The sequence below is a fragment of the Actinomycetospora soli genome, assembly GCF_021026295.1.
In the GTDB taxonomy this organism is placed as follows: Bacteria; Actinomycetota; Actinomycetes; order Mycobacteriales; family Pseudonocardiaceae; genus Actinomycetospora; species Actinomycetospora soli.
The window spans coordinates 55,294-112,964 of sequence record NZ_JAJNDA010000017.1 but is presented as its reverse complement, the minus strand read 5'-3'; the positions used below and the strand labels follow the sequence as shown (position 1 = coordinate 112,964).

Sequence of the window (57,671 nt, the reverse complement as noted above, 5' to 3'; positions counted from 1 at the left end):
CCTCCTCGAGGTGCGCGGCGCCCTCGCGGCCCGCCCGCTGCAGCCGCAGGCCCCAGGCGGCGAGGACGCGGACGAGCTCGTGCTCGCTCCGGGCGGCGGCGAGCAGGTCCCCGTCGTCCTCGGCGATCACCCGGGCGCGGGCGAGGAGCGGCTGGGCGCTCTCGTGCAGCCCGAGCGCCGCCAGGGTCGAGGCGACGAGCCGGTAGGTGTCCTGCAGGTTGCCGCGGTGCTCGCGCTCGGAGGGGGCGCGGTCCACGGCGGCCTGCTCGTCGAGCCGGGTCAGGGCCCGGGTCGCCGCGGCGAGCGCCGACTCCTCGTCGTCGGCGAGCAGCGCCCGGCGGGCGAGCAGCGCCTCGGCGTCCACGGCGAACAGGGTCAGGCCGTGCTCGGCGACCACGGCGACGAGCTCGTCGAGCATCCGTTCGGCGGCGTCGGTGTCGACCGGCGGGCGCCCGGTGCGCGGGCAGGTCCCGGCGCCCCGGACGGCGAGCAGACCCGCGGCGGCCTCCCGCAGCAGCACCGCGCGCGTACCGGGGTCGCGGGGACGGGCCCGCGCGACCAGGTCGACGAGCGTGCCGAGGTCCGTCGCGGACTCGGGGTGCGGGACGCGGGCGGCGCGGGCGCTCGCCGCGCGGGCGTGGGCCAGCAGGCTGGCCCGCGGGGCGTCGTCGGGGTGGGCGAGGGTCCGGCCGCGCAGGCCGCCGACCCGCGGCGTGGGGTCGTCACGCTGGGCACGGCCGTCACCCGGACGTTCCACGCGCCATCCCTCCGCCCTGACCCGACGGAGGCCGGGGTCACCCGGTGTCGATCACGGAGCGCGGAAGCCTCGTCGCTCCGTGTCACAGGAATTGTGCACATGCGGACGCCGCAGGCGCAGCCCGGGTGGCCCGGCGTCGTTGGGACTCGTATGGCGCAGAGCGGAGCGGTGATCGACGGCCGTGTGACCGGCACCCGACTCGTGTCCCCGGCCGGTCGACGGGCGGTGCTCCCGGCGGTCGGTCTCGGGGTGCTGGTCGTGGGCGTGCTCGCGGTGCAGGTGGCCGGGACCTCCTCCGCGGGACCCCTCGACCGCGCGCTCGCCGCCCTCGTGCCGATGCACCACGGGGCGCGGGCCGTGGTGGGGGAGGCCCTCGCCGCGCTGGGCGACCCGGTGCCCGTGGCGGTGCTGCTGCTGGTGACGGCGGCGGTGGCCTGGTGGGGCCGCGGCGGCCGGGGGCTCGCCCTGGTGCTGGTGGCGCCCCCGGCGGCGATGGTGCTGACCTCGCTCGTGCTCAAGCCCATCGTCGGGCGGACCCGGGGCGGCGAGCTGGCCTTCCCCAGCGGACACACCACCGCGGTCGCCTCGCTCGCGGCCGTCGCCGCGGTGCTCGTGCTCTCGGCCCCGCGGCTCGCGCGCGCCCCGCGCGTCGGCGCCGTCGTCGCCCTCGCCCTCGGCGTGCTCGCGGTCGGGGTGAGCCTCGTCGGCCGCGACCTGCACGACCCCAGCGACGTGCTCGGCGCGGTCGCCGTGGTGCTCGCGGTCGTCGGCCCCGCCGCCCTCGCGGTCGACGCGTTCGCCGACCTCGCCGCGGCGGAGCCCGAGGCCGACGCCGACGTGACCCGTCGCCTGCCGGCCCTGCGCTGACCGCCGCGCCCGGGGGCGGCGCGTCTCAGGCCTGGGCGGCCGGCCGCTCGTGCGCCTCGTGCGGGAGGCGCCGGGACAGCGTGACCACCGTGCCCGGCTCGGCCCGCTCGACCCGCGTCTCGGCGAGACGCTCCATCATCTCCAGCCCGCGACCCCGGGAGGAGGGTCCCGTCGGCGGCTCGCGCCAGCGCCCGCGGTCGGTCACCACCACGGCGACGGTCATGTCGTGCACCCGGGCCCGCAGCGACATCGGGCCGGGGTCGACGTCCGCGTAGGCGTGGTCGACGACGTTCTCGAGCGCCTCGCTCGCGGCGAGCACGAGATCGTCGGCGAGGTCCTCGAGCTCGTCCTCGGTGGCCGTCGTGCCGGTCCCGACGACGGCGTCGAGCACCTCGCCGAGCCACCGGCGCAGCGAGCGGCGGAAGGCTCCGACCTGGGGCGGCGCGGCCTGGGCCGTCAGGTCGAGGTCGAGCGGGGCCTGCGGGGTCACGGAAGGGTCGGCTCCCCGGTGCGACGACGTGAGACGTCCGCTACTACCCCCGTGGCCGGGGCGGGAAACGAGGCCGCGTCGGATCAGGGGCCGGCGGTGCGCACCCGCTGCTCCACCGGCAGGTAGCCGGTGCGGTCGTCGAGCGGGGTCCGGACGTCGTAGCGGCACTCGTCGTGCACCACGGCCGGGCCCCACACCCACAGGCGCGGCGCCTCGCGCGGGGCGAGACCGACCACGCGCACCGTGCCGTCGGGGTCCGGCGCGACGGCGGCGAGGCACACCGGACAGCGGGCGGCGGGCGTCGCGGCGGGGCGGAGACGGGTCGGTGTGCTCATCGGCGGCGCTCCCGGCGAGGAGGGGACCTGCCTGCTCGGGCAGGAGAGACCCGATGAGATTGCACGCAACCGATCAGGGAGGCAAGAGCCCGTCCGGCCGGACGGGGTGCTCCTGCGTCGTGGAGCCGGGCTCAGCCCCGGCCGACCTGCTGCTCCTGCAGGGTGGTCGCGGTGCGCAGCCGGTCGGCGAGGTCGTCGAGCTGCCCGCGCAGGGCGGCGAGGTCGGACCCGTTCATGCCGGTGGCGCGCTCGACGTCGCGCTGGACCTCGCGCGCCTGGTCGTAGAGCGCCCGACCCTCCTCGGTGCACGCGATCTCGAGCGTGCGCTCGTCCTCGGGCCGGCGGCGCCGCGTCACCCGGCCCTGCTTCTCCAGGCGCTTGAGCAGGGGCGAGAGCGTGCCCGAGTCGAGGTGCAGCTGCTCGCAGAGGTAGCCCATGGACACGGCGTCGTGCTGCCAGAGCACGAGCATCACCGCGTACTGGCTGTACGTCAGGCCCAGGGCGTCGAGGCCCTGGCGGTAGCAGGCGGTCATCGCCCGCGAGGCAGAGTGCAGTGCGAAACACAGCTGCCCGTCGATCGTGAACGGCTGCGTGCCCGTTCCTGCCTCGGCCGTGGTCATTCTCTTAGGGTAAACGCATGTTGCATCCCTTGTGAGATCCTCACTGTCCGGACACTGATCGACCCGCAGGGTCACACCCGCGGCAACAGGCCGGCGCGGTCCAGGATCCCCAGCAGATCGGTCGTCAGCGGCAGCTCCGCCAGCTCCGCGGCGGTGAACCACCCGGCGTCCGTCGCGTCGTCGCCGGGACGCAGCTCACCCCCGAGGACGTCGGCGGTGAAGTCGTGGATCTCGAAGACCACGCCGTCGGGTCCGGGGCGCTCGAGCACGAGCCACTCCCGCCCGACCGTCACGACGATCCCGGTCTCCTCGGTCACCTCACGGGCCGCCGCCTCGGCCGGCGACTCGCCGGGCTCGACGCGGCCACCGGGCAGGGTCCACCGTCCGACCTGCGGTTCCCGGCCCCGGCGGACGAGCAGGAGGCGGCCGGTGGCGTCGTGGACCACGGCCCCGGCGGCGGCGACACGCCTGCCCTCCACGACGTTCCCTCCCGGACGTGCTGCTCCGCCGCCTGGATTCGAACCAGGATCATCGGAACCAAAATCCGAGGTGTTGCCCTTACACCACGGCGGATGAGCGGACCGGTGGTCCGCAGCGCTCATGGTGACACGACGGACCGCAGCGCCCCCGGTCGCGCCCGTGACCGAGGACCGGCGCCCTCGTTGATCCCCACCAGGAGCCGCGATCGGGATCATGACGTGACTCACGCGGGACCGGAGCGCAACCCGCCCGGCGCACGTGCGTCTCTCGTGGTGGAGGACCCGATCCGCCGGCCGGTGGCGGACGCCGTGCGAGGGAGGTGGGCGCGTGGGACGGACACGGGACGTGTGCGTCGGCCACCCGCCCGGCCACCCGCACCACCGCACGGGCGACGATCGACGTCGGGCGACGGGAGCGCGGCCGCACGGCCGCACCCCGGCGCTCAGAACAGGGGCGAACGCGTGAGCGGCACCGAGCTGGACGGCCGGACCGACCCGGCCGACACCGGCGAGATCCCGGCCACGCCGGAGGCGCAGCGGGGCGGAGCGCGCACGGCGGCGGAGACGCAGCGGAGCGGAGCTCGACCGATCGCGGCGGAGACGCAGCGGAGCGGAGCTCGACCGGGGGCGGCGGAGACGCGCCCGACCACCCGGGCGGGAGGGGCGCCGACCACCACGGCGCGCCCCTCGGGGCAGCCCGCGGACGCTCCCGAGCCGTTCGTGGACCCGGACCCGACCGCGCCGGGCTTCATCCGCATCTGGGACGACGAGGGACCCGGGCAGCCGGGCAGCGTCGCCACCGCGACGAGCTGGCAGTCGAAGTTCGCGCTGGCGGTCGCGGCGAGCGACCTGCTGGTGCTGGCCGTGTGCGCCGTGCTCGGCGCGCTCATCGGCTTCGGGGCCGGCAGCGCGGACCGCGGCACCAACCCGTGGGTCCTGGCCGCCGTCTCGATGGTGCTGGTGCCGCTGGCCATCGGCGCGGCCCGCGCCTGGGACCCCCGGGTGCTCGGCCAGGGCTCCGAGGAGTGGAGCCGCCTGATGCGCGGCTACGTCAGCGCGGCGATCCTGCTCGCGCTGGCCGGCCTCGTGCTCGAGCGCACCGGCGTGCGGCCGTGGGTGTTCGGCATCCTCCCGGTCGCCGGACTGCTGTCCATGGCCGGCCGCTACACGCTGCGCCGCTGGCTGCACCAGGCCCGCAAGCGCGGGCGCGGCCTGCTGCCCGTGCTCGCGATCGGCACCGAGGAGTCGGTGCGCGACCTCATCGAGCGCACCCGCCGCGTCGCGCACATCGGCTGGGTCGTCACCGGGGCCTGCACCCCGACCGGCCTCGGCGAGGAGGGCCAGGGCCACGTCGCGGGCGTGCCGGTGATCGGCGACCTCGACTCGCTCCCCGCCTCGGTGCGGACCGGCCGCTTCGGCGTCGTCGCCGTCGCGCAGACCCCCGGCTGGAGCCCGAAGCGGCTGCACCGTCTCGCCTGGGACCTCGAGGGCACCGGGTCCGAGCTCGTCGTCGACCCCGGCCTCATGGAGGTCGCCGGCCCGCGTCTGCACGTGGCGCCGGTGGACGGCCTGCCGCTGCTGCGCCTCACCGAGCCGCGCCTGTCGGGCGTGCCGCGCATCGGCAAGCTGCTCTTCGACCGGGCCGCCTCGATCGCTCTCGTGCTCGCCCTGGCGCCGGTCTTCCTGCTCATCGCGCTGTTCGTCAAGCTCGACGGCGGGCCGGTCTTCTACCGCCAGACGCGCGTCGGGCTGCGGGGCCGGACGTTCCGCATGGTCAAGTTCCGCTCGATGGTCCCGGACGCGGATCGTCTCCGTGCCCAGGTGGTCGCGGGCGGTAACGACGGGTCGGGTCCGCTGTTCAAGCTGCGCCGCGACCCCCGGGTGACCCGGATCGGCTCGATGCTGCGCCGCTACTCTCTGGACGAGCTCCCGCAGCTGTTCAACGTCGTCGGGGGCTCGATGTCGCTGGTCGGGCCCCGCCCGCCGCTGCCCGGAGAGGTCGACGCCTACTCCGACGCCGCCAAGCGCAAGTTCCTGGTGCGGCCGGGCATGACGGGTCTGTGGCAGGTCAGCGGCCGATCCGATCTGTCGTGGGAGGAGTCGGTCCGGTTGGACCTGCGCTACGTGGAGAACTGGTCGCCCGCCATGGACCTGGTCATCCTGTGGAAGACGGTCTCGGCCGTCTTCCGGGGTGACGGGGCCTACTGATGGGAGCGAGCGGAGCGACGGGAGAGACGATGGGCGCGCCGAGCCTGGCCTGCCGCCTGTGCGGCTCGACGGAGCTGGAGAGCTTCGTCGACCTGGGGGCCACCCCGCCCTGCGAGCTGTTCCTCACCGCCGAGGCGCTCGAGGGCCCGGAGCCGACCTTCCCGCTGCACCCGCGGGTGTGCCGGTCGTGCCTGCTGGTGCAGCTGCCGCCGCTGATCGACCCGGACGAGACGTTCACGGAGTACGCGTACTTCTCGTCGTTCTCCACCTCCTGGGTCGAGCACGCGCGCCGCTTCGTCACCGCGGCCACCGAGCGGGCGGGCCTGACGCGCGACTCGCTCGTCGTCGAGGCCGCCTCGAACGACGGCTACCTGCTCCAGCACGTCGTCGCCGACGGCATGCGCGCGGTCGGCGTCGAGCCGAGCGTGAACGTGGGCCAGGCGGCCCGCGACAAGGGCGTCCCGACGGTCACGGCGTTCCTCTCGCCGGAGACCGGGGCGGCGGTGCGGGCCGAGCACGGCCCGGCCGACCTCGTCGTCGCGAACAACGTCTACGCGCACATCCCCGACGTCGTGGGCTTCACGCAGGGCCTGCGGGCGATGCTGGCCGACGACGGGTGGGTGTCGATCGAGGTGCAGCACCTGCTGACCCTCGTGGCCTACCGCCAGTTCGACACGATCTACCACGAGCACTTCCAGTACTACACGGTCGGCACGGCCATCAGGGCGCTGGCCGGCGGCGGTCTCGACCTGGTCGACGTCGAGCTGGTCCCGACCCACGGCGGGTCGATCCGGCTCTGGGCCCGGCCGAGCGAGCTGGGGGCCGAGCGCTCACCCGCCGTCGGGAAGGTGCTCGCGGACGAGGCCAAGGCCGGCCTGGACACCGTCGAGGGCCACGCGGGCTTCGCTCGTGAGGTCTCGCGCATCCGCAACGACCTGATGCGCTTCCTGATCGACGCGGCCGACGCCGGCAAGACGGTGGTCGGCTACGGGGCGCCGGGCAAGGGCAACACGCTGCTGAACTACTGCGGCATCCGCCCGGACCTGCTCGCCTACACCGTGGACCGGAACCCCTACAAGCACGGGCGGTACACGCCCGGCACGCGGATCCCGATCCACCCGCCGGAGCGCATCGACGCCGACCGGCCCGACTACGTGCTCGTGCTGCCGTGGAACCTGCGCGACGAGATCACCGCCCAGCTGGCGCCGGTGGCCGAGTGGGGCGGCAAGCTCGTGTTCCCGATCCCGGCCCTCGAGGTCGTGGAGCCCGGCAGCACCCCTGCCTGAGTCAACCCGAGAGGTACTGCAGTGAAGGTCGTCCTGTTCTGCGGCGGTTTCGGCATGCGGATGCGGGATGGGGACTCCGACGTCCCCAAGCCGATGCAGATGGTCGGGCCGCGCCCGCTGATCTGGCACGTGATGCGCTACTACGCCCACTTCGGGCACAAGGAGTTCATCCTCTGCCTGGGTTACGGCTCGCACCACATCAAGGACTACTTCCTCAACTACCGCGAGACGGAGTCGAACGACTTCACCCTGCGGGAGGGGCAGATCGAGCTCGGCGGCTCCGACATCGCCGACTGGACGATCCACTTCGTCCACACCGGCCTGGAGTCGCCGATCGGGGAGCGGCTGCGGCGGGTGCGCCACCTCGTCGAGGACGACGAGATGTTCCTCGCCAACTACGCCGACGTCCTCACCGACGCCCCGCTCGACCAGATGGTCAAGCGGTTCTCCGACTCGGACGCCGAGGCGGCGCTGCTGGCGGTGCTGCCGCAGGCGGTGTTCCACATCGTGGAGTCCGACGCGGACGACCGGATCACCTCGATCCACCCGGTCACCGACATGGGGGTGCGGGAGAACGGGGGCTACTTCGTGCTGCGGCCCTCGGTCATCGACCGCATCCCGGAGAACGGCGACCTCGTCGGCGACGCCTGCACGGCGCTCGCGGCCGAGGGCAAGCTCATGGGCTACCCGTACGAGGGCTTCTGGCTCCCGGCGGACACCCTGAAGGAGCGCAACCAGCTCGAGGCCTCCTACCGCGCGGGCACCCGTCCGTGGATGCTGTGGGAGAAGGAGCCGGACATGACGCCGCTGGAGAGCCTCGTCACCCGCGAGCTGCAGCACTGACGTGATGCGGCGGCTGGTCCCGGAGCGCCTCGACGAGCTCGTCCTGCTGGGTGCGCACTGCGACGACATCCCGATCGGCGCGGGCGGCACGCTCCTGACGATCTGCCGTGCCCGGCCCGGGCTGCGGGTGCGGGCGCTCGTGCTCTCCGGGGGCGGCACGCCCCGGGAGGCCGAGGAGCGCGCGGCGCTCGCCGCGTTCTGCCCCGGGGCCTCGCTCGAGGTCACCGTGCTGGACATGCCCGACGGGCGCCTGCCCCACCACTGGAACCGGGCCAAGGAGGCGCTGGAGACCTTCCGGCGCACCACCGAGCCCGACCTGGTGCTCGCCGGCCACCGCGCCGACGACCACCAGGACCACCGCGAGCTGGCCCGGCTCGTCCCCACCGTCTTCCGCGACCACGCGACGCTCGGCTACGAGATCCTCAAGGCCGAGCCCGACCTCGCGCAGCCGCCGCTGCTGTGGCCGCTGTCGCAGGAGGCCGTGGACGACAAGATCCGGCTGCTGCACGAGCACTACCCCTCGCAGACCGGTCGCACCTGGTTCGACGACGAGGCCTTCCGCGGCCTCGCGCGGATCCGCGGGGTGCAGGCCGGGGTCCGCTACGCCGAGGGCTTCCACCCGACCCGCCTGCTGGTGGGTGTCTAGAACACCGAACGGAGCTGTTGCACGTGCGCGTCCTGCTGACCGGCCACCAGGGCTACCTGGGGACCCTGGCCTCCCCGATGCTCGCCGCGGCGGGCCACGAGGTCGTCGGCCTCGACTCCGGGCTGTACGCCGACTGCGTCCTCGGCTCCCTGGAGCAGCCCGACCCGGCGGCGCTCGCCGTCGACCTGCGCGACGTCACCGTCGAGCAGCTGCAGGGCTTCGACGCCGTGATCCACCTCGCGGCGCTGTCGAACGACCCGCTGGGCTCGCTCGCCCCCGAGCACACCTACGACATCAACCACCACGCCTCGACGCGGCTCGCGCGGCTGGCGAAGGAGGCCGGCGTCGGGCGCTTCGTCTACGCCTCGACCTGCTCGGTGTACGGCGCCTCCGGGACCGCCGACGTGCTCGACGAGGAGGCGCCGATGAAGCCGGTGACCCCCTACGCCGAGTCCAAGGTGCGCGTCGAGTCCGACCTGGTGGACCTGGCGTCGGAGGAGTTCGTCCCGGTCTCGATGCGCAACGCGACCGCGTTCGGCTTCTCGCCGCGCCTGCGCGCCGACATCGTGCTGAACAACCTGGTCGGCCACGCGGTGCTCTCCGGCCGCATCCTCGTGATGAGCGACGGCACGCCGTGGCGCCCGCTGTGCCACGGCCGCGACATCGTCTCCGCCGCCATCGCGGCGATGGAGGCGCCGGCCGAGGTCGTGCGGGCGCGGGCGTTCAACGTGGGCCGCACCGACAACAACGTGCAGGTCCGCGACATCGCCGAGGCCGTGAAGGTCGCCGTCCCCGAGGCGGAGCTGATCGTCACCGGGGAGACCGGCGGCGACCCGCGCTCCTACCGCGTGGACTTCTCGCGGATCGAGAAGGAACTGCCGGAGTTCCGCGCCGCCTGGTCGGTCGCCGACGGCGCCGCCGAGCTGCTGCGGGAGTACCGGGCGCGCGGCCTCACCCAGGAGTCGTTCGACCGGCGCTTCACCCGCCTCGCCGTGCTCCACGCCCGCCAGGAGGCCGGGACGCTGGACGCGACGCTGCGGCCCGTCTAGAGCGTCTCCACCAGGTCCTTCCACGAGCCGGCCGTCCGGTCGCGCTCGGAGATCGCGGTGACCTCGACCGGCCAGGTGATGGCCAGGTCGGGGTCGTCGTGGGCCACCCCGATGTCCTCGCCGGGCGCGTGCGGCCGGTCGATGCGGTAGCAGACGTCGGCGTCGGTGATCGCCTGGAAGCCGTGCAGCAGCCCGGCGGGCACGTACAGGTGGTGGTGGTCGACGTCGTCGAGCCGGAAGCTCGCGACGGTGCCGAAGGTCGGGGACCCCCGGCGGGCGTCGACCAGCACGTCGTGCACCGCCCCGTGCGCCACCCGGACCAGCTTCGCCTCGCCGGCCCCGCGCCGGCCGTGCATCCCGCGGATCGTGCCCGCGCGGGACCGGGACTGGCTGTCCTGGGCCAGGGCACCGAGGTCGACGCCGTGCTCCGCGCCGATCGCGGTGTCGAACGTGCGGGTGAAGAACCCGCGGTCGTCCCGGTGGGGCGTGGGGACGAACACCAGGACACCGTCGATCGCGCTCGTGCGAACCTCCATGGCCACCACCCTCCCAGCACGCATCGACCCGCCGTCAGGAAGGACCCCCCGTGACCCGCGAGGTCTCCGCCACCGTCACCTGCCGCTGGTGCGGCTCCACCGAGGGCACGCTGGTGCTCGACCTCGGTGACCAGCCCGCGGCCGACCACTTCCCCGCGCTCGACGACCCGGGCCCGGACCCGGTCCACCCGCTGCGGATGTGGCTGTGCTCCGGGTGCGGCCTGGCCAACCTCGCCGAGGACCCGACCACGCCGGAGGAGCCGCGGGGGGCGGAGCCGCAGGCGATGGTCGACCAGGCGCGGGACGCGGTGGACCGGGTGCGCGGCGCCGGGCTGCTGACGGCGCCCGACGGGACGGCCCGGACGACGGTGACGGAGTTCGGCAGCCCGCACGGCGGGTCGTGGCTGGACCTGCTCGACGCCGTCGGGCTCGCCCCGGTCGACGAGGGCGCGGGCGCCGACCTCGTCATCGACTGCTTCGGGCTGATGCACGACGCCGACCAGGCCGCGGGCCTCGCCCGACGGGCGGCGGCGGTGGCACCCGAGGGCACGCTGCTGCTGCAGTTCCACACGCTGGCCGCGATCGTCGCCGACGGCGGGTGGAACGCGCTGCGGCACGGGCACTTCGCCTACTACTCGACGCCGGTGCTGGTGCGGATGCTCGAGGAGGTCGGGTTCGAGGCCACGCACGCGTTCCGGTTCGACCTCTACGGCGGGACCGTGCTGCTGGCCGCCCGGCGGACCGGGGTGGGCGGCCCCGCCGACCCGGCGTCGGTGGCGGCGCTCGTCGAGGCGGAGACGGCCGCCGGGGTGCTCGACCCCGCGGTCGTCGGGACCCTCGAGGGCGCGACGGCCGCGAGCGCGGACGCCCTGGCCGAGCACCTCCGGGCCGTGCGCGACGCCGGGCGCTCGGTGCTCGGGTACGCCGCGGCGTCGCGGGCCGTGCCGCTGCTCAACCGGGCGCGGATCGGGCCGGACCTGCTGCCGGCGGTGGCCGACGGGTCGCCGGGCAAGCAGGGACGACGCTTCCCCGGTGTGCCGGTGCCGATCGTGGGCCCCGACGAGGTGGCGCGCCGCGGACCGGACGAGGTCGTCCTGTTCGTCACCGACCTGCTCGAGGAGATGCGCGGCCGCATCCCGGAGGTGGAGGCCGCCGGCGGGCGCTGGGTCGTCGTCGACCCCGTGGTGCGGGTGGCCGAACGACGGGCCTGAGACGGGCACGCGAGGTGACCCACGTCACCGGGGACGCACGTCCGCGGGCGGCGCGGCGTCTTGCGGAACGGTCGCTCCGGACGGCCCCGCCCACCGGCGGGTGACCGTGCTGTCGGGGGGCGGCCCTAGACTGCCCGGGCGGGAGCGGCCGACGCCGCCGTCCGGCCGAGGCATCGTCGCGGGCGGACGTGTGACGGGAACCGTACGGCCGGACCGACACGATCGAGGGATGGGACGCGTGGCATGACGGCAGTCGAGGCCCACCGGCCCCCGGGCTCCGCGCCCGGGCCCCGGGCCCCGCGGCAGCAGCCCGGCCCGCCGACGGGACGGCGCAGCAGCCCGCACCTCCGCGTCGCCACCGCCGTGGTGGTGCTGACGACGCTGCTCGCGGGCGGCATCACCTTCGCCGGGGTGTTCGCCTCGGTGGGGCGCTGGCAGAGCACGTCCGAGGTGGTCTTCAACTCGACGATGCCGACGGACGAGAACATCGCCCGCGGCTCGCGCTACGTGCAGGACCGGCTCAGCACCTGGGAGACCCTCGGCGACAGCGAGGCCGTGGCCCGGCGCGCCGCGGAGATCGGGGCGCGGCCCGGCAACACGCCGTTCGACCCGGCCGCGGTGAGCATCACCTCGAAGCACCTCACCGCCACCGAGATCCTCGAGGTCACGGTGACCTCGGACGACGCCGCGACCGTCTCGGCCGACGCGGGCACCGCGGCGCAGGCACTCGCGGACGTCGTCGTCGGCAGCGAGCGCTACCCGGGTTCGCCGGACTCGAAGGTGACCGCCCGGGTCGTCAGCACCGGCGGGCCGGCCGTGGACCACGGCGTCCAGCAGGCGCGCTGGTGGGGCATCGTCGGCGCGGTCGCGGGCTTCGTGCTCTCGCTGCTCGCGTGCTCGCTGCTCCGCCCCGGGCGCTGGTCGCGCGACCTCGCCCCGTTCACCATCCGGTCCCGCCGCCGCATGGTCGAGCTCAACCAGGCCGTGATGCACGAGGCGCTGCGGGGCCTGGTCGTCGACGGGCTGCGCTCGCCGGTCGGCAAGGTCACCGTCGGCATCGCCGCGCTCTCGATCGTCGGCTACGGGTTGACGGGGCTCGCGATCTTCCCGCTGATCCCGGTGCTCGCGGCCGCCGTGTGGACCTGGAAGAAGGCCGACCCGCGCTGGTCGTCGGCCGCGCTGCTGTTCACCGGGGTCGGCGTCTTCCCGGAGAAGGTCGACCTGGTGAAGCTCGGACCCGTCACGCCGACGGTGCTCGAGGTGTCCCTGGTCCTCGCGTTCGTGCTGCTGCTGCGCGGTCGGGGGATCGCCCGGTCGCCGCGGCCGCTGTTCACGTGGCCGATCATCGCCATCCTGGGCGCCGCGACCATCGGCGCGGTCGCCGCGCTGGCCCTCGGCGGGTCGTTCAGCCTGATGATCGACAACTACCGGGCGCTGCTCGTGGTCGCGGCCTTCTTCCCGATCTACTTCGCCTTCGCGCGCCGCCCGCACCAGCTCATCTCGGTGATGCTGTCGATCGCCGGGGTCTGCAGCTCGATCGTGCTCGTCGCGGCGGCCATGGGCTGGTCGCGCCTGCTCGTCGACGAGCGCAGCTCGGTCATCACGGGGTCGGACACCTCCTCGGTCGCCCGGCTCTCGGGGCCGACGCTCGACATGTGGGCGCCCCTGCTCATCCTCCTGCTGTCCGCGCTCATGCCGCGCCGGCCGCGCTGGCTCTGGATCGGGCTGGTGCTCATCGGCGTCCTGCACGAGGCGGCCAGCTTCAACCGCTCCACCTGGGCGCCGCTGATCCTGCTGATCGTCGCCGTCGCGGCGGTCACGCACGGGCCGAAGGGGCTCGTCCGCCGCGCCGCGGTGCTCGTCGTCGTCGGGGCCGTCGGCCTCAGCGTGGCGCTCACGGGTCTGGCCGGCGGGCAGGCCGAGGCGATCGCGCTGCGGGCCACGAGCGTCGTCACCGGGCAGGCCTACGGCGAGGACAGCCTCCCGGACCGGCTGCGGGAGAACGCGGCCGCCTACGCCACGCTCGAACGGCAGCCGTTCGTGGGCGTCGGCGTCGGGCAGTACTACGGCGGCGAGCTGCCGCAGTACAACAACGACCTCAGCCGCCCGTACGTCGACCCGCGCCCGTACATCCACAACCAGTACCTGCGCATCTGGCTCTACATGGGCGTGTTCGGGCTGTTCGCCTACGCGTTCGCCGGCACGCGGATCCTCTCGACGGTCCTGCTGTCGTGGCGTCGACGATCCCCGGGCGCACCGATGGTGGTGGTCGTCGGGATGGGCCTGGCCTGTCTCGCGGCGCAGTCCAGCCTGCAGACGATGCTCGTCGACCGACCCGCGATCCTCACCACGGTCACCCTCATGGCGGCGCTCGGCGCGTTCGCCACGTGGTCGCCGTGGCCGATCCGACCGACCTTCGGAGCGCGTCGACCCGGGCCTCCCGGGGCACCCGTCCCGATGCCGCCGCCGGGTCCCCCCCGACGTCCTGCCGTCCCCGCAGGCACCATGGAGGAGTGAGCACACCGATGACCGTGACGTCAGCGCTACGCAAGGCGTGGTGGGTGCTCGTGCTCGGTGCCGTGCTCGGCGCCGTCGTCGGACTCGTCGTGGACCTCCGCGTGTCGGGGCAGGGTTACACCTCCCAGGCCCAGGTCCTCGTGTCCGGCGGCGGGGGCGGGGACGCCGACGAGGTCTACAACGCGAACCAGTACGTCAACCAGCGGATGTCGACGTACGCCGAGTTCGTCACCAGCGACCAGGTCCTCGGCCCGGCCGCCCAGCAGCTCGGCATCTCGGAGCCGGACCTCGCCTCGCGGGTCACCGCGAACGCCGGCAGCGAGACGACCGTGCTCACCATCGACGTCCAGGGCGCGAGCCCGGACGACGCCGTGCGCTCCGCCCGGGCGGTGACCCAGTCGTTCACCCAGGCGGTCCAGGTCCTCGAGACCCCGGCCCCGGGCCAGCCGCCGCGCATCACCACCGACGTCACCGGCGACCCGTCGACACCGACGCAGAGCCAGTCGAGCTCGGTGCTGCGGGTGGCCGGCGGGGCGATCGCCGGGCTCCTGCTGGTGCTCGTGGGCGTGGTGCTCTACGGCTCGCAGACCGTGCGCCGCACCGGGAACCGGGTGCTGGCGTGGGTCTCCAGCGACCCGGACGGGGCGCGGCCGCCGATGATGGGCCCGCCCACCGGCGCGAACCCCGTCCTCGGGCCGCCGCCCGGCTACTACCCGCCGCCCGGTCGCCCGCTGCCTCCGCCGCCGCGGCCCTCGGGGCCGCCGGCTCCGCAGCCGGCCGTCGACCCGACGCCGACCACGCCCGTCTCGGCGGCCCAGCTCGCCGCGGCCAAGGCGGCCGCGTCGGGCTCGCCCGACGCCGCCCAGCGCACGCCGGGGGGCCGGGACGGCGAGTCCGGCTCGTCCGGGTCCGCGCCTGCGGCGTCCGGAGCCCCGGGAACCGGTGGTTCCGGGACCTCGGGCACCTCCGCGTCGCAGGGTGCTGCGTCCCCCTCGGCCGCCTCGGCCGCCTCGGGTTCCGAGAGCGGCGGTGCGGGCAAGGCCGGTGCGGTCGCGGCCGGCGCGGCCGGTGCTGCTGCCGCGGGCGCGGCGGCAGCCGCCGCGGCGAAGTCCGGGAGCGGCGCCCAGAAGCCCGGCCCGCAGCAGAACGGCTCGTCCGGTTCCGTCGGCCAGAACGGCCGACCGGGCCCCGGTGGCCCGTCGAAGCCGTCCGCGGGGGGAGCGGCGTCGCCGAGCCCCTCCAGTGGTGCGAAGCCGAGCCCCGGCGCGCAGAACGCGGGAACCGCGAACGGCGTGGCCGGCCAGGCCGGCGGTGGCCGCGGGCAGGGCCCGTCGGGCCCCGGGACGCCGACGCCCGGCACCAACGGCAACGCCCCGAAGTCCGGTCCGGCCCAGAGCGGGCCGAAGCCGGCCGGGCAGCAGCAGTCGGGTCCGCAGCAGTCGGGTCCGCAGCAGTCGGGACCCCAGCAGTCGGGTCCCCAGCAGTCCGGCGCGAAGCCGGCCGGGCAGCAGCAGTCGGGTCCGCAGCAGTCCGGCGCGAAGCCGGGTGGGCCGAACGGCGCGGTGGGTCCGCAGGGCGGGCCGAAGCCGGCCGGGCAGCAGCAGTCGGGCCAGCAGCAGTCGGGTTCCCAGCAGTCCGGCGCGAAGCCGGGTGGGCCGAACGGCGCGGCGGGTCCCCAGCAGGGCGGACCCAAGCCGGCCGGGCAGCAACAGTCGGGCCAGCAGCAGTCGGGTCCCCAGCAGTCCGGCGCGAAGCCGGGCGGGCCGAACGGCGCCGCCGGGCCGCAGGGCTCGAAGAGTGCGGGTCCGGCGCAGAGCGGCTCGTCCGCGGCGCAGGCGGGCCCGGGGCAGTCGGCCTCGGGACCGGGCAAGGCGGGGCAGTCCGGTCAGGCCCCGTCGGGTCCGGCCCCGTCCGGTCCGGCCAAGTCCGGACCCTCGCCGTCCACCCCGGGCGGGGCGGCGAAGCCGTCGCCGACTGCGAAGGGCGCCACCAACGGCCAGAACGGACAGGGCAAGCCGGGCCCCGGCCCGAAGCCGTCCCCGGCCGCCAACGGGTCGGTCGCCGCTGCGAAGCCGGCGGGCTCGGACGGGGCCTCGGACGCCCCGACCACCACGGTCGGCACCTCGCCCTCGTCGTCCTCCCCGACACCGCGGCGGCCCGCGCCCGGCAAGCCGGTGTCGATCAAGCCGAAGAGCTCGTCGTCGCCGAGCCCGAGCGTCACGCCGGGCGGGAACACCCCGCCCGCCCGCGCCGCCGGGCTGGACGCCGACACCGTCGCGGTGGACATGCGCCGCAAGGGTGGGCCCAGCCCCACCCCGCGACCGCGTCCGAACGGCACGCCGAACCGCGTCGGTTCGGCCGCCTCGGGCGACGCCGACCGCGGTGGATCGCGCGACGCCTGACCCGGTACGACCCGACGGCCCGGCCCCGGAGCACCCCGCTCCGGCGCCGGGCCGTCGTCGTTCCGAGGGATGGAGGCGCCGCGTGCCGTGCGGCGGCACCGTGACTGGCGAAGGGCGCCCACGGCCCGTCTACCCGACCGAGGGTGCCCTTCGGTCAACCTGGCGGCCGGTCAACCTGGCGGCCGGTCACCCTGGCGGCCGGTCACCCTGGCGGCCGGTCACCCTGGCGGCCGGTCAACCTGGCGGCCGGTCAACCTGGCGGCCGGTCACCCTGGCGGCCGGCCACCCTGGCGGCCGGTCGACCTGGGCGGCAGCCGCCGTCAGCGCCCGCCCGCCACGCGCGTGAACACCGACGTCCACCCCTCGGCGGCACGGTCGGCCGAGAAGTGCGCCAGGTAGTGCGACCGCGCGGCCGCCCCGACCTCGGCGGCCACCTCCGGGTCGGCCAGGCGACCGAACACGGACACCAGACCGGCCACGTCGTCGATCCTCAGCGGCGGCAGGGACGGCGGCGCGAACTCGGGCAGCCCGCCGGAGTCGGAGACGACCGTGGGGACGCCCAGCTGCATGGAGAGGACCTGCACGCCGCTCTGCGTCGCGAGCCGGTAGTGCGCGAGGGAGCCCTTCGCGCGCGCCAGGTCGGGGAGCACGTCGGCGTAGGAGAAGTGCTCCCGGCGCCACTCGACGTGCTCGGGCAGCGTGAGCTCGGACAGCGGGCCGTTCCCGAGCAGCACCAGGCGGTCCCCGCGGAACGACGACGACGCCACGTGCGTCGCCCACGCCCGGAGCGCCACCTCGACGTTCTTGTACGGCGACATGCGGCCCAGCAGCACGAAGTCCCGCCGTGCGGAGGCGGGCACGGGGACGGCGGGCAGGGCCGACTCGGGCACGTCGGAGGTCACCGGCACCACGTCGACCCGGCGCCCGAACCGCGCCGACAGCACGGCGGCCACGTGGGCGCTGGGTGCGACGACGGCGGCCGCCGACCGGGTCTGGTGGTCGAGCACGGTCCGCTGGTGCCAGGGCCGTTCCTCGGTCGCGTCGTGCGGGCGGTCGTCGTGGACGACCTGCACCAGCGGCGCGAGCCGGGTCATCGGCAGCCACCGCGGGTCGTGCATGAGCTCGGAGACGACGACGTCGGGGGCGAAGCGGCGCGCCTCCGCGGTCACCCGGGCGAGCGCGGGGAGGGTCCGCGGGTCCTTGATGGCCGGGTCGAGGACCCGTTCGTCGGGACGGGCGGCGACCTTCTCGTAGTGCTGGTCGGTCGTGACCACCAGGCACTCGTGGCCCGCGGAGGTGAGGGCGTCGACCTGCACCCGGGTGAGGGTGCGCAGCCACGGCGACAGCCAGAGGACCCTCACAGCATCTCCGCCCGGCCGTCGGGCGCGCCGGGGATCGGCCGGTCGAACAGCCGCGCGAGGGCCCGCTGGTAGGCGTCGGCCATCGCGGCGTCGGTGTAGTGGGCGAGCGCCCGCTCCCGGCCCGCCGCACCGAGGGCCGCCAGCCGGTCGCGGTCGACCAGCGCGGCGGTCAGCGCCGCCGCCCAGGTCTCCACGGTCGCGGGGGACACCACGACCCCCGCGACCCCGTGGTCCAGCATCTCGGGCACGGTGCCGCTCGCCGAGGCCATCACGGGCACCCCGCGGGTCATCGCCTCCACCATGACGAGCGGGAACGCCTCGAAGTCGCTCGGCACGCAGAGGACGTCGGTCTCGGCGAACGCGGCGTCGGGCCCGGAGACCTGTCCGTGCCAGCGCACCCGGTCGCGCACCGCGTCCGGCGTCCGCGCCTCGAGGCGGGCCTTGTCGGGCCCGTCACCGAAGATGTCGAGCGTCCAGTCGTCGCGGCCGGTGGCGACCAGGGCGTCGATGAGCAGCAGCGGGTTCTTGTACTCGACGATGCGCGAGAGCATCGCGAACCGCACGGGCCCCGTGCCGGTCGCCCGGAATGGCCGGGCCGCGGCGGCCGGGATCCCGTTCGGGGCCGCCATGACGACGTCGGTGAGGGCCTGGTGCCGGGTCAGGTCGACGTGGTGCTGCGCCGAGAGCACGAGCAGCGCGTCCGCGGAGCGCAGCAGGGACGCGACCGCGCCCGAGTACGTGGGCCGGTCGAGCCGGGCCGGGTCGTGCGTGGCGGGCATCCACCGCCGGCGCTGGCCCGTGACCCGCCCGAGCGCCCGCCAGGCCCGCGCGAAGGCGACCTCGGTGTTGGTGACCCCGCCGACGACGACGGCGTCCTCGCCCGCCACCTCCACGGTCGGCTGCCACCACGGGACGAACGCCAGGCGCACCCGCGGGTCCAGCTCGGCGGTGTAGAGGCCGAGGCCCTGCAGGCAGACCAGCGTGACCGGGTGGCCCCGGTCCACCAGGGCGTTCGCCAGCAGCACCCGCTGGCGCTCGGCGCCGCCGAGGGTGAGCTGGTTGGTGGTGACGACGACGCCGGGCCGGCCCGCGGCCTGCTCGGTCTGGGCCTCCCGACGACGACGGCGGTCGGTGCGCTTCGAGCGCTGCACCCGGTCGAGCACGGCGGCGCCGAGGGAGAAGACGGTGCCCGGCCCGCGGTTGCCGGTGTTGCCCAGCGCCATCACCTGGGCGGCGCGCAGCAGGTCGACGCCGCGCTGCGAGGCGCCCGGGTCGCCGGTCTGGGTGCCGGCCGCGGTGTGCCGGACCTGCGGCCCGTCGTCGTCGACGAGCTTGAGCGTCCACCCGGCGCGCCGCGCGGCGGGCTGCCAGGTGGCGTCCTCGCCGTAGACGAAGAAGCGCTCGTCGAACGGGCCCAGCGCGGTCCAGGCGTCGCGGGAGATGAGCAGGCAGCAGCCGGCCATGTAGCCGTCGACGTCGTGCGGCGCGCTCGGGTAGAGGTCGGAGAGCCCGGCCAGGCGGGGGTGGTCGCGGAGCTGCTTCGCGTAGCCGGCGGCGTTGAGGAGGTTGCGCAGCACGCTCTGCTCGCGGTGCGCGACGTCCCACGGCCGCTCCCGGCCCTCGGGGTCGAGCACGGTCGGCGAGACCGCGGCGACGCGGGGCTGTGCGAGGGCCGCCCGCGCCGCCGTCAACGGACCGATCAGCTCGGCGTCGGGGTTGAGGTGCAGCATGTCGGCCTCGGGGCACTGCGCCGCGAGCCGGTTCATCGCCGCGATGTAGCCGAGGTTGGACTCCGAGAACGTCCACCGCACCCGCGGCCAGGAGGTGGCGAGCGCCCGGACCTCGTCCGAGCCCGACGACGCGTTGTCCCAGACGTGCACGGGCGAGTCCGGCAGGTGCTTCTCGACGCTGCGCAGCGCCCGGTCCAGCAGGTCGGCCCGCCGGTAGGACACGATCAGGACCGCCAGTTCACGACCCGACACGACCCTCGGTCTCCTTCGCCGTCCACCCCGTTTCCGGACCCCGCGATCGTGGCACGGCCCCGGGAGTGACCCGCCGCCCGCCCCGGTCAGCCCTTCCGGATGACGCGCATCTCGACGAACTTGCCCTGCTGGCGCATGCGGATGGTCTGCAGCGCCGCCATGTCGAGCTCCATGGTGGGCACGTCGGTGATGTCGGCGAAGTCCCGTCGCGGCGCGCTGCGGGTGCCGGCCGCCACGGTGGGCCTCATCTGCGCGGTCTCGGCGTCGAGCGCGTCGGGCGCGCTGCGTCCCTCCGGGACGCGCGCCATGCCCGGCAGGACCGTCGTCGCCGCGTCGAGGCCGACCCCGGCCGGGTCGATCCGGGGGTCGACGGTGGGCGCCGACGGGGCCACGCCGATCCCGTCGTCGGCGTTCTCGGCGGCCGCCTCGGCCTCCATGCGGTCGAGGCTCTTCGGACGCAGCGCCCCGAGCAGGGCGTTGCGCATCGCCGGCGGGATGGCGCCGACGAGCAGCGCGCCGGCGAAGTAGGCGATCCCGCCCGCAGCCAGCGGGATCAGCAGCGGCAGGTCGTAGGTCAGCCAGATCGCGCCCAGGGCGAGCAGACCGGCCGGCACGAGCCGGGCGAGGTAGCCGAACGGCAGCGGGTGCACCCCGTGGCGGCGCAGGCGCCACTGCGAGGCGAGCACACCGATCGTCTCGGTGACGATCAGCATGATGCCGCAGGCGACGGCGCCCAGGTGCGGGATGAGGATGATGTTGCCGACGATGTTGATGCCGAGGTTGATCGTCGACATCGTCGTCAGGTAGCGCTGTTCGTGGGCGGCGATGAGTCCGTCGGAGACGATCGCCGACAGGAACGTCATGGCCACGGCGATGAAGAAGAACTGCAGCGGCGGTCCGGCGAAGGCGCCGACGCCGTTCGACCCGCCGACGAGGTCGGCCATCCGTTGCGCGAGCGGCCAGCCGATCACCGCGATCGGGAAGCCGACGAGCAGCAGGAAGCGGTAGCCCTGGTCGACCGCCCGGGCGAAGCGCTCGCGGTCGGAGTTGTAGGTCTCGTTGATCGTCGAGAGCACGGAGCGCTCGAAGACCTGCGAGATCAGCGTCAGGGTGAACGCGATCTGGAGGGCGGCGTAGTAGCCGCCGATCTGTTCCTGCGTCCCGAGGATCGAGAGCAGCAGGCCGTCCGCGCGCCAGTAGAGGACCGCGATGATCGAGATGATCGTGAGCGGGAAGGCCTCCTTGAGCAGCCGCCACATCTCCGGCCAGTCGACCACCCAGCTCAGCGTCGTGAGCCGTCGCGCGCCCCACCACTGGATCACCAGTCGCAGCGCCTGCGGGATGATCTGCACCGCGCACATGGCGAGCAGACCCCAGTCGAAGTAGGCGACGGAGGCGGCCGCCGAGAGCGTGAGCACCCGCGAGAAGAACTCGGCCGAGGCCGCCGACGAGTACCGGACCTTGACGTCGAAGACCGGCTCGTAGCACGACGAGACCGTCGTGAAGATCAGCCCGACGGCGAGGACGGCGACGGCGGCCTGCTGCTCGTAGTCGCCCCAGTAGACCCCGAAGCCCGCGATCGCGGCGATGATCGCCAGCGGGACCGCGTAGAGCGTCGAGAAGGAGATGTTCATCCCGACGAGGCGCTCGAGGTTCCCGCCGAGCCCGGCGACCCGGCGCACGATGATCGTGCCCAGGCCGAGCTCCGTGAACGCCTCGAAGGTCTGCGCGAAGACGACGGCCGCGGCGAGGACGCCGTACCCGCCCTCGCCGAGGTAGCGGGTCGCGATGCCGAGGGTCACCATCGACAACGGGAGCGCCGAGAACTTGGCGAGCACCTGGATCGCGACGCCTCGTGCGATCGCCGTGGACCGGGTGCTCATCGGTGGGAATGCTACTCGTGGGGGTCCGGAGCGGTCCCGGGCGGCGGTCCCCTCCCCGGGGGCGGCGGCCGTCGCTGACTAGGGTGACCTCCCGATGGACGTCCCGAGCTCCACCTGGCTGCTGACCGGCGGTGCCGGGTACATCGGCTCGCACGTGCTGCGCGCCCTGCGGGCCGCGGGCCACGACGCGGTCGTCCTCGACGACCTGTCCACCGGCCTGCGCGAACGCCTGCCCGACGACGTCGAGCTGCTGCACCACGACCTGCTCGACCCGGGTCTGGGGGCGGTCCTGGCCGACCTCACCCGTCGTCGGGACGTCGCGGGCGTGGTGCACCTGGCCGCGAAGAAGTCGGTGCCGGAGTCGGTGGCGGAACCGCTGACCTACTACGAGCACAACGTGGGCGGGACGGTCGCGATGCTGCGCGCCGCGACGGCCGCGGGCATCGGACGGTTCCTCTACAGCTCGAGCGCGGCCGTGTACGGCGAGACCGCGGCGGAGCCGGTCGGCGAGGACCACCCGACGCTGCCGACCAGCCCCTACGGCGAGACGAAGCTCGCGGGGGAGTGGGCGGTGCGCCGGCACGCCGAGGCCGAGGGGCTGGGCTGGACGGCGCTGCGCTACTTCAACGTGGCGGGCACGGCCTCGGCGGCGCTGGCCGACCGGGGCGCGACGAACCTGCTGCCGCTCGTGGAGCGCGCGGCGCGGAGCGGCGAGCCGGTCCGGGTGTTCGGGGACGACTGGCCCACGCCGGACGGGACGTGCCTGCGCGACTACGTGCACGTCGAGGACCTGGCCGAGGCGCACGTCGCGGCGGCCGCGGCGCTGCTGGAGGGGCGGTCCCCGGGGGCGCTCAACGTGGGCCGCAACGCGGGGACCAGCGTGCTCGAGGTGATCGCGGCGGTGTCGGCGGTGCGGGGGCACGAGGTGCCCTACGAGATCGTCGGGCGCCGCCCGGGCGACCCGGCCCGCGTGGTGGCCGACGCGTCGCGGATCGCCGACGCCCTCGGGTGGCGGGCCACCCGAGGGATCGAGGAGATGTGCGCTTCGCGCCCGTGAGTACTTCTGACGGTCATCGCCGTCAGAAGTACTCACAGGCCGTCAGGCACCCAGCGTCCCGTCCGCGTCGAGCCTGCGGTAGTAGCCCGACAGGTCCATGCGGCGCTTGGCGTTGACGGTGGACTTGCCCTCGTCGACGAACTGGCGCAGCGGGATCGCGCGGAAGTCGAAGCTGACGCGCGAGGTGTCGGTGTCGTTCGGGTAGTTCCCGTGGCGGTTGTTCACGGCGTCGAACCGGAACACCTCGCCGGGCTCGACGACGGCCGGCGAGAACGTGTCGCTGCCCGGGGCGTCCTCGATCCACATCGAGTTGGTGCCGTAGGCGCGCGTCAGCGGCAGCCAGTAGTTCAGCGTGGCCGGCTGGTGGTTGTAGTCGGAGTCCTTGTGGAACTCCGACACCGCCACGCTGCCCGGGCGGTGCACCCGGAAGGTGGGGACGCGCTGCACGGCGAGGTCCTCGCCGTACTGCGGCAGGATCCACTCGACGAGGAAGCGGTCGTAGAGGTCCCGCACCTGGTCGTACTCGCGGTAGAAGAGCGAGTGGTCGTCGGAGTCCTGGTCGTGGTTGTCCACGTCCGCCCGGCGACCCAGCTCGTGGATCTTCTCCAGGTCGGGCGTGTCCAGGATCTTCGCGACGACGGTCGAGAACGGGAACTCGATCGGGTCGTACGTGAGCACGGTGCCGTGCTCGCTGCGGTCGGCCATGGCCGGTTCCTTCCTACTGCGGGGGAGCGAGGACTTCGCGGTACATCGCCACCAGGCGGTCCGCCCAGGCGTCGGCACCGAACGGTGCGACGCTCTCGCGGGCCCGGGCACCCAGCTGGACCCGGACCTCGTCGTCGGAGAGGAGTTTGTCCAGCGCGGCGCCGAGCGCCGCCGGGTCGTTCACCGGGACGACGACGCCGTTGTCGCCGTCGCGCACGAGGGTGGCCAGGCCACCGACCGGGGTGACGACCGGGCACAGGCCCCACGCCATCCCCTCGAGGACCGACATCGGCAGGCCCTCCCACCAGCTCGGGAGCAGCAGCAGCTGGGCGTCGCGCAGCAGCGCGTCCCGCTCCGCCGGCCCGATCCAGCTCCGCACGTCGACGCCGGCCCCGAGGCCCGCCGCGGCGACGGCCGCGTGCACCGCGTCGATGTCGCCGTGCCCCGCGAGGGTCACGTGCAGGCGCTCGCGGTGCTCCGCGTGCAGGCCCGCGATGGCGTCGAGGAGGTCGAACACGCCCTTGCGGTCGATCAGCCGGCCCAGGAACACCCCGCGTACGGGGCTGCCGTGCGGGTCCCGCTCCGGGAGCTCCGCCGGCCACTCCACCGGGTTCGCGACGACGACGACGCGCTCGGCCGGCAGGCCGAGCCGGCTCGTGTAGGTCTCGCGGGCCCCGTCGGCCAGGACGATCACGCGGTCGGCCCGCAGCAGCCATGCGACGACCGGACGCAGCGGCCTCGGGAGGCCGTCGAACCACTCGGCGAACGCGCCGGCGTGGGTGTGCAGCACCGTCGGGACCCCGCGCCCGCGCGCCACCGCGACGACGACGCCCTTGCGCAGGGCCGAGAGCCCCTTCGCGACGTGCAGGTGCACCACGTCCACGCGGCCGGTGAGGACGAGGGCGAGCGCCCGCGCGATACCGCCGACCATGAGCCGCAGCCGGCGCAGCAGGCCGGTCTCGTCGTAGGTGGTGACCACCCGCACCGCGACGTCGGAGCGGGCACCGAGGAAGCGCACGTGCAGCCGCTGCACCGAGGAGATGCCACCGGGCGTGCCCTCGGCCTGACCGACGACGAGGACGCGGAGGGGACCCGCGACCCGTCGTCGGGAACGCTGCGTGGGCGTCACCGGCGGGCCGGGTCCACCGTCGCGTACGCGGCGAGCAGTGCGGTCTGGGAGTGCGACCAGGAGAGGGCGCCCGCGACGCGCTCGCGGCCGACCTCGCCCATCTGCTTGCGCCGCACCGGGTCGTCGAGCAGGTCCGAGACCAGCGCGGCGTACTCGTCGACGTCGTTCGGCCGGGCGAACAGGGCCGCGTCGCCGGCGGAGACCCGGCTCTCGGTCAGGTCGAACGAGACCATCGGCAGGCCCATCGCCATGTACTCCATGATCTTGTTCATGGTGGACACGTCGTTGAGCGGGTTCAGCGGGTCGGGCGCGAGGCCCAGGCACGCGGTGGAGAGGTAGCGGCGCACGTCCGGGGTGTCGGCCATGCCGGTGAACGTGACCCGGTCGTCGAGGCCGAGCCGGTGGGCCAGGTCGACGACGTCGTCGAAGGCGTCGCCGCCGCCGAGGAACGCGGCGTGCCAGTCGTCGCGGCGCTCGGCGAGCCGGGCCAGGGCGCGGACGGCGTAGTCCACGCCGTCCTGCGGACCCATCACCCCGAGGTAGACGAGGAGGTGCTCCTGCCCGCGGGCGAGCTCCGGCTCCGGCGGGACCTGCTTGAAGCGGTCCAGGGCCGGGGCGCTGCGGACGGTGAAGGCCTTCGAGCCGTGCACGCGGCCGCGGCCGACCGCCTTGGACCGGTAGCTCTCGTTGGTGGAGATGACCACGTCCGCGGAGCGGTAGGTCAGGAACTCCATCAGCCGCAGGCCCCAGTACAGCGCGTCGCGCTTGGGGCGGAAGCGGGAGAGGTAGAGCTCGGGCACGAGGTCGTGCTGGTCGAAGACGACCTTCGTGCGGCCCCGGCTCAGCACCTTGAGCACCAGCGCGACGACGAACAGCAGGTCCGGCGGGTTGCACAGGTGGACGACGTCGACCGGCGCCCGCCGGTGCACCGCCCGCGCGAGCCGCACCGAGTGGAACAGCGCGGTGGCGTACTCCTTGAGGTAGCCCTGCGGGCCGCCGGACGCGGCCTGCAACGGGTACCGGTGGATCCGGACGCCGTCGACGGTGGCCTCGCGCTCGGTGTCGCGCTCCGTGCCCCGCGGGCAGACGACCTCGACGTCCCAGCCGTGGTCGCGCAGCGTCGTGGCCTCCTGCCACACGCGCCGGTCGAACGGCACCGAGAGGTTCTCGACGAGGATGAGTGCTCTGCCGGGCAAGTCTCGTCTTCCGTCCTGTCGGGGGCCAGGGCCGACCCGAGCGGAGGCCGTTCGGGCTCGGACCACGGTAGCGAGGCGGTGTCGGTCCCCCGTCGGGTGCCCGGTGTCGGCACGCCTCACTGTCCAGAGGACGTGCGGCGACCTGCCCGGTTGTCGTGACGCAGGGCTCGCTCGTCCGGTCCCGGGTGCGACGATGGGGTGGCCGGTGCGGGGCCGCGCGGCGGCGGTCGCCACCACACCTCCGGCGGACGGGCCCGTCCCGGGCGTCGGTAGCGTCGCGGTAGCCCGAACGGGTCACGAGTCACAGGGGGAGTCCGAGGACATGCACGTACACGTGGAGCTGCCCGAGGAGCTCGACGTGGAGGAGTACCGGCTGCGGAACGCGCGCGGCGAGATTCCCGACCACACCCCCTACGGCCTGCACCACATCGGCGACGACGGCGACGTCGTCACCTTCCGCCGGCCGGCCCACGGCGCGGTGGCGTACGCCTCGCGCAAGGTCCGCAACCGGCTCGACGGCTACGAGGCCGTGACGGCCGTGACCGGTGCCGTGCAGCGCCGCGGCGCGGACGCGGTCCTCTGCATGGACGAGCGCACCGGCGTGCCGGCGCTGTTCACCTCCCCGCGCCGCCCCGTCGTCACCGGCATCGGCTGGCTGGAGCGCCCCGACATGCTCGGGCGGGCGGAGCGGATCGCGACGACCCGCGCGCTCCGCCGGGCGGCCGGGATGTTCAGCCAGTCCCCGGGCGTGGTCCCGATCCTGCGCGAGCACTGGGACGTCGACCCGGGGCGGGTGCACGGGGTGACCCTCGGCATCGACCCCGACTTCTACCCCGAGCAGCCCTGGGACGCCCGCGATCCGGGCGGGGTGACGATCACCAGCGTCGGCGACGACCGCAACCGCGACCACGACACGCTCGTGGCCGCCGTCGAGCAGGTCCGCGCGGGCGGGGTCCCGGCCTGGCTGGAGCTGGCGACGACGATCCCGGTCACCCTCGCGCCCGACGCGGGCGTGGTGCACGCCCGGCGGATGAACGCCGCGATGCGGGGGCTCTACCGGCGCTCGACGGTCGTCGCGATCGCGCTGCGGTCCAACCCGGTGGGGGCGGGCCTGACTGTCGCGCTGGAGGGGCTGGCCAGCGGGCGGCCGGTGGTCGCGACGGACAACCCGGGCATGGACCACTACGTCGACCACGGCCGGACCGGCATCCTCGTGCCGCCGGACGACCCCACGGCGATGGCCCGCGCGATCGCCGACCTGCTCTCCGACCCCGAGCGGGCCGCCGCGATGGGCGCCGAGGGCCGCAAGGACGTCGAGAGCCGCTTCACCTCCGCGCACATGGCGCGCGAGCTCGCCGACATCGTCCGCGGCGTCCTCTGACCCCGTCCCGACGGCAGGTGCACCGGCACCCGCCGTCGGGACGGCCCTCAGGACGTGACCAGCGCCCGCCCGGCGTCGGTGGCGACCATCTCCACGCCGTCGAGGACGTCCTCGCCGCGCATGACGCGCAGGTAGGCGGCGCGCAGCCGCGCGAGGACGCCGTCGACCGGGAAGGTGAACCCGTCGATCTCGGAGACGAGCGTGAGCTCGGAGATGGTGCCGGCGATCCCGACCTCCTGGGCGGCCAGCAGCTCGGTGCGGTCGACCGGGCGCCGGACGAGGCGGAGGCCGTCGCGCTCCACGATCCGCTCGAGGATCCGCACGGTGAGGCTGTCGAGCGCCCCCTCCGACGACGGCGGGACGACGACCTCGCCGTCGAGGAGTGCGACGACACACGCCCCGGTGGCCTCCGCGACCCGGCCCTCGCGGTTGAGCAGGATCGCGTCGTCGTAGCCGAGCCGGCGCGCCTCGATGCGGGCGAGGCGGGCGACGACGTAGTTCGCGCTGCTCTTCACGCGGGTGGGCAGGTCGACGTCGGTGCCGCGACGCCACGTGGAGACGCCGAGCCGCATCGGCTCGCCGGACTCCTTCTGCTGCGTGAACGCGGTGATCACCAGCTGGGCGCGCGTGCCCTCGCCCCAGTGGCCCTCCGTGACGTAGAGGGTGGGACGGAACCACAGGTCCCGCTCCCGGACGAGGAGCTCGGCCGCGAGCTGCTCGAGGCGGCGCACGAACTCCGGGTAGTCGACGTCCACCGGGATGTGGAAGAGCTTCGCCGACCGGAGCAGCCGCTCGTAGTGCTCGCGGGGGGTGCGCAGGGAGAAGGTCTCGCTCGCGGGGTCCCAGTAGCCCTTCACGCCCTCGAACACCGAGAGCGCGCGCGTGAGGGCCTCGGCGGAGATGTGGATCCGGACGTCGGTGTACGGCACGAGCTGCCCGTCGACCGACGCCCACGGCGGGACCTGCAGCTGAGAGAGCGACGCGATGTGAGCCATATGTCGTTTTCCTCCCCGAATGAACCACCGCAGGAAGACGTTCGGTGATCGAATCGTAGCGGTTGTCGCCGCCGCGATTCCTGATCGGGCCCCTCGGTGAACCCGGTCGGACAACCTGTGGCTACCGTGCGACGTCTCGGGAGCCAGGAGGTTCTCCTGATGTGGGGAGAGCCGGGCGCGAAGGGGGCCGACGTGACGAACGTTCTGTCGAATCCGTCGTTCGACGACGCGACGCGACGCGAACACCTGTACTCCGGCGACGTGATGGTCTACGGCGCGACGCCGGCGACCCTCGCGCTCGTCCAGTTCACGCGCGAGCTGGTGGAGGAGGCGTTTGCGGGGCGCGACCCGCAGACCGCGCAGTACGAGATGGAGGTCCGGGACTTCGCGGCGCTGCTCGCCGACCTCAAGCCCCGGTTCATCCACCACCCGCGCTGCAAGGAGCTGCTGCCCGCGATCCTCGAGGAGCGGGGCTGCGACCTGGAGCGCACCTACTTCGACGTGCCGCGGCTGCGCACCTCGACCTCGGACGACTACCTGACGACGGGTATCGCGTTCGCCTTCCACCCGCACCGCGACACCTGGTACTCGGCGCCGATGTGCCAGACGAACTGGTGGATGCCGGTCTACCCGGTGACCGCGGACAACGTCATGGCGTTCCACCCGAAGTACATGACGCAGGGCGTCCGGAACGGGTCGCGCCGCTACGACTACGACGAGTGGAACCGCACGAGCCGGTTCAGCGCCGCGACGCAGATCGGCAAGGACACCCGTGACCAGCCGACGCCCGAGGAGCCGGTGGAGCTCGACCCGCAGGTCCGGGTGGTCCCGGAGGTCGGCGGGATGATGGTGTTCTCCGGCAACCAGCTGCACTCGTCGGTGCCGAACACCTCGGGGCGCACCCGGTTCTCGATCGACTTCCGCGTGGTCGACATCGACGACGTCGCCGCGGGCCGGGGCTCGCGCAACGTTGACTCGGAGTGCTCCGGGACCTCGCTGCGCGACTTCCGGCGGTGCTCGGACCTCGCCCCGATGCCCGAGGAGCTGGCCGCGCAGTACGACGGCCGGGCGGTCGTCGGGGTCTGAGGACCCCGACGGGCCCGGCGCGACCCGCGGCCTAGCGTCGCCGCGGGGCCGCGTACGTCCGGAGCGCGGGCGCGACCGGGCGGCCCCGGAGCAGGCCCTCGGTCGACCCGTGCTCGATCGCCTTGCGGTAGGTCGGCACCGCGTCGGCCACGGCCTGGACCGTCCGGTCCACGTCGGCGTCGGTGTGCGCGGCGGAGACCACGAAGGACTGGCCGAGCACGCCGCCGCGCAGGAGCTCCGCGAGGAACAGCGTGCGGTACTCCTGCGAGGGCAGGCCGTCCGCGTCGCGGGTGAGGAACACCAGGCAGTTCGGGTGGCCGGCCACGAGCAGGTGGTCCTGGAGGCCCTCGGCCTCGATCGCGGCGTTCGCGCCCGCGGCGAGGCGCTCGCCGGCGCGGCGCATCGCGGCGACCGGGTCCTCGGTCCGGTAGGCCTGCACGACCGCCCGGAACGCGGTCAGCCCGACCGCCTCGGGGCCGTTGGTGGTGGAGAGCAGGAACACGCGGCCCTCGTCGGTCGCGAGCCCGCCGAGCTCCATCAGCTCCCGCTTCCCGGCCAGGGCCGCGATCGGGAAGCCGTTGCCCATGGCCTTGCCCCAGGTGGACAGGTCGGGGACGACGCCGTGGACCTCCTGCGCGCCGCCGGCGGCCCAGCGGAACCCGGTGATCATCTCGTCGAAGACGAGGACCGTGCCGTGGGCGGTACACAGGTCGCGGACCGCCGCCAGGAAGCCGGGCTCGGGGGCGACCATGCCGGTCGCTGCCTCCATGAACACGGCGGCGATGCGGTCCGGGTGGGCGGCGAAGAGGGCGCGCAGCGAGTCGAGGTCGTTGAAGCCGAAGCGCACCGTCGCGTCCCGCGTCGCGGCGGGGATCCCCGCGTGCATGCCGGTGGTGCCGATGAACCAGTCGTCGACCGAGAAGAAGGGCTGGTCGGCGACCGCGACCAGGTCGCGCCCGGTCGCGGCGCGGGCGAGGCGCAGCGCGGCCGTCGTGGCGTCGGACCCGTTCTTGGCGAACTTGACCATGTCCGCGCCGGTCACGGTGGCGAGGAAGTCCTCCGCGGCCGCGACCTCGAGGGTCGACGGCCGGGTGAAGCTGATGCCGCGGCCGAGGACGTCGCGCACCGCGTCCAGGACCGGGGCGTACCCGTGCCCGAGCGTCACCGCCCGCAGGCCCATGCCGTACTCGACGAACTCGTTGCCGTCCGCGTCCCACACCCGCGCGCCGTGGCCCCGCTCGATGATCGGCGCCATGCCCTCGGGGTACTGGTCGTCGCCGCGGGCGTAGGTGTGCGCGCCGCCGGGGACCATCGCGTGCAGTCGGTCCGCCAGGGCGGTCGACCGGCTGAAGTCGGGGGCGGGTCGCTCCACGGAGCACCTCCAGGTCGCAGGGCAGCGGACCACGTCGTCGCTACGTTCGGTGGTCGCTCTCGGACGGCCGGACGTCATCGTCCGCTACCGGATCGACGCGGGTGGCACCGGGGTGACGAGAGGATATGCACCACTCGTCCGGTTCGTCCCGAAAAACTTCGTCCGGTGACGCCCCGATCACGATCCCGTACGTGCTGGGAACGGTCGGGAGGCGACGCGGTGACGCCGAGGTCTCACGCCGCCCGCTTGTACGCTGCGTCACGTTCTTCCCCTGCGAGACCGGACGTTTCGACCGTCCCGGGCGCTGCTGGCCTGAACGGTGCGGCGCGGCGGGGGCGCCGCGTCGCGGAGACGACCGCCCCTGCGGCCGGAGGGCGTACCCGGCGGCGGGACCGTGATCCCCCGACCGTGATGGCCCGGACGGCGGTCCGAAGATGGTGCACATGGCGGATCGGAGTTCCTGCGGTACGACGAACGACCGCGGTGTCTCGGAGGGCGGCGGGACGGCGGCGGCGTCCCTCGGGCGGCGGGTCGTCGCCCTGCGTCCCACCGTGCGGCGCCCGTCCGAGCCCGTGCCCGCGTGGGCCGGCGGCGGCGCCGCGACGGGGGCCTGGACGCCGGCGGACGTCCCCGCCGCGGAGGCCCCGGCGGTGGAGCCCCTCGTCCCCTCCGGCGCGGCCCTGCCGTTCGAGCCGGACCCGGAGGCCGCGGCCTTCCTCAACGCCCCCCGGCGTCCGCTCGCCTTCTACGTGGCGCCCTTCGGGACCCCGCCGTTCGGCAACCCGCCCACCACCGCCCCGCGGGCGACTGTCGGCGGGCCCGAGTGGGGGCCGGCGTACCCCGCCGGGGCCTGACACCCGTCGTCGTGCCGGGTCGTGCCCGTGCGGGCATGATCCGGCGGTGACCTCCCTCGCGGGCCTGGTCGACCGGTTCACCGCGTCGCTGCGGTCGAGCGGTCCCTACCGCGCCCCCGACGAGGCCGAGCAGGCCCGTGCCGACGAGCTCGCGGCGGCGATCTGCTCCGGCGCGGACGCCGGTCCGCTCGCCGGGTCCCTCGGGTTCACGACGACGAGGGTCGCCGGCCGGGACGCGTGGGTGTCCGACCCGCGCAGCGACCGCTCGTGGGGACTGGTCCTGCTCCCGCCGTCGACGCCGACGGTGGTCGTCGAGGTGCCCCACCCGGCGTCCGACCTGCGGACCGAACAGATCGGGGTCGGGATCGTCGACCGGCTCGACGGGGCGCTCTACCTCCAGGCGGGGGCGCACCGGCACGCGGGCGCCCCGGCGGACGCGCGGCGGCGCGCGGACTGCCCGGCCGACGTCGCGCACCGCCCCGACTCCGTCTTCGCCCGCCTCGCCGCCGGGCTCGTGGCGGGGCTCGGACTGCCCCAGATCCAGCTGCACGGGTTCGCGGACCGCGCGGAGGTCGACGCGGTCGTGTCCTCGGGGGCGGCGGACGGGTCGGCGGTGCTGGAGGGCACGGCGGCGCGGATGGCGGCGGCCGGGGAGCGCGTACGCCGCGGCGGCGACCCCGGGTGGGAGGACCTCTCCGGCACCCGCAACGTGCAGGGGCGGCTCGCCGCGCGGCACGGCACGGTGTTCGTGCACCTGGAGCTCTCGCGCTCCGTGCGGCGGTCGGACCGTCGCCGGGACGGGGTCGCGGAGGCGGTCGCGGGGGCGGTGCGGTCGGCCACCTAGTGTGGGCCGCCATGGGCAACCGGCTCCTCGTGCTCGGCTGGCACAACATCGACCCGACGCCCGGGTTCCCCGACCCGCCCGGCGTGGGCCGGCTCGGGTTCGCCAAGCAGCTGCGGATGCTCTCGCGGTTCGCGAACGTGCTGCCGCTGCAGACCGCGCTCGGGCTCATGGAGGCCGGGGAGCCGCTGCCCGCGCGCGCCGTGGTGCTCACGTTCGACGACGGCTACCGCGACAACCTCGAGCTCGGGGTCCCGATGCTGGAGCGCCACGGGCTGCCCGCGACGTTCTTCCTGGTGCCGGGCTTCCTCTCGGGCACCGTCGGCGCGTGGTGGGAGGACCTGTCGTCGGCCTTCGACCGGGCGCGCGCCGCGACCCTGGAGTTCGGCGGCACGGTGTACCCCCTGTCGACGCCGGCCGAGCGGGAGACCGCGCACGCCGCCGTCCGCGCGTCCCTGAAGACGCTCGACCACGCGGCACGGGTGGCCGAGGTGGCACGGGTGTCGGAGCTGCTGGCGCCCGCGGACTCGTCGGTGGGCGAGGGCCTGTTCATGGACTGGTCGGGCGCGAAGTCACTGCTCGCGGCCGGGCACGAGGTCGGCTCGCACACCGTGTCGCACGCGATCCTCGAGCGGGAGACCGAGCCGGGGCAGCGGGTCGAGATGGGCGAGTCGCGCGCGGCGCTGGAGGCGGGGCTCGGGATCACCGTGGACACCCTGGCGTTCCCCAACGGCTCGGCCGCGGACTACTCGGACGTGACCACCCGCGTGGCGCAGGACCTCGGCTACCGGTGCGCGATCACCACCACGGCCGGGCTCGCGTCGGGGAACGACTCGCCCTACGAGATGCGCCGCGTCATCGTCACGCCCACGACCGACCTCGCCAGCGTCGCCGAGAAGGGCTGGCGCAAGGCGAAGGGTCTGGTGGGTCGTCGCCTGTCGTCGCTGCGCCCCTCCTGAGTGGCAGGAAAGCGTCGTTGCTGTCACCCAGTGGCAGGGACGCCGCATCGTCGAACGCGGTCACCCGGCCGACGGCAGGTCCGGGCGCCACGTGACCTCGGCCCGCGGGAGGGCCGCGGCGACCCGGCGGGCGTCGAGCACGTCCCGGTGGAGCCCGTCGGGATCGAGGCGGAGCCGGTTCGGGCGGATCCCGATGACGTGCAGGCCGGCGGACCGGTAGGCCCGGTGCTGGCGCTCGGTCTCGATCACCTGGTCCGGCGTCATGAAGTGGTGCTCGGTCGAGTCGACCTGGCCCACCAGACCGATCTCCTCGTCGAAGACGTCCGCCACGCCGACGAAGCGGCCCCGGCCGTCCAGGATCGCGACGTTGAAGAGCGCCTCGCCCAGCTCGGGGTGCGCGAGCCACCACTCGCGGACCGCGAACTCGGCGGGTGACCGCACCCCGGCGGCGATCGTCCGGAGGATCGCGCGCGGCACCGCACTGCCCCGTCGGCAGCCCGCGTCGAGTTCCGTCTCGAGGGCCTCGCGGGACACCATGCGCCGCTGCACGGGCTCGGTGAGCAGCGCCGCGACCTCGGACCGGTCGGGGAGTCGACGCGCGGCGTCGAGCACGCACCGCTCGACCGGCGCCAGGGGGAGACCGTCGAGGACCACGGGCGGGAGGAGGCGCGTCGTCCGCTCGACGAGCACGTGGCGCACGCTGCGGACCTGGCGCCCACCGGGGATCAGCACGTGGACGTCGTCGGGAACGGTGCCCCGACGCAGACCGTGGAGCCGCGCGGCGTCCAGCCCGGTCACCTGGGCACCCGCCCCGCCGTGCAGGAGGGCGGCGCGGAGGCGCTGCGGACGTGTCGGGACGCCCGTCGCCAGCAGCACCACGCCGGGAGCGAGCAGCCGCCACGGCCCGCCGGGTCGACATCGCCGGTAGATCGTCGTCTCGGGCACCCCGAGCCGGACGAGCTCGACGACCGCGATGACATCGGCGTCGGCGAAGGTGCGCAGGTAGGTGAGGTCGTCCGTGCGGGGGTTGCGTCGCATGCCGTCACGGTGGCGCCGGACGCGGCGCACCGTCGATCACGCCGCCCCGCACCTGTGGACGACCGGGGGTCCCGGTGCCGCTGGGGACGGACGACGACGGCGGACGGACCAGGACCGGTCCGCCCGCCGTCGTGCTCGAGCCGGGGCCCACCCGCCGTCAGGAAGCGGCGTTCCTGCCACTGAATGACAGCAACGACGCTTTCCTGCCGGAACGGGAGGCGACCAACACCCCCGGGGTCACCGCCGGATGCGGAAGATCCCCCACGAGAGCTGACCGGACCTGCCGCCGTTCACCCAGTTGCGCAGACCGGTCTTCATGTTCGAGATGTACTCCTCGGAGATCTTCCCCGCGAACGCCTTCTCGGCCTTCTCGAGCTCCGCCAGCACACGCCCGTAGTGCGTCGTGAGCTGGTCGGTGTGGTCGTCGAAGGAGTAGTCGTTCAGACCGTGCTTCGCGAACTCGGCGCGGTAGAACCCGGGCGAGCCGAGGGTGTCCAGGTGCAGGCGCGCCAGGATCGGCGTGAGCGCGGAGACGTCGGCGTCGTCGGCCGCCATCGGGTCGGTGAACACGACCTGCCCGTTCGGCACGAGCACGCGCGCGATCTCCGCGACCACGGTCGAGCGCTCGCCGGAGTGCAGGAACGCGTCCTGCGACCAGACCAGGTCGTAGGCGTTGTCCTGGATCGGCATGTTCTCGAAGCTGCCGTCCACGACGTCGACGAGGTGGTCGAGACCCTGCTCCTGGGTCTTCTCCCGGTTCCGCTCGTTCTCGACCTCGGAGAGGTTCAGGCACGTCACCCGGCAGCCGTACTTCCGGGCCAGGTGGCGGGCCGCGCCGCCGTAGCCGGCGCCCATGTCGAGGATGCGGGTCTCGGCGGTGATGCCGGCCGTCTCGGCCATCCGCTCGACCGTGCGGGCCGAGGCCGGCGCGATCGGCTCGTCGGGGGACGCGTAGAGCCCGACGTGGATGTCCTCGCCGCCCCACACCTCGTGGTAGAAGGTGTCGGCGTCCGAGGAGTTGTAGTAGTCGCGCGCGGTGTGGACCGCGCTCGAGTACGACTCGGTCAGCTCGTCGTCGGTGCGGTACGTCTTCTCGGCCACGTGAATCCAGAAGTCCGGGGTGTCCTGTCCGTAGGTGTCCTGGAAGTCGCCGTAGGAGTCGATCTTCTGGAACCCGACCTCGCGCATGAGCCGCCGCACGTACTCCTTGCGCAGCGGGAACATGTTCAGGTGGTACACGGACCCGTCGTCGTGGAACGTGTACCGGAACCGGGCCAGGCCGTCGTCCAGGTACTCCGGCTCCGCCGTGACCGTGTCACCGCTGTAGTAGTACTTGTGCTTCGAGGAGAAGCCCTCGTCCAGGATCGCGTCGTAGTTGCGCTGGTCCAGGATCAGCACGCCGTCGTGCGAGAGCATCGCGTAGAACTCGGCCAGCGCCTTGCGGCGGTCACGCTCGGAGAACAGGTGCGTGAACGAGTTGCCGAGGCAGATGATCGCGTCGTACTCGCCGTGCACGTCGCGGTTGAGCCAGCGCCAGTCGGCCTGCACGACGCGCAGCACGTGCCCGCGGTCGCGGCCGTTCGCGAAGGCCTTGGCGAGCATCTCGGCGCTGCCGTCGGCCGAGACCGTCTCGAAGCCCGCCTCGAGCAGCTGCACCGAGTTGAAGCCGGTCCCGGTCGCCACGTCGAGGACCTTCTCGACGCCCCGTGCGCGGAGCTGGTCGATGAAGAACGATCCCTCGCTCGCGGCGCGTCCCTCCCAGCCGATGTAGTCGTCCCACTTGTCGACGAATCCCTTGATGTACTCGTCCTGGTAGTGGTTCGTGTCGCGCACCTCGTTCGGGTTCTCGCCGAACTCCTGGTGCACCTCGGCCTCGGTGTACTCCTCGAGGCCAGCCGCGGTGTCGGGGCTCCGGTCTGCGGCTGTCGTCATCTAGTGGTCCTCCGGACGTCGTGCTCGGACTGCTTCGAACAGGCTTCCGAGGAGGAGACGCTAGAGCGGTCCGACCACGAGGGACACCGTCAACGCTCACGCAGCGTGACGGGAACGATCAAGTGAACCGTTCAGGAATGCGGTGCGCTGGTCCGATCAGCCCTGTTGGGACGGCCCGTCCGGCGCGTGACGACGAGGTTGCCGGGGCGTGAGGAGATACCGGTCACGTTAGTTCCCCGGACCGTTCGGGCACGATGCGTGTTACGCCGACGGTTCGACGATGACCTTCCGGTTCGTCGAGGCGGGGCCGGGGAGCTGCTTGCCGTCCGGGCCCACGTCGTTGACGTAGCCGGGGAACTGGCTGCCCACACCCTTCGTGGTGATCCGGTCGGCCGAGGCGCCGAGCGACACGAGCAGCGCCTTCACCGCCTCCGCGCGGCGCGTGGACAGGTCCACCTGGGACGCGGTGCTGCCGGCCCGGGCGGTGGTGCCGGTCAGCGCGATCCGGCGGGCGGGTGCCTGCTTCAGGAAGTCCGCGAACGGCCCGAGAACACCTCGTGCGGCGTTCTCGTCGCGGAAGTCCGCCGTGTCGGGCCGGAAGCCCACCGACCCGTCGTCGGGCAGGGCGGTCGCCTTCCCGGGGGTGATGGTCGGGGGCGGCGGCAGCGCCACCGTGGAGACCGGCGGGACGTCCGACGGGGCGTCCCCCGACCGGGGCTCGTCGACGACCGCGACGCACGACGCGCCCCCGGCCTCGGCGATCCCCGTCCACAGCGCGACGAGCGAGGCGCGCTGCGCGGTGTCCAGCGGGGCCTGCGGGGCCGCGACGTCCCCGATCCCGGCCAGGATCACGGTGGCGCCGTTCAGCGCGGGCAGCGCCTTCGCGTCGCGCAGCGAGGCGACCACGTCGGCGACGGGCGCCGCGAGGAGGCCCTCGGTGCGGAAGTCGAGGGGGGCGACGGTGGAGAGCCCGGAGTCGACCAGCACCACGGTGCCCGGCCGCGAGCCCTGCACCGAGCGGCCCGCGAGCGTCAGCGCCCCGAGCGTGTCCGCCTCGGGGGTCTGGGCCCGCAGCGTCGGGATGGCGTCACCGAGGCCGGAGAGGAAGGCGTTCTGGTCGTCCTGCGCGGCGATCGCGTTGCCGGCGTCGGTGCGGTAGGTGTCGCTGCCCGCCACGGTCGGGCGGCCGTCGACGCTCACGACGGTGAACTTCGGCTGCACCTTCTGGTCCGAGGCGCCGGCGACGACGGAGATCGCCGCCTGCTGCACCGGGCCCGGCAGGCTCGGCTCCGGTTCGTTGGCCCGTCCGCCGATCGCGATGGCCATCGGCCCCACCGGCACCGGGCAGGAGAGCGGGGCGCCCCCGCCGCCGCCGGAGCTGCCGAAGCCCCCCGAGGAGTCCCCGGAGGAGCACGCCCCGAGGAGCAGGGCGGCGGTGGTGGCGACGGCCAGCGCGGACAGGCGCCGGAGGATCACGAAGGGTCTCCGTTCTGGGCACGGTGGTGCCCGTTGGTGCCGCGGTGCCCGTTGGTCCCGTTCGTCCCGTGGTGCCCGTTGGTCCCGTGGTGGCCGTTCACGACGGCGGGTGCGGGCGCGCGGTGCGGGGGCGGGTCGCGACGGACCGGCGGGCGGGCCTCGCGGCCCGGCTCGAGCGCGCGGGCCGGGGTGAACAGCGGGTAGGGCGCGGAGTTCGTGAGGCCGTCGGTGATCGACGGGTTCTGCATCTTCGACGCCATGAGGTTGCGGGCGTAGTTCTGCAGCTCCAGCATCTCCGCCGCGACCTGCTGGCGGGCGGCGACCCAGCGCTGCTCCTCGCGGTCGCGCTCGTTCTGCTGCTGGCGCAGCGCCTCGCGCGAGCGCTCCAGCTCCGCGCGGCTGGCCCGCTCGGCGGCGGTGGCCTCCTCGAGGCGGCGTTCGGCCCGGCGCAGGGCGCCCGCGACCGGGTTGAACGACACGAACGTCGCGACCATCGCGGCCACGCCGCTGGCGAGGAAGAGCGCCCCGAACAGGAGGGCCGGCAGCACGGCCGAGGAGTCCAGGGCGGTCGAGGAGCCCGACCCGAACCCGCCGCCGGAGCCGGAGCCGCCCCCGGACCCGAAGCCGGACCCGCCGGAGCCGAACCCCGAGCCCGACGACGAGCCGAACGGGTTCGACGACGTCGAGGACGGGGTGAGCAGCCGGGTGACGAAGGAGGCGACGCCCAGGACGAGCCACGTGCCGAAGGCGGCGAGGGTGAGCAGCAGCGACGCGCGCGGGTCCCCGCAGCGGCGGCGGGCCAGGCCCTGCCCGACGAGGTGCGCGAGGCCGACCGACGCGGCGGCGAACCCGATCGTGCCGATCACGATGAGGAAGGTCGAGCCGCGGAAGACGCGGGCGAGCACGACGTAGAAGGCGGCGATGTCCCCGCCGATGGCCAGCACGATGATCCCGAGCGCGAGGTAGTCCTCCCGCGAGCGGTCGATCAGCATCGTGGAGTCGCGGTAGGACCCCACGGTGTCGGGCCGCGGACCCCGGCGCAGCGAGAACCGGGAGCGCCCGCCGCGGTCCGGCGAGGTGGTGGTCATCGGGTCTCCTGCTCGGTGACGGCGTCGTCGGACGGGTCGGGGACGGGGCCGCCCGCGACGCTGCGGCCCGGCCCGGAGCGCACTCGCAGCGGGCCGGTGAGGGCCTCGTCGCCGGGCGGGCGCCGGACGCTCAGGGCCTGGCGGGCGGCGCGCGGGCCCCGGGCGGCGCTGCGGCGCGGGTCCTCGGCCACGGTGTCGTCGTCCTCCGCGACGCCGGGTCGCCCGGCGGGGGTGCGCGGACCCTCCATCAGCCGGTCGCGGGCGTCGGCGTAGTCGCGGCGGGCGATGTCGAGGGCGCGGCGGTCGCGCTCGTGGTTCGCCTCGGCGTCGGCGAGCTGCTGGCGGGCGCCGCCGACCAACCGGTCGATCACCGCGTGGTGGTCGGCGTGCTCGGAGTCGATGCGCGCGAGCCAGCCCGACGCCCAGGACGCGATGAGCGGGTCGAGCGCGGCGCCCGTGCCCTCGTCGACCGCGTTCGGCAGCAGGTCGTTGACCAGCGAGCGGACCCGTCCGCGGGCGGCGGCGACGTCGGGCGACGCCTGGTTCGGGTACGGCATGGGCCCCACCCGGTCCTCGGCGTAGACCTGGGAGAACCGCTTCTCCTCCGGGGTGCCGGGCGCCCGCAGCCCCGGACGCGCCGGGGTGTCGGGGGCGCCGGTGACCCGGTGGGCGGGGGCCCGGTCCGCCGTCGTCGACGGGTCGGTCCGGTCCGGGCGCCGCCGTCGCAACCACTGGAACATCAGGACTCCTCGGGCGTGTGGTCGGACGGTGCGGGGCCGGCGGTGCTCGCGGCGCCCGCCTCGGCCTCGAACACCCAGCCGGGGATCCGGGGGTGCTGGGCCACGAGCCAGGGCCCGATGGCGTCGCCGCGCGGGTGGTGGCGCACGAGGTGGCGCTCGTAGGCCGAGATGCGGGCCATGGCCTGCGCGTGCAGGCGGCGGACCCGGGTCGCCCCGACGACCTCGCGGGCCCGGACGGCGGCGTGGACGCGCGCGAGCTCCTCCCGCGCGGCGGATGCGGCCCGCTGCAGGCGGGTGATCTCCTCGACCATCGGGCGCCGCAACGCCTCGTACTCCCGGGCGCGCCGGGCGCGCACCACGTCGTCGGCGGTGAGCGACTCGCCGCCGCGGCGCAGGTCCAGCTGGTCGCGGTCGAGCAGCGCGGGCCAGGACGCGACCCGTTCCTCGGCCCGCGCCGCCGCCTCGGCGGTCTCGACGATCCGGACCCGCAGGGCGGCCTCGCTCTCGAGCAGCGGGGCGAGCTCGACGTCGAGCCGGAGCCGTTCGCGGTGGCTGCGGGCCAGGAAGTCCTGGGCGAGCTCCTCGAGCGTGGGCGTGCCGGACGCGCCGGAGGGGAGTCCCGCGCGGCCGTCGGCCCGGGCGCGCCGCCAGTCCGCGACGCGCGCCGCGACCGTGTACACCGGCATGCCGGTGGAGCCGTCGGGCGGCGGGATCGACGTCGGCGGGGACGGCGGGACCGGGGCGGAGGTCGGGGCCCCGCCGGGTCGCGGCTCGGCGGGCGGGCGCGGGGCGGGCGCTCCGATGACCGGCGTCCCGGCGGCGGGCGTGCCCGGCTCGGGCCGGCGGTCCCCGCCCGGTCCCGCGTGCCGCGGTGGGGGCGGCGCCGACCGGCTCATGGGGCCTCCTGCTCGCGGTCGCACCGGGGCGTCGCCGGGCGTTCGGTGCCGGCCGGCCTCCTCGCGCCGCCCCGGCGGGGCCCTCGTCGGACCCTCCGTCGCAGGAGTGTAGGAGGGGTCACCCGGGCCGCGGTCCCCGCGGTCTCCGCTGGTCCGTCCGGCGGATCGGGTTCCCCCTCGACACGCTTCCCGGGACACGCCGAGCGTCGTGTCACTCGACCGTGTGGAAGTCGCGACGACTTCGGGGGCCTCGATGGGGTGGTCGCAGTGCGTCCGACCTGGGGAATTACGACGGAACGTGCCATATGGCTGCGAGACGAAGGGGTTAATGGTTGGGCTGATCGGTCGATATTTGGACCGTGCAGAACGTGATGGACGGCCTGGAGGACGCGCTGTCCCCGCACCCGGCACTCCGGGGGGCGGGGGAGCTCCGACCCGTCGACCTGTTCGAGGAGGTGCGCAGGACGGAGCTGGTCGACGTCGTCGACGACGAGGTCGTCGCCGCGATCGCCCGGGAGGTCTCACGGGCGACCCACGAGCTCGCCGAGCGGCCGCCCGAGCCCGAGGACGTCGACACCCGCTCGCCCGTGGATCTCGAGGTGATCATCCCGGCCTACAACGAGTCCGGGCGCCTGCCCGCGACCCTCGCCGCGATGGTCGCCTTCCTCTCCGAGCAGCCGTGGACCTCGCGCGTCGTGGTGGTCGACAACGGCAGCGTCGACGACACCGCGGCCGGGGTGCTCAACGTGACCGGGCGCGCCTGCAACGTCGCGACCGGGTGGTGCGTCGAGGCGGTGGCGATCGGGTGCTCGCAGGGCGGCAAGGGCGCCGCGGTCATCCGCGGGCTGCGGACCAGCCGGTCCCGCGTCGTGGGCTTCACCGACGCCGACCTGTCCACCCCGCTCGAGACCTTCCTGCCGGTGATGGAGGCGCTCGGGAACGGCGCCGCCGCCGCCATCGCGTCCCGGCACGCGCCGGGCGCGTCGATCGCGGGGAAGCAGCCGCTCGGCCGGCGCATCGGCGGGACCGCCTTCCGCATGCTGTCGCGGCCCCTGGTGCCCGGCGTCCACGACACCCAGTGCGGGTTCAAGTTCTTCGACCGCGAGGCCGTGCAGAGCGCGCTGTGGAAGTGCCGGTCGACCGGCTTCGCGTTCGACATCGAACTGCTGCGCCACGTGCGCGACGACGGCGGCCGCATCGCCGAGATCCCCGTCACCTGGACCGACACCGCCGGCTCCACGCTGCGCCCGGTGCGCGACGGGCTCGCCGCCTTCGGGGCGGTGGCGAAGCTGCACCGCGAGCTCAGCCGTGGCAGCGGCCCCGCCCTTCCCGGACGCCGCCCGTCCGGCCAGCCGACCACCACCGCCCTCGGGAGCGCCTAAGTGACCTCGACCCTGCCCTCCACCGAGGAGACCCTGCCGCCGGTGCGGCTGATCCCGGTGCTCGGCCGCGCCACCGCGCAGCTCGCGGGGTGCCGCGTCCTCGTCCTGAACTGGCGGGACGTCAGGCACTCGCAGGCCGGCGGCGCCGAGGCGTACGCCCACCAGATCTCGAAGCGCTGGGTCGAGGCCGGGGTGCACGTCACCTGGCTGACCGCGCGGGACGCCGGGCAGAGCGCCCGGGACGAGATCGACGGCATCGAGATCCGCCGGGCCGGCGGCACGATGGGCGTGTACGCCCGCACGGCGATGCGCCTGCTGCGCGGCGGCCTCCACCGGCGGTTCGACGCGGTGATCGACTGCCAGAACGGCATCCCGTTCTTCTCGCCGGTCTTCACGCGCAACCAGGTGCCGATCGTCCAGGTCGTCCACCACGTCCACCAGGACCAGTTCTCCACCCGCTTCGGCCCCGCCGGGGCGCTCGTCGGACGCCTGCTCGAGGGCCGCGTCGCCCGGCGGGTCTACCAGGGCAAGCGCACCGTCGCGGTCTCCGCCTCGACGCGTCAGGAGCTGCGCCGCCGGCTGAAGTTCGACGGCCCGATCGACGTCGTCCCGAACGGGATGAACACGACGATCTCGTCGGGCACCCGCCGTCGGGCGGAGAAGCCGACGATCGTCCTGACCAGCCGGCTCGTCCCGCACAAGCGGGTGGACCTGCTGCTGCACGCGGTCTCGGCGGCGCTGCCCGACGTGCCCGACCTGCAGGTCGAGATCATCGGCGACGGCCCCGACCTCACCGCCCTGCGCCGGATGGCGGTCGAGCTCGGGCTCGGTCGGACGGTGCGCTTCCACGGCCGGCTGCCCGACGCCGAGCGCGACGCGCTGATGGAGTCCGCCTGGCTGACCACCTCCACCTCCGACGGCGAGGGATGGGGCCTCGTCGTGCTGGAGGGGGCCGCGGCCGGCGTGCCGTGCCTGGCCATCCGGACGACGGGTATCCGCGACTCCGTCCTCGACGGCGTCACCGGCTGGCTGGTCGACGGCATCGACGACTTCGCCGCCGTCCTGCCCCGCACGGTCGCCGAGCTCTCGGACCCGACCCGGGCCGACGAGATCGCGCAGGCGTGCCGCACCTGGGCGGGCTGCTTCTCCTGGGAGCGCTCCGCGGAACTGCTCGCAGGGTCGGTGCTCTCCGAGATGCGCGCCTTCCACCGGTCCTCGACCGAGTCCGACCTGCCCCCGGCCGACCGCTCGGCGCTGCACCGCGCCGCGACCCGTCGTCGGGCCCGCTCGGACATGACGGTGCTCGCCCGCTTCAGCCACCCGGAGCCCAGCGAGGCCGCGGCGGCGCTGCGCCTCACCGACGAGGTGGCGATCTGCCTGGGCCGCAACCGCGTCCTCGCGCTGCTGCGCGGGTGCGACGAGGTCGACGCGCTCGGCGTGATCGGCCGGCTCGGGGCGCAGGAGCCCTACGTCCGGCTCGCCAGCCGGCCGGAGCTGCTCGGCGGCCCGGCGATCGTGGGCATCGCCCGCGGGGAGACCCTGCCCTCGGACGTCGTCCCGGGCCGATGAGCGCGCCCGTCGGCGGGGCCGCGTCGGTGCTGTCCCCGGACGGCGGCGACGCCGCGGCGTCGCCCCGTCCGGACGACCGCGCGACCGGCGGCACCGCCACCCTGCTCTCCGCCTCCGGCGGGGTCGTCGGGCTGCTCAGCTACGCGGTCACCCTGGTGATGGCGCACCTGCTCGACGCCCCCGGCTACACCGCCTTCGCCGCCGCGGTCGCGGTGGTGGGGACGGCCGGGGTCGCCTCGGCGGCCCTGATCCCGTTCCCGCTCGCCCACGTGGTGCGCGCGTACCCCGCGCCCGCCCCGCAGCGCCGGGCCGCGACCGCCTTCGCGGTCGGGGTGTCGGTGCTGGTCGGCCTGGTCGCGGCGGTCGTGCTCGGGCTCGTCGTCGGACCCGTGTCCGACCTCCCCACCGCGCTCGCCGCGGCGGTCTCCGGCCTCGCGCTGTTCGCCATCGCCCCGGTGTGGGGCTTCCTGCAGGGCGAGTCCCGCTTCGTCCGCTACGCCGCGCTCACCGTCGGCGAGGTCGCGGTGCGCCTCGTCGCGAGCGTCGTCGCCGTCGTCGTCGGGGCGGGCGCGTGGGGCGCCGTCGGCGGGTTCGCCGTGGGCGCCCTGGCCGTGCTCGCGGTGTCGCTCACCCCCGCCGGCGGCCCGTTCCGCGGGCTGACGCCGGCGACCGTGGTGCACGCCCTGCGCGACCGCGCCCGGTGGGCGGAGACCGGTGGCGTCGCGGCGACCCAGGCCGTGCTGTCCGCCCTCGCCGCCGCGGACGCCGTGGTCGTCGCCCTCGTCGTCACCGACGCGCCGGCCGCCGCGGGCTACCAGGCGGTCTCCACGATGGCCAAGGCGCCGGTCTACGTCGCGGTGGGGACGGCGCTCGTCGCCTTCCCCGTCCTGCGGGTCGCCCGCGGCCGCGACCGGGAGCTGCGCCTGCGCGAGGCCCTCGCGTCGTTCGTCCGCCTCGTCGTCCCCGCCGCCGCCGTCGTCGCGACGGTGCCGACGGCCCTCGTCGGGATCGTGCTGCCCGAGCGGTACCTGCCCTCCGTCGCGCTGCTGCCGGTCCTGGCCCTCCTGGGCGTCGGGCTCGGGACGACGACGGTGCTCGCCACGCTGCTGCTCGCGGTCCGCGCCCGGCGTGCCCTCGCCGCGTCGCTCGCCGTCGCGGTGGCCGCGCTCGCCGTGGGGCTGGCGCTGGGTACCGCCGGCACGCTCGCGGGGCTGCCCGGGGTGCCCGCCGACCCGGCGGGCCCGCTCGCGGCCGGAGCGGCGGCCGGCGCCGTCGTGGGGGCGGTCGCGGTCGCCGTGCTCGGCGCCGGGCACCGGCCGCGCCCGGTCCCGCCCGGCACCGGGCTCGGCCGGGCCGCCGCGGTCGGCGTGCTGTACGCCGTCGTGGCGACGGTCGTGCTCGCCGCGGCCCGCCCGTCGGTCGCCCTCTGGCTGGTCGCCGTCGTGATCCTCGGCCTCGGCCTGGTGGGGCTGCCGGTGCTCGGGCGGCGGATCGCCCCCGGCCCGGACCCCGAGCTCGCGCCGCCCGACCGGGAGCACGGCGCCCTGCACGTGCTGCACCTCGCCTTCGAGGACCCGGCCATGCCCGGCTCCGGCGGCGGCGCGCTGCGCACCGCCGAGATCGACCGCCGCCTCGCCGCGGCCGGTCACCACGTCACCGTTCTCACCGGTCGGTTCCCGGGGGCCGAGGACCGGGTCGAGCGCCACGGCACCGGCACCGTCCACTGGGTGCACCCGCACGTCGGGCGCGGCCGCACCCGGCTCACCCGGCTGTTGCCCTACATGGCCGCGGCGTTCCTCGCCGCCCGTCGCGCCGGGCGCCGGCACCCCGGCGACGAGGCCGGGCCGGGCCCGGTCGACCTCGTCGTCGAGGACTTCTTCGCCCCGATCTCGTCGATGGCGATCCCGCGCTGGACCCGGCGACCCGTCGTCGGGGTGGTGCAGTGGCTCAACGCGAAGGAGAAGGCGGCGCAGTACCACCTGCCGGTGCACTGGGTGGAGCGCTGGGCGGTCGCCAGCCATCGGCGCATCGTCGCCGTCTCGCACGGCGTCGGCGCGGCCACCCAGGCGCTCAGCCCGCAGGCGCACGTCGAGGTGATCGGCAACGGCGTCGACCCGGTCGCGTTCACCGTGCCGCCCGCGCCGGTCGCCGGCCGCCGCGACGTGGTCTTCGTCGGGCGGCTCGAGATCGCGCAGAAGGGCCTCGACCTGCTGCTGGAGGCGTGGGCCGCGGCCGCCGACCGGATCCCGGGGTGCCTGCTGCTGGCGGGCACCGGGCCGGACGAGGAGGCGCTGCGGGCGCGGGCCGCCGAGCTGGGCGTGGCCGACCGCGTCCGCTTCCTCGGGTGGGTCGCCGGCCGGGACAAGGCCGAGCTCGTCGCCTCGGCGCGCATCGCCGCCGTCCCGTCGCGGTTCGAGACCTTCGGCATCGTCGCCGCCGAGGCGCTCGCGGTCGGCACGCCCGTCGTCGCCTACGACATCGACTGCCTGCGCGAGGTCGTCCCCGCGGAGGGCGGCGTGCTGGTGCCGACCGCGGACGGCTTCGACGCCCGCGCCTACGCCGAGGCGCTCGTCGAGGTCTGGCACGACGAGCCGCGCTGCGCGGTCGTCGCCCGCCGCGGCCCGGACCTCGCGCGCGTCCACGACTGGGACGCCCTCGCCGCGACCCAGGACGCCTACTACCGGCGGGTCGCCGCCGAGGGCCGGGGAGGGGCGTGACCGACAGCTCCGTGCCCCTGGTCCGGCTGCGCCGCGATCCCTCGCGGGTCCGGACGGCGGGTCCCGACGGCCGGTGGGGTCGCCCCGACGGCGTCGGCTGGGGCCCGCCGTCGGCGGTCGACGCGCTCCCGGACCCCGTCGCGGCGCTGCAGACCACCGGCGGGACCGCCACCCACCGGGCCGGGGCGCCCCGGCACGCGGGTCCGGACCCGTCGGCGGCCGAGGACCACCGGTCCCGGGCCCGCCGCGGGTACCGGGTGGACCCCGCGCCCCGGTCGAACGGGCACCGGCCCCCGCCGGTGGATCCCCCGACGGAGCCCACCGCGCCGGTGCCGACCGCGCGCGGCGGCGGGCGGCACCGCGCCGCGCCGACCCACCGGCGCGGCGGCGGCGCGTCCCCCGGCCCCGGGCGGCCGCAGCACCGTCGGCGACGGCTCCCACCGGGCACGGCGCCGCCCCTCGGCCGCGTCCTGGTCACCGCCCCGGGCCCCACCCGCGCCCGCCCCGGCGGCCTCGCGGGGATCGAGTGGCGGGTACGCGACGTGCTCGCGGTCCTCGGCACGTTCCTGCTGGTCCACCGCCCGACGGCGGATCTCGCGCGGCGGTTCTCCCGGGAGTCGGGCGCCCCCCTCACCGGGGTGCTCTACGGCGCCCGCCCGTTCGGCGGGGCGCTGCCCGGGCGCCCGAACGTCGTCTTCCTGCTCTCGACCCTCGTGCTCGTCGCGGGGGCCGTGGTGCTGCGCGGGTTCCAGCAGCACTCGGCCTACGAGCTGTTCATGGACGAGGTGCAGTACGCCGACGTCGCGAACTCCTTCGCCGAGGGCACCGGGCCGGAGCTGTTCAACGCGCCCTTCTTCCTGCACCCGCCGCTGGCGTTCCTGTACTTCAGCCGCTTCATCAGCGCGCCGCAGACGAGCATGACCGTCGAGTTCGTGCTGTCCCTGCGGCCGGCGAACCTGCTCTTCGCGGCGGCCAACACCGCGCTGGTCGTCGCCTGCGCGCGCCGCGTGACCCCGCGCTGGGCGGCGCTCGTCGCCGGCGCCTTCTACGCCCTCGACCCGTTCGTCATCCGCTTCGACAGCCGCCTGATGCTCGAGGCGCCGATGCTCTTCGGGGTCCTCGCCGGGCTGCTGTGCCTGCTGCTCGCCGCGGAGTCGCCGACCGGACGGCGGCGCTGGGTGCTGCTCGTGGCCGGCGGCCTGCTCTGGGGCCTCGCGATCACCACCAAGACCAACGCGGGGCTGATCACCGGCCTGCCGCTGCTCATCATGATCGTCTTCTCGTGGGGGCTGCGCCGCCGCGAGGCGATCGTGGTGTTCGCCTGCGAGCTCGGCTTCTACTTCTCCTACGTGGTCTGGACGCTCGTCACCGGCCGGTTCCTCGGGTGGGCCGACCAGACGCTGGGCGGCGTCGTCCGCGCGATCGGACTGGTCAAGGAGACCGGGTTCCACTCGGCGAACGCCCCGTCGTTCTCCAGCCGGATCGTCGCGAACCTCTCCCTCACCGGCACCTCCTACGCCCTGATCGGCATCGCATCGGTCTTCGCCGCGTGGTTCGTGCTGCTGTCCTGGCGCTCGCTGCGCCTGCGCGGCGAGCCGGGCGACCGCTTCACCGACCCGCGCGATCTCGGCGGCCGGGTCCGCGCACCCGGGGAACACGCCCTCGCCGTCATCGCCTGCTGGATCCTCGGGGTGCTCGGGGCGATCACCTACACCGTCGGGCTCGGCGAGCTCGAGGAGCAGACCTTCTACCTCCTCGCGGTGCCCCTGTCGGTGGTCATGGGGCTGCTGGTGACGCGGCTCGCGCGGGCCCGGCAGTGGGTGCGGTGGCCCGCCCTCGCGCTGGTGGTGCTCGTCCTCGCGGGCTCCGCGGCGATCTGGTGGAACATCCGCTCGCAGACCGACGACACCTACAGCCGGTTCTCGGCGTGGCTCTTCGCGAACGTCGACCCGAAGACCACGCACATCGCGCTCGGGGAACACACCGCGCAGTTCGTCATGCCCGGGTACGGCGTCTTCCCGCTGGACGACGTCGCCGACGCCCGCGCCTCGAACTCCCGCTACGGCGTCGTCTCCACCCAGCTCTCCGAGCTCGGCCTCGCCGACATCACGCCCGCCGCCATCGCCGAGCTCGACCGGCGCTACCCGGTGGTCTTCCTCGCCCACGGCCGCACCGCGGGCGACCTCAAGGTCTACGACTTCAGCCGGCCGCTCGACGGCTCGGCCCCCATCGGACTCGGTCCCCAAGGCTAGGAGCGACGATGCCCGAGCAACCCCGCCCCGCCGTCGCGAAGGCACCGACCGGACTCATCCCGAGTCTCGTCGGCATCCGCGGCTACCTCTCGCTCGTCGTGGTGGCCGTCCACGTCGCGCCGTTCGCGGTCGCCCTGGTCCCGGCGACGGCCGCGTTCTTCCTGCCGGTCTGGCACCACGGCTACGTCGCGCTGGACCTGTTCTTCGTGCTCTCGGGCTTCGTCATCAGCTCGGGCTACGCGCGCACGTTCGCGCGCTGGCCGGGCCGGGCGACCTTCGGGAAGTTCCTGTGGGCGCGCCTGTCACGCTTCTACCCGGTGCACCTCGCGGTGCTGGCCGCGATGGTGTTCGCGGTCCTGGCCTCGCGGGCGATCGGCCGGGAGATCCCGCACGGCGGCAACCTGACCTGGGACCTCCTGCGCCAGATCACGCTGACCTCGGGCTGGGGCGGCGCGCACGCCCTGACCTGGAACGGGCCCGTCTGGTCGCTGTCCGCGGAGTGGGCCTGCTACCTGGTGCTCCCGCTGCTGCTGCCCCTGGTCCAGCGGCTGCGCACCCCCGCCGCCTGTCTCGTCGGCTACCTCGTGGCCTGCTCGATCCCGCTCGTCCTCTACTCGATCATCGGGTTCGACGACGGGACGATCACCTACGGGATGCCGCTGCCGCGGGCCTTCGGCGGCTTCCTCGCCGGCGCCGCGCTCTACCAGCTCACGACCGTCTCCGACCGCATCCCCGCCTGGCTGGGCCGCGTGACCGGGCCGCTCGTCGCCGTGGCGTTCCTCGCGATCGTCGTCGCCTCGAACCTCGGCTGGTCGACGATGTTCGCGCTGCCGGTCGTCGGGCTCGTCGTGCCGGCGCTGGCGCAGCGGCGCGGGGCGGTCGACCGCTTCCTCTCGACGAAGGTCTCGCTCGTCGGGGGCGAGTACAGCGTGGCGCTCTTCCTCGTGCACGTGCCGTGGATCCTCGCGGCGTCGCTGCTGATCAACCCGCGCACCTTCCCCGGACCCGTGTGGGGCACCGTCGGGATCCTCGCGTTGGTGCTCGGGGCGTTCGTCCTCGCGTGGCTGGCGTACGTGCTCATCGAGCGGCCCGCCCAGAAGTGGATGCGGCGGCTCGTCAAGCGGGCTCCCGGAGCGCCGGCGAAGCCGGTCGAGGAGCGGGTCGAGGCCGCCGTCGAGCACGCCGACCCCGCGGCGAGCGGCCGGAGTACCGGGAACCCTCGGTGAGGTCCGGGTCCGCGCGACGGGCCCGAATTCTTCCCGAACAGAGCAACCGAGTCTCGATCGTGACCTGAATCCGTGCTCGGCGTACACCAATCGAGTGACAGTCTGACGCGCCCGCGTCCGGCTGTCCCCGATCGGAGTCTCCGTGCCGAGTGCTCTCCGTCTGCTCCCCGCCGCGATCGTCCTCGCGCTCGTGGTGTCCGTCGCCCTCCCCACCGGGCGCGCCCAGGCCGCGGAGGGGCCCGCGTGGGGGTTCGTCGCGTCCACCTGCACCGAGTCCTCGGTGGCGGCGAACCGGGCTTACGGCCTCGCGGTCGTCGAGGTCGAGGCCTACTGGGACCGGTACATGCCCGCCCGGGCCGGGGCCGTCGACGCCGCCTACGTGGCCGACCTGCGCGCCCGGATCACCCGGTGCCTCGACGCCGGGCTGCGGGTGGTCCTCGGCCCGGGGATGCAGTACCCGCCGGCGTGGGTGCAGGCGCTGTCCGGCTCGAAGCTGGTGGACCAGCGCGGGCGGACGCCGGCCACCGGGGCGCTCGACACGGTCTTCTCCGCCACCGTGCGGGCCGCGCAGACCGACTACCTGAAGCGGCTGGTCACCGACCTGCCGTCGAGCCGGATCGAGGCGATCCGGCTGGGCACGAGCACCGCGGGCGAGATCGGCTACCCGGGGCCGAACGCCGCGGGCGACGGCTTCCTGCAGAGCTGGTGGGCCTTCTCCCCGGCCGCGCAGCAGGGGACCGGCCTCGCCCCCGGCGCGTCCCGGACCCCCATGCCCGGCTGGGTGCCCGGGCAACGCACGTGGCAGGGGCGCACCGTGACCGCGGCCGCGGCCCGGTCCTGGTTCCTCTGGTACTCCCGGGCCCTGACGACGGCGGTCAAGGCCCAGCACGACGCGCTGCGGGCCGCCCGGTACGCGGGCCAGGTGCACCTGCCCGCGCCGGGCAAGGGCGTGCTGCCCGCGGACCTGACCGCCGCCACGAACGCGCTGCTGAACGGCACCGGCGACCGCGACGGCTCGCTCGGGCGCGGGCTCAACTACCCCGACCAGTTCGGCGTGCTGGCGGGGAGCACCTCGAAGCTCGTCGTCGCCCTCACCGGGATCGACGACGGGACGGCCGTCCTCGCCCGGCGCCAGTCGCCGCCGCAGGACGCCTGCCAGGACGGCGACGCGGCGGCGAGCGCCGCCACGGGCACGCCGGTGCACCTGTGGTCCAACCAGCGCTTCGCCCGCGCCCAGGCCACCCGGGCCAACCTGCCGGCCGTGGGGGAGAACCCCGGTCCGCCGGCGCCCGAGACCGGCGGCACGTCCTACTCCGACTCCCTCGCCGACCAGATCGCCCGGTCGCCCGGCTACGCCCGCGGCTGCCGGCTCGCCGCCCTCCTCGTCGCGTTCGAGTGGGCGATGGACGACCCGCGGTGGGGCGTGACCCGCGACGACTACCGCCGGGCCGTCCTCGGCTGAGGTCACCGGTCCGGGCGGTTTCGGTCCCCGTTCCCGACGACGGGTGGGGCCGGTCGGCCAGGCTGCTGCGGTGACGACCCCCGGGCGCCCGCCGCTCCGCGCGCTCGTGGTGCTGCTGGCGCTCGTCGCCTCCTGCGGGGCCGCCCCGGCGGGACCCGGACCGGCCGTCCCCGCCCGGGCCGAGCCGGCCTGGGGCGTCGTGGACTCCACCTGTGCGCCGGAGCGCCTGGCCGCCCGGCCGGCGCGGGTGGACGTCGCGGTGGTGGAGGCGCACTGGGACCGGCTCGAGCCCACGGCCGACGCGACGGACGCCGGGTACGCGGCCGGGCTCCGCGCGACCGTGCAGCGCTGCCTCGACGCCGGCGTGCGGGTGGTCCTCGGCAGCGGGCTGCAGTACCCGCCGGCGTGGGTCCGGGCCCTGCCCGACGCCGCCGTCCGCGACCAGGCCGGGCGGACCCCCACCAACGGCGCGGTCGACACCGTGTTCTCCGCCGCCGTGGCGGACGCCGCCGACGGCTACCTGCGCCGGCTCGTGGCCGCCGTGCCCGCCGACCGGCTCGTCGGCATCCGCGTCGGCACCTCGACCGCGGGCGAGTTCGGTCATCCCGGCCCGGAGGCGTCCGGGGGCGCGTTCGACAGCTGGTGGGCCTTCGGGCCGGCACCGCAGCACGGGCAGGGGCTCGCGCCGGGGCAGGTCCCGTCGCCGCTCCCGGACTGGATCCCGGGGCAGCGCACCTGGCAGGGCCGCGCGGTGACGCCGGCCGACGCCCGGGCGTGGTTCGACTGGTACTCCGGCGCGCTGGTGCGGGCCGTGGCCGACCGGGCGCGCTCGCTGCGCGAGGCCGGCTACCGCGGGCCGGTGCACGTCCCGGCCGCGGGGCGCGGCGTGCTGCCGGCCGCGCTCGACGCCGCGGTGGCGGTCGTGCTCGACACGGCGGTCCGCGACGGCGCGCTCCGGCGCGGGCTCGATTACGTCGGCGACCTCCCGGCGCTGGCGGCCACCGTGCCGGGCGCGGTCGTCGACATCACGGGGCTCGACGACGCCACCGCCGTCCGGGCGCGCCGGCTCTCCCCGCCGCAGGACCGGTGCACGCCCGGCGACGCCGCGCGGCTCGTCGGCGGCGACCCGTCGCTCGACGACTGGCCGAACCAGCGCGTCACCGCCGCGGCCGCCGCCCGCGCGGGCCTCCCGACGGTGGGCGAGAACCCCGGCCCGCCCGGCCCGACGACGGGTGGCACGGCGGATTCCGACAGCGAGGCCGACCAGCTCCGGTACGCCGTGTCCTACGCGCGCGGCTGCGGCCTGTCGGCGTTCCTGCTCGCCTTCGAGGACGACCTGTACACCGACCGCAGCGGCCTCACCCCGGCCGACTACGAGGCCGCGATCCGCGGCTGAGGTGCGGGCCGGGGCGGGCGGGCCGACGGACGAGACTGCTCCGAGCAGGGGATTCACGCTCGGAGCAGCTCCTGGGCCGTTGGCGTGGAAACGCTGCGCCGTCCGAACGACGCGGGCGGCGAGCTGTGCCATCCGGCCCCGGACGAGGCGATGCCAGGGGACGTGTCCGTCCTCCTGCGCCCCAGGCGCCTCGTCCGTCCCTTCAGCCCCGTCCGTCACGTCCGCCATGTCCGCCACGTCCGCGCGGTCGTCGTCCTGCTCGCCGTGCTCGCCCTCTCCATCGTCGGCCTGCGTCCGGCGTACGCCGCCACCGACCCCGCCTGGGGCGTCATGGCCTCGGGCTGCACGTCCTCCGACATCACCGCCAACCGCGCCGCCGGCATCACGCTCGTCGAGGTCGAGGCCTACTGGGACCGCTGGCTCCCGACCTCCGCCACGGCCGAGAGCACCGACTACGTGAACGACCTCGCCGCGCGCGTCACCGCCTGCCTCGACGCCGGCATCCGCGTCGTCCTCGGGACCGGCACGCAGTACCCGCCGTCGTGGGTGCGGCAGCTCGCCGGGGCCACCTTCGTCGACCAGCGCGGCAACACCCCGAACACCGGCGCGGTCGACACCGTCTTCTCCGCCGCGGCGCGCGGTGCCCAGAACGACTACCTGCGCCGCATCGTCGCGAAGCTGCCGGTGTCGCGCCTCGACGGCATCCGGGTGGGCACGAGCACGGCGGGCGAGATCGGCTTCCCGGGACCGAACGAGTCGGGCACCGGCTTCCTGCAGAGCTTCTGGGCCTACGGCGCCGACGCCCAGCAGGGCACCGGGCTCGCCGCGGGAACGCCGAGGACGCCGATGCCGGGCTGGATCCCGGGCGCGAGGACCTGGAACGGGAAGGCCGTCACCGCGTCGGCCGTCCAGAACTGGTTCCTCTGGTACGAGCGCTCCCTGGTCTACGCGATCAAGGACCAGGCCGACACGCTGCGCACCGCCGGGTACACCGGCGCCGTCCACGTGCCGTCGCCCGGCAAGGGCGTGCTGCCCGCCGACCTGACGGCCGCGACGAACGCCCTGCTGAACGGGACCGGGGACCGCGACGGCTCGCTGGGGCGGGGCCTCTACTACGTCGACCAGTTCCCGGTGCTGGCCGGCAACGTCGCGAGCACCGTCGTGATCGACCTGACCGGGGTCGACGACGCCACCGCCGTCACCGCCCGCGGTCTGAGCCCCGCACAGGACATGTGCCAGGCCACCGACGCGACCACCAGCGTCCAGACCGCCACCAACGTCGCGGCCTGGTCGAACCTGCGCTTCGCCCGCGCCCAGGTCGCCCGCGCCGGGCTCGCCGCCGTCGGGGAGAACCCCGGTCCGCCCGCCGCGCAGACCGGCGGGACCGCGAACTCCGACTCGGAGGCCGAGCAGATCCGCCGCAGCCCCGGCTACGCCCGCGGGTGCGCGCTCGCCGCGTTCTTCCTGGCCTTCGAGGACGTGCTCGACGACCCGTCGTCGGGCTCGGACCGGCAGGACTACGTCGACGCCGTCACCGGGACGGGCTGACCGGGTCGCCGGGTGCCGTACCGCCCCCACACCACGCCGCCGGTGCCGTCGCGCACGGCGGCGGTCCCGACCACGACCGCGCCGAGCCCCAGGAGGGCGTGCACGGCGTCCCAGCGGTCGTGGTCGGGCCCGTGCAGGACGATCACCAGCCCCTCCCGGGCGGCGCGCACCGGGTCGTCGCCGGCCCGCAGGTCGAGGCGCACGGTGGGGCCGGGGCACCGGCCGCCGAGGCGGTCGGCGAGCGTGCGGTGCGGGTCGGGACCGTCGCCCGCCCCGCGCGCCGCGGTGAGGGCGCGCGCCGTCGCGCCGCGTCGCGGGTCGCCGGACGCGGTGGTCACGAGGCCCCCGAACTGCACGACGGCGGGCCGCAGCGGCCCGTCGCGGTCGAGGCGGCGGACCGCCTCGACGGTCGCGACGCCGCCTGACGCGGCGACCAGTCCGATCGTCGCGGTGCCGTCCTCCCCGGGCACGTGGACCGCGGCGAACCGGCCGGTCAGGCCGGACCCGCGCCAGACCCGCTCGGCGTCGGTGAGCTCGACGGCCGGGGCGCGTCCGGGGGTGAGCGTGGCGGTCACGGCGGGACTCCGGGGTCGGGGGCCGAGGGTGGCGGTGACCGTACAGACGGGACGAATCGGACACCAGGGGTGTGCAGATCGTCGCGACCGTCCGCTCACCCACCGTGATCTGGCAGCGTGAGCCCCGAACCGATCCCGAGGAAGGGTGTCTGGGGTGTTCGCACGGCGGGTCATGGTGGTGGGGACGGGCTACGTCGGGCTGACGACGGGGGCGTGTCTGGCGTCGTTGGGTCACGAGGTGGTGTGCGCCGACATCGACGCGGCGAAGGTGGAGCGGCTGCGGCGCGGTGTGGTGGACATCGTGGAGCCGGGGCTGGCGGAGCTGGTCGCGGAGCAGACCTCGGCGGGTCGGTTGACGTTCGTGGTCGGCGCGGGGGCGGCGCTGGGCTCGTTCGAGGACTCCCGGCCGGCGGAGGTGCTGTTCCTCTGTGTCCCGACGCCGATGGGCGCGGGCGGGGTGGCCGACCTGCGCGCGGTGGAGTCGGTGATCGAGGAGGTCGGCGCCGAGCTGGCGGCGGGCACGGTGGTGGTGAACAAGTCGACGGTGCCGGTGGGCACGGCGGCGCGCACCGCGGAGCTGCTCGAGCGGACCGACGTGGCGGTGGTGTCGAACCCGGAGTTCCTGCGCGAGGGGTCGGCGGTCAAGGACTTCCTGGGACCGGACCGGATCGTGGTGGGCTCGGACAACCAGGACGCGGCGGAGCGGGTGGCGGCGCTGTACGCGCGGCTCGGCGCTCCGACGGTGCTGACGGACGCGGCGTCGGCGGAGCTGATGAAGTACGCGGCGAACTGCTTCCTGGCGATGAAGCTGTCGTACGTGAACGCGATGGCCGAGCTGTGCGAGCGGGTCGGGGCGGACATCTCGGACGTGACCGAGGGGATCGGGTACGACCGGCGGATCGGGCAGGCGTTCCTGTCGCCGGGCCCGGGCTGGGGCGGGTCGTGCCTGCCGAAGGACACGCACGCGCTGCTGCAGGTGGCGGACTCGGCGGACTTCGAGTTCCGGTTGCTGCGGGCGACGATCGACACGAACACCCGTCAGCGGCAGCGGATCGTGGACAAGGTGCGGCTGGCGGTGACCGGGAAGCGCACGGGGTCGCTGTCGCGGGTGCGGCTGGCGCTGCTGGGGTTGACGTTCAAGGCCGGCACCGACGACCTGCGGGACTCCCCGGCGTTGGCGATCGCGGCGCTGCTGCGCCAGGCCGGGGCGGAGCTGGTGGGGTTCGACCCGGCGTTCGTCGAGGGGAAGGACGGTGCGGCGCCGCCGACCGAGATCGACGGGGTGCCGCTGGCGGCCGATGCGGTGTCCGCGGCGCAGGGCGCGGAGGCGGTGCTGGTGCTCACCGAGTGGCCGATGTTCCGCACGCTGGACTGGTCGGTGATCGCGTCGGCGGTGAAGCGCCCGATCGTGATCGACACCCGCAACATCGTCGACCCGGCCACCCTGCGCCGCGCCGGCCTCACCGCCGTCGGCCTCGGTCGCCGCGGGGACGGGGACGTCGCGGAGTAGACGACGTCGGCATCACGACCCGCTGGGCACCAGGGACGCCCGGAGCACGTCCGCGATCGGCGTGGCCGGACGGCCGACCAGGTCGGCGAGCGTCGGGTCGGCCGGCGCGAAGTCGCCGCGGGCGGCGGCGGGGAAGAAGCCGAGCAGCAGGTCGGCCGCGGCCGCCGGGACGCCCCGGCCGACGAGGAGATCCCGGTACTCCGCCGGCTCCACCACGACGCGGCGCACCGCGCGACCGGTGAGCTCGCCGACCGTCGTCGCCACCTGCTCGAGGTCCACCGCCTCGGGGCCGGTGAGCGGGGCGGTCGGCCCGTCCGGGGCGCCGTCGACGAGCAGTCGGGCGGTCGCCGCCGCCAGGTCCTCGCGGGTGGTCCACGCGACCGGCCCGTCCTCGGGGAGGCGCAGCTCGCCCGTGCTCGCCGCGTCGGCGAGCAGCATCGGGACGGTGTTCGCGTAGAAGCCGTTGCGCAGCGAGGTCCAGGCGGTGCCGCAGGTCGCGAGGATCTCCTCGGTGGCGGCGTGGTCGACCGCCGCCGCGAACGACGAGTCGGCGCGGGCTCCCTGGTGCGCGGTGTAGAGCACCCGACCCGCGCCCGCGGCCACGGCCGCCCCGATCGCCGCGCGGTGCTGCGCGAGCGCCTCGGGACCGAGGGTGTTCGCGCTGACGACCAGCACCTGGTCGGCCCCGACGAACGCGTCGGCGAGCGTGTCGGGCGCGGTGAAGTCCCCGCGCCGGACGCGGACGCCCCGGTCGGACAGGTCCCGGGCCTTCTCCGGGTCGCGGACGCTGACCCCGACCCGTCCGGGCGGCACGAGCTCGAGCAGGCGGTCCACGACGAGGCGGCCCAGGACGCCGGTGGCGCCGGTGACGACGATCATGACGATCTCCTATCAGTGGTAGCGCCAAGACGCTAACACCGGAAACGGATCGTCGCTAACGCCCGGCTGTTATCGTCGTTCTCGTGGAGCCCCGGGAGCGCATCGTCGACGCCGCGGCGCGATTGCTCGAGTCCGAGGGCGAGGAGGCCCTGTCGACGCGGGCGGTCAGCGCCGCCGCCGGGGTGCAGGCGCCGACGATCTACCGGCTCTTCGGGGACAAGCAGGGGCTGCTCGACGCGGTCGTCACGCGGGGGTTCTCCGACTACCTCGCCGAGAAGTCGGTGCGCCCCCCGTCCGACGACCCGGTCGCCGACCTGCACGCCGGCTGGGACCTGCACGTCGGGCTCGCCCTCGAGCGGCCCGCGCTCTACCGCCTCATGTACGCGCGCCCGCGGGCCGCGGGGTCCTCGCCGGCGGCGCGGGCGGCGTTCGCCGAGCTCGCCGCGCTGATCCACCGCATCGCCGTCGCCGGGCGGCTGCGCGTCCCGGAGGAACGGGCGATCGGGATGGTCCACGCCGCGGGCTCGGGGGTCGCGCTCTCGCTCGTCGCGGTGCCGCCGGAGGAGCGCGACGACGGGCTGTCCCGCGCCGCCTGCGAGGCGGTCGTCGCGGCGATCACCACGGAGGAGGCGTTCCCGACGACGGGTCCGGTCGCCTCCGCGGTCGCGCTCCGCGCCGCGGTGGACGACCTGGACGCGCTCACGCCGACGGAGCGGGCGCTGCTGGGGGAGTGGCTGGACCGGGTCGCGCGGGGGGCGTGAGGCGGACCCCGGCCCGTCGAGGCCCGTCGAGGCCCGCCGGCACGAGCGAACGGCCCGTTCGCGCGGTCTCCGTGCGCGAGGGTGTCGTCCGCTCGGACCGGGGCGCGCCGACGAAGCGCCCCGGCGGCACGCCGAGCAGGCGACGGAAGTGCCGCGTCAGGTGTGCCTGGTCGTGCA

47 protein-coding genes, 1 tRNA gene and 1 pseudogene (2 of these 49 only partly in view) are annotated in these 57,671 nt (G+C 75.1%); 25 read left to right on the top strand and 24 right to left on the bottom strand.

Going from position 1 to position 57,671, the window contains the following annotated elements; genetic code table 11:
• On the bottom strand, positions 1–757 hold the start of the coding sequence (locus tag LN037_RS24160; protein WP_230758198.1) for a GGDEF domain-containing protein. 1,070 nt of this gene lie to the left of the window's left edge; only the first 757 of its 1,827 coding nucleotides appear in the window; its start codon is at positions 755–757; the stop codon falls past the left edge of the window.
• A gap of 183 nt (positions 758–940) precedes the next feature.
• On the opposite strand from LN037_RS24160, the gene LN037_RS24155 reads away from it, so the two are divergent.
• Complete coding sequence (locus LN037_RS24155) at positions 941–1,624, top strand: phosphatase PAP2 family protein (protein WP_230758196.1); 684 nt, start codon at positions 941–943, stop codon at positions 1,622–1,624.
• 25 nt (positions 1,625–1,649) lie between these two features.
• Here LN037_RS24155 and LN037_RS24150 read toward each other — a convergent pair whose 3' ends face one another.
• The 5 genes from LN037_RS24150 to LN037_RS24130 form a co-directional block, all read right to left on the bottom strand.
• The gene (locus LN037_RS24150) at positions 1,650–2,114 is read right to left on the bottom strand and encodes an ATP-binding protein (protein ID WP_230758194.1); all 465 of its coding nucleotides are present in this window, start codon (positions 2,112–2,114) and stop codon (positions 1,650–1,652) included.
• A gap of 83 nt (positions 2,115–2,197) precedes the next feature.
• On the bottom strand, positions 2,198–2,449 hold the full coding sequence (locus LN037_RS24145) for a hypothetical protein (RefSeq protein WP_230758192.1): 252 nt from the start codon (positions 2,447–2,449) through the stop codon (positions 2,198–2,200).
• Between the two features lie 131 nt (positions 2,450–2,580).
• Positions 2,581–3,069: a MarR family winged helix-turn-helix transcriptional regulator gene (locus LN037_RS24140; protein WP_230758190.1), complete on the bottom strand. Its 489-nt coding sequence runs from the start codon at positions 3,067–3,069 to the stop codon at positions 2,581–2,583.
• Positions 3,070–3,140: 71 nt separating this feature from the next.
• Positions 3,141–3,548, bottom strand: a complete 408-nt coding sequence (locus tag LN037_RS24135; RefSeq protein ID WP_230758185.1) for an NUDIX hydrolase — start codon at positions 3,546–3,548, stop codon at positions 3,141–3,143.
• A gap of 23 nt (positions 3,549–3,571) precedes the next feature.
• Positions 3,572–3,642, bottom strand: a tRNA-Gln gene (locus LN037_RS24130).
• A 368-nt stretch (positions 3,643–4,010) separates the two neighbouring features.
• Here LN037_RS24130 and LN037_RS24125 point away from each other — a divergent pair.
• Genes LN037_RS24125 through LN037_RS24105 form a run of 5 tightly spaced genes read left to right on the top strand, consistent with a single transcriptional unit; the run spans position 4,011 to position 9,580 of the window.
• Complete coding sequence (locus LN037_RS24125; protein ID WP_230758182.1) at positions 4,011–5,756, top strand: sugar transferase; 1,746 nt, start codon at positions 4,011–4,013, stop codon at positions 5,754–5,756.
• Between the two features lie 29 nt (positions 5,757–5,785).
• Positions 5,786–7,042, top strand: coding sequence for a class I SAM-dependent methyltransferase (locus LN037_RS24120; protein WP_230758180.1), 1,257 nt, complete (start codon positions 5,786–5,788; stop codon positions 7,040–7,042).
• A gap of 21 nt (positions 7,043–7,063) precedes the next feature.
• Complete coding sequence (locus LN037_RS24115; protein ID WP_230758176.1) at positions 7,064–7,885, top strand: sugar phosphate nucleotidyltransferase; 822 nt, start codon at positions 7,064–7,066, stop codon at positions 7,883–7,885.
• A 4-nt stretch (positions 7,886–7,889) separates the two neighbouring features.
• A complete protein-coding gene (locus LN037_RS24110) occupies positions 7,890–8,531 on the top strand; it encodes a PIG-L deacetylase family protein (RefSeq protein ID WP_230758173.1) in 642 nt (213 codons plus the stop codon).
• 23 nt (positions 8,532–8,554) lie between these two features.
• Complete coding sequence (locus tag LN037_RS24105) at positions 8,555–9,580, top strand: NAD-dependent epimerase/dehydratase family protein (protein ID WP_230758172.1); 1,026 nt, start codon at positions 8,555–8,557, stop codon at positions 9,578–9,580.
• Here the strand turns inward: LN037_RS24105 and LN037_RS24100 are convergent.
• Positions 9,577–10,116, bottom strand: coding sequence for a dTDP-4-dehydrorhamnose 3,5-epimerase family protein (locus LN037_RS24100; RefSeq protein ID WP_230758171.1), 540 nt, complete (start codon positions 10,114–10,116; stop codon positions 9,577–9,579). The two genes, LN037_RS24105 and LN037_RS24100, sit on opposite strands and share 4 nt — an antisense overlap.
• 50 nt (positions 10,117–10,166) lie before the next feature.
• Here LN037_RS24100 and LN037_RS33850 point away from each other — a divergent pair, with 50 nt between their 5' ends.
• The 3 genes from LN037_RS33850 to LN037_RS24085 all read left to right on the top strand — a co-directional run bounded on the left by LN037_RS33850 (position 10,167) and on the right by LN037_RS24085 (position 16,246).
• Positions 10,167–11,327, top strand: a complete 1,161-nt coding sequence (locus LN037_RS33850; RefSeq protein ID WP_230758170.1) for a class I SAM-dependent methyltransferase — start codon at positions 10,167–10,169, stop codon at positions 11,325–11,327.
• 243 nt (positions 11,328–11,570) lie between these two features.
• Positions 11,571–13,844: an O-antigen ligase family protein gene (locus LN037_RS24090; protein ID WP_230758160.1), complete on the top strand. Its 2,274-nt coding sequence runs from the start codon at positions 11,571–11,573 to the stop codon at positions 13,842–13,844.
• 8 nt (positions 13,845–13,852) lie between these two features.
• The gene (locus LN037_RS24085; protein ID WP_230758153.1) at positions 13,853–16,246 is read left to right on the top strand and encodes a YveK family protein; all 2,394 of its coding nucleotides are present in this window, start codon (positions 13,853–13,855) and stop codon (positions 16,244–16,246) included.
• Positions 16,247–16,566: 320 nt separating this feature from the next.
• Here LN037_RS24085 and LN037_RS24080 read toward each other — a convergent pair whose 3' ends face one another.
• From LN037_RS24080 to LN037_RS24070, 3 genes are all read right to left on the bottom strand, one after another.
• Entirely contained in the window at positions 16,567–17,607 is a 1,041-nt protein-coding gene (locus tag LN037_RS24080) for a glycosyltransferase (protein ID WP_230758150.1), read from the bottom strand.
• Positions 17,604–19,589 (bottom strand): glycosyltransferase, encoded by a 1,986-nt coding sequence (locus LN037_RS24075; RefSeq protein ID WP_230758149.1) that lies wholly within the window; start codon positions 19,587–19,589, stop codon positions 17,604–17,606. Before LN037_RS24075 ends, LN037_RS24080 begins: the two co-directional genes overlap by 4 nt.
• Positions 19,590–19,675: 86 nt before the next feature.
• Positions 19,676–21,472, bottom strand: a complete 1,797-nt coding sequence (locus LN037_RS24070) for a flippase (protein WP_230758147.1) — start codon at positions 21,470–21,472, stop codon at positions 19,676–19,678.
• A 94-nt stretch (positions 21,473–21,566) separates the two neighbouring features.
• Between LN037_RS24070 and galE the strand changes: the two genes are divergently transcribed.
• Positions 21,567–22,529 carry a UDP-glucose 4-epimerase GalE gene (galE, locus tag LN037_RS24065; protein WP_230758144.1) on the top strand — a complete coding sequence of 321 codons (963 nt, stop codon included), beginning with the start codon at positions 21,567–21,569 and terminating at the stop codon, positions 22,527–22,529.
• Positions 22,530–22,571: 42 nt separating this feature from the next.
• Here the strand turns inward: galE and LN037_RS24060 are convergent, their stop codons facing one another.
• Genes LN037_RS24060 through LN037_RS24050 form a run of 3 tightly spaced genes read right to left on the bottom strand, consistent with a single transcriptional unit; the run spans position 22,572 to position 25,559 of the window.
• A complete protein-coding gene (locus LN037_RS24060) occupies positions 22,572–23,234 on the bottom strand; it encodes a hypothetical protein (protein ID WP_230758140.1) in 663 nt (220 codons plus the stop codon).
• Between the two features lie 13 nt (positions 23,235–23,247).
• Positions 23,248–24,363 carry a glycosyltransferase family 4 protein gene (locus LN037_RS24055; RefSeq protein ID WP_230758139.1) on the bottom strand — a complete coding sequence of 372 codons (1,116 nt, stop codon included), beginning with the start codon at positions 24,361–24,363 and terminating at the stop codon, positions 23,248–23,250.
• The gene (locus LN037_RS24050) at positions 24,360–25,559 is read right to left on the bottom strand and encodes a glycosyltransferase family 4 protein (RefSeq protein ID WP_230758136.1); all 1,200 of its coding nucleotides are present in this window, start codon (positions 25,557–25,559) and stop codon (positions 24,360–24,362) included. The genes LN037_RS24055 and LN037_RS24050 overlap by 4 nt, the downstream gene beginning before the upstream one ends.
• Before the next feature lie 322 nt (positions 25,560–25,881).
• Between LN037_RS24050 and LN037_RS24045 the strand changes: the two genes are divergently transcribed.
• Positions 25,882–26,940: a glycosyltransferase family 4 protein gene (locus LN037_RS24045; RefSeq protein WP_230758134.1), complete on the top strand. Its 1,059-nt coding sequence runs from the start codon at positions 25,882–25,884 to the stop codon at positions 26,938–26,940.
• A 47-nt stretch (positions 26,941–26,987) separates the two neighbouring features.
• On the opposite strand, the gene LN037_RS24040 is transcribed toward LN037_RS24045, so the two are convergent.
• Positions 26,988–27,935 (bottom strand): aminotransferase class IV, encoded by a 948-nt coding sequence (locus LN037_RS24040; protein WP_230758130.1) that lies wholly within the window; start codon positions 27,933–27,935, stop codon positions 26,988–26,990.
• Between the two features lie 192 nt (positions 27,936–28,127).
• On the opposite strand from LN037_RS24040, the gene LN037_RS24035 reads away from it, so the two are divergent.
• A complete protein-coding gene (locus tag LN037_RS24035; RefSeq protein ID WP_230758122.1) occupies positions 28,128–29,021 on the top strand; it encodes a phytanoyl-CoA dioxygenase family protein in 894 nt (297 codons plus the stop codon).
• Between the two features lie 31 nt (positions 29,022–29,052).
• On the opposite strand, the gene LN037_RS24030 is transcribed toward LN037_RS24035, so the two are convergent.
• Positions 29,053–30,393 carry a glutamate-1-semialdehyde 2,1-aminomutase gene (locus tag LN037_RS24030; RefSeq protein WP_308286183.1) on the bottom strand — a complete coding sequence of 447 codons (1,341 nt, stop codon included), beginning with the start codon at positions 30,391–30,393 and terminating at the stop codon, positions 29,053–29,055.
• Positions 30,394–30,836: 443 nt separating this feature from the next.
• On the opposite strand from LN037_RS24030, the gene LN037_RS24025 reads away from it, so the two are divergent.
• From LN037_RS24025 to LN037_RS24015, 3 genes are read left to right on the top strand one after another with little or no spacing between them, the layout of a single operon-like run.
• Positions 30,837–31,247: a hypothetical protein gene (locus LN037_RS24025; RefSeq protein ID WP_230758121.1), complete on the top strand. Its 411-nt coding sequence runs from the start codon at positions 30,837–30,839 to the stop codon at positions 31,245–31,247.
• Positions 31,248–31,293: 46 nt separating this feature from the next.
• Positions 31,294–32,091, top strand: a complete 798-nt coding sequence (locus tag LN037_RS24020) for a hypothetical protein (protein WP_230758118.1) — start codon at positions 31,294–31,296, stop codon at positions 32,089–32,091.
• Between the two features lie 11 nt (positions 32,092–32,102).
• Complete coding sequence (locus LN037_RS24015) at positions 32,103–33,047, top strand: polysaccharide deacetylase family protein (protein WP_230758116.1); 945 nt, start codon at positions 32,103–32,105, stop codon at positions 33,045–33,047.
• A 60-nt stretch (positions 33,048–33,107) separates the two neighbouring features.
• On the opposite strand, the gene LN037_RS24010 is transcribed toward LN037_RS24015, so the two are convergent.
• The 6 genes from LN037_RS24010 to LN037_RS23985 form a co-directional block, all read right to left on the bottom strand.
• A complete protein-coding gene (locus LN037_RS24010) occupies positions 33,108–34,085 on the bottom strand; it encodes a hypothetical protein (protein ID WP_230758103.1) in 978 nt (325 codons plus the stop codon).
• A gap of 237 nt (positions 34,086–34,322) precedes the next feature.
• Positions 34,323–36,017: a glycine/sarcosine N-methyltransferase gene (locus LN037_RS24005; RefSeq protein ID WP_230758101.1), complete on the bottom strand. Its 1,695-nt coding sequence runs from the start codon at positions 36,015–36,017 to the stop codon at positions 34,323–34,325.
• 261 nt (positions 36,018–36,278) lie between these two features.
• Positions 36,279–37,493, bottom strand: a complete 1,215-nt coding sequence (locus tag LN037_RS24000; protein ID WP_230758100.1) for an OmpA family protein — start codon at positions 37,491–37,493, stop codon at positions 36,279–36,281.
• A complete protein-coding gene (locus LN037_RS23995) occupies positions 37,490–38,581 on the bottom strand; it encodes a hypothetical protein (RefSeq protein ID WP_230758098.1) in 1,092 nt (363 codons plus the stop codon). Before LN037_RS23995 ends, LN037_RS24000 begins: the two co-directional genes overlap by 4 nt.
• Complete coding sequence (locus tag LN037_RS23990) at positions 38,578–39,321, bottom strand: hypothetical protein (protein ID WP_230758096.1); 744 nt, start codon at positions 39,319–39,321, stop codon at positions 38,578–38,580. Before LN037_RS23990 ends, LN037_RS23995 begins: the two co-directional genes overlap by 4 nt.
• Positions 39,321–40,217 carry a hypothetical protein gene (locus LN037_RS23985; RefSeq protein ID WP_230758094.1) on the bottom strand — a complete coding sequence of 299 codons (897 nt, stop codon included), beginning with the start codon at positions 40,215–40,217 and terminating at the stop codon, positions 39,321–39,323. Before LN037_RS23985 ends, LN037_RS23990 begins: the two co-directional genes overlap by 1 nt.
• Positions 40,218–40,576: 359 nt before the next feature.
• Here LN037_RS23985 and LN037_RS23980 point away from each other — a divergent pair, with 359 nt between their 5' ends.
• The 8 genes from LN037_RS23980 to LN037_RS23945 all read left to right on the top strand — a co-directional run bounded on the left by LN037_RS23980 (position 40,577) and on the right by LN037_RS23945 (position 53,769).
• Entirely contained in the window at positions 40,577–41,599 is a 1,023-nt protein-coding gene (locus tag LN037_RS23980; RefSeq protein WP_230758090.1) for a glycosyltransferase, read from the top strand.
• A complete protein-coding gene (locus tag LN037_RS23975; RefSeq protein ID WP_230758087.1) occupies positions 41,600–43,168 on the top strand; it encodes a glycosyltransferase family 4 protein in 1,569 nt (522 codons plus the stop codon).
• A complete protein-coding gene (locus LN037_RS23970) occupies positions 43,165–45,885 on the top strand; it encodes a glycosyltransferase family 4 protein (RefSeq protein ID WP_230758084.1) in 2,721 nt (906 codons plus the stop codon). The genes LN037_RS23975 and LN037_RS23970 overlap by 4 nt, the downstream gene beginning before the upstream one ends.
• Positions 45,882–48,137 carry a phospholipid carrier-dependent glycosyltransferase gene (locus tag LN037_RS33845; RefSeq protein ID WP_230758082.1) on the top strand — a complete coding sequence of 752 codons (2,256 nt, stop codon included), beginning with the start codon at positions 45,882–45,884 and terminating at the stop codon, positions 48,135–48,137. The genes LN037_RS23970 and LN037_RS33845 overlap by 4 nt, the downstream gene beginning before the upstream one ends.
• A gap of 8 nt (positions 48,138–48,145) precedes the next feature.
• On the top strand, positions 48,146–49,363 hold the full coding sequence (locus LN037_RS23960) for an acyltransferase family protein (protein ID WP_230758079.1): 1,218 nt from the start codon (positions 48,146–48,148) through the stop codon (positions 49,361–49,363).
• Between the two features lie 142 nt (positions 49,364–49,505).
• Complete coding sequence (locus LN037_RS23955; protein WP_230758077.1) at positions 49,506–50,825, top strand: hypothetical protein; 1,320 nt, start codon at positions 49,506–49,508, stop codon at positions 50,823–50,825.
• A 70-nt stretch (positions 50,826–50,895) separates the two neighbouring features.
• Positions 50,896–52,221 (top strand): serine/threonine-protein kinase, encoded by a 1,326-nt coding sequence (locus LN037_RS23950; RefSeq protein WP_230758074.1) that lies wholly within the window; start codon positions 50,896–50,898, stop codon positions 52,219–52,221.
• A gap of 162 nt (positions 52,222–52,383) precedes the next feature.
• Positions 52,384–53,769, top strand: coding sequence for a hypothetical protein (locus LN037_RS23945; protein ID WP_230758069.1), 1,386 nt, complete (start codon positions 52,384–52,386; stop codon positions 53,767–53,769).
• Here the strand turns inward: LN037_RS23945 and LN037_RS23940 are convergent.
• The gene (locus LN037_RS23940) at positions 53,739–54,344 is read right to left on the bottom strand and encodes a hypothetical protein (RefSeq protein ID WP_230758067.1); all 606 of its coding nucleotides are present in this window, start codon (positions 54,342–54,344) and stop codon (positions 53,739–53,741) included. The genes LN037_RS23945 and LN037_RS23940 overlap by 31 nt on opposite strands.
• A 154-nt stretch (positions 54,345–54,498) precedes the next feature.
• Here LN037_RS23940 and LN037_RS23935 point away from each other — a divergent pair, with 154 nt between their 5' ends.
• Positions 54,499–55,854, top strand: a complete 1,356-nt coding sequence (locus LN037_RS23935) for a UDP-glucose dehydrogenase family protein (protein ID WP_230758066.1) — start codon at positions 54,499–54,501, stop codon at positions 55,852–55,854.
• A gap of 12 nt (positions 55,855–55,866) precedes the next feature.
• On the opposite strand, the gene LN037_RS23930 is transcribed toward LN037_RS23935, so the two are convergent.
• Positions 55,867–56,733 carry an NAD(P)H-binding protein gene (locus LN037_RS23930; RefSeq protein WP_230758060.1) on the bottom strand — a complete coding sequence of 289 codons (867 nt, stop codon included), beginning with the start codon at positions 56,731–56,733 and terminating at the stop codon, positions 55,867–55,869.
• Positions 56,734–56,816: 83 nt separating this feature from the next.
• Here LN037_RS23930 and LN037_RS23925 point away from each other — a divergent pair, with 83 nt between their 5' ends.
• Positions 56,817–57,494, top strand: a complete 678-nt coding sequence (locus tag LN037_RS23925) for a TetR/AcrR family transcriptional regulator (RefSeq protein WP_230758057.1) — start codon at positions 56,817–56,819, stop codon at positions 57,492–57,494.
• 112 nt (positions 57,495–57,606) lie between these two features.
• Here the strand turns inward: LN037_RS23925 and LN037_RS23920 are convergent.
• A pseudogene (locus tag LN037_RS23920) lies at positions 57,607–57,671 on the bottom strand (helix-turn-helix transcriptional regulator); its annotated part runs 706 nt beyond the window's last position; the annotation flags it as partial.

What these genes read in the sequence shown, in the direction of transcription:
- LN037_RS23995 (WP_230758098.1), bottom strand. Translation starts at nt 38,581, where the DNA reads ATGACCACCACCTCGCCGGACCGCGGCGGGCGCTCCCGGTTCTCGCTG.
- LN037_RS24060 (WP_230758140.1), bottom strand. Translation starts at nt 23,234, where the DNA reads ATGGCCGACCGCAGCGAGCACGGCACCGTGCTCACGTACGACCCGATC.
- LN037_RS24120 (WP_230758180.1), top strand. Translation starts at nt 5,786, where the DNA reads ATGGGCGCGCCGAGCCTGGCCTGCCGCCTGTGCGGCTCGACGGAGCTG.
- LN037_RS24140 (WP_230758190.1), bottom strand. Translation starts at nt 3,069, where the DNA reads ATGACCACGGCCGAGGCAGGAACGGGCACGCAGCCGTTCACGATCGAC.
- LN037_RS23990 (WP_230758096.1), bottom strand. Translation starts at nt 39,321, where the DNA reads ATGTTCCAGTGGTTGCGACGGCGGCGCCCGGACCGGACCGACCCGTCG.
- LN037_RS24045 (WP_230758134.1), top strand. Translation starts at nt 25,882, where the DNA reads ATGCACGTACACGTGGAGCTGCCCGAGGAGCTCGACGTGGAGGAGTAC.
- LN037_RS24040 (WP_230758130.1), bottom strand. Translation starts at nt 27,935, where the DNA reads ATGGCTCACATCGCGTCGCTCTCTCAGCTGCAGGTCCCGCCGTGGGCG.
- LN037_RS24090 (WP_230758160.1), top strand. Translation starts at nt 11,571, where the DNA reads ATGACGGCAGTCGAGGCCCACCGGCCCCCGGGCTCCGCGCCCGGGCCC.
- LN037_RS24070 (WP_230758147.1), bottom strand. Translation starts at nt 21,472, where the DNA reads ATGAGCACCCGGTCCACGGCGATCGCACGAGGCGTCGCGATCCAGGTG.
- LN037_RS24100 (WP_230758171.1), bottom strand. Translation starts at nt 10,116, where the DNA reads ATGGAGGTTCGCACGAGCGCGATCGACGGTGTCCTGGTGTTCGTCCCC.
- LN037_RS23960 (WP_230758079.1), top strand. Translation starts at nt 48,146, where the DNA reads ATGCCCGAGCAACCCCGCCCCGCCGTCGCGAAGGCACCGACCGGACTC.
- LN037_RS24085 (WP_230758153.1), top strand. Translation starts at nt 13,853, where the DNA reads ATGACCGTGACGTCAGCGCTACGCAAGGCGTGGTGGGTGCTCGTGCTC.
- LN037_RS24015 (WP_230758116.1), top strand. Translation starts at nt 32,103, where the DNA reads ATGGGCAACCGGCTCCTCGTGCTCGGCTGGCACAACATCGACCCGACG.
- LN037_RS24010 (WP_230758103.1), bottom strand. Translation starts at nt 34,085, where the DNA reads ATGCGACGCAACCCCCGCACGGACGACCTCACCTACCTGCGCACCTTC.
- LN037_RS24145 (WP_230758192.1), bottom strand. Translation starts at nt 2,449, where the DNA reads ATGAGCACACCGACCCGTCTCCGCCCCGCCGCGACGCCCGCCGCCCGC.
- LN037_RS23985 (WP_230758094.1), bottom strand. Translation starts at nt 40,217, where the DNA reads ATGAGCCGGTCGGCGCCGCCCCCACCGCGGCACGCGGGACCGGGCGGG.
- LN037_RS24025 (WP_230758121.1), top strand. Translation starts at nt 30,837, where the DNA reads ATGGCGGATCGGAGTTCCTGCGGTACGACGAACGACCGCGGTGTCTCG.
- LN037_RS24005 (WP_230758101.1), bottom strand. Translation starts at nt 36,017, where the DNA reads ATGACGACAGCCGCAGACCGGAGCCCCGACACCGCGGCTGGCCTCGAG.
- LN037_RS23970 (WP_230758084.1), top strand. Translation starts at nt 43,165, where the DNA reads ATGAGCGCGCCCGTCGGCGGGGCCGCGTCGGTGCTGTCCCCGGACGGC.
- galE (WP_230758144.1), top strand. Translation starts at nt 21,567, where the DNA reads ATGGACGTCCCGAGCTCCACCTGGCTGCTGACCGGCGGTGCCGGGTAC.
- LN037_RS24110 (WP_230758173.1), top strand. Translation starts at nt 7,890, where the DNA reads ATGCGGCGGCTGGTCCCGGAGCGCCTCGACGAGCTCGTCCTGCTGGGT.
- LN037_RS23930 (WP_230758060.1), bottom strand. Translation starts at nt 56,733, where the DNA reads ATGATCGTCGTCACCGGCGCCACCGGCGTCCTGGGCCGCCTCGTCGTG.